Raw genomic sequence first — 57,671 nt, forward strand, 5'->3', positions numbered from 1 at the left:
TCGGAGATTTGCTGGTTGCGATCTGTAATCTGGCTGATTTCGCCGTCAACTGAGTCCATCATTTGTTCGCTGTGGTGCGCATTATCAACGGTATTTTTCATTACTGACATTAGCTGCTGGCTGTTTTTCTGCAATGATTCAATCATCTGCTGAATTTCTACCGTAGCACTTTGTGTACGGCCAGCCAGAGTGCGAACTTCATCGGCAACCACGGCAAAGCCTCGGCCTTGCTCCCCGGCCCGGGCGGCCTCAATAGCAGCATTCAGTGCCAGTAGGTTTGTCTGCTCAGAAATACTATTGATGGTAGTGACCACGTCATCAATCTTAGCGGCATTGTTATCTAATTCAGTGACAGCATTTGCTGCCATGTTGATTTCAGAAGAAAGTGTTGAAATCGCAGATTTAGTTTCACCAACCTGGGCACGGCCATGTTCAGTAACCTGCTGAGCTTCACGGGTCTGATCTGAGGTCTGATGCGCATGAGTTGCGACTTCACGAATCGATGTGGCCATCTCTTCGGTGGCACTGGCCAGTGAATCTAAATGTTGCTGCTGAATAACAGATAACGATTCACTCTGCTGACTGCTTTGACGCAAACTACTGCTGATCTGCTGCATCATTGCTGTCGCTTCTTGTGTTGCCTTAACCAGTTTTTGTTCACGATCGGCGACGCGGTCAATGGTTATTGCAATGGTGCTGAATTCATCACGAACCTGAAAGAAGTTCATACGGCCCGTCAAATCGCCCTCGGCAAGGTTGAGCAGGGCTCTGTTCATGGTGAACATTGCACCGCCGATGAACGTCATAATATAGTAGACAGACGCTAAAACAACAGCCAGCAAAGTGAGTGTCAGGCTGATTTGTACAGAGGAAAGGTAGCTATACAGGCTGGGTGCATCAACAGCTGAGAGCGAATAATTCAGTTCGGATACCGAGGTAGAAAGATCACCGCCACCAAGTTTTAAGCCGCTCTCACTTAGTAACATTGACGCATCGGTCTGGCTGACATTGTACTTTGCAAATAACGCTGCAGTTGTATCAAGTTGTTTTGTCGTGATTTCAACACGCTGCTTTTGGGCAGCATCAACTAAAATTGCACTAACGCTGATAATTGCTATCAATGGAAGTAGGAATAACAGATAGAACTTTTCTTGCAGCTTTAAGTGAATGAGGTATTTATCGATCCATCGAAATGCGATTTCTTTCATTGGGCTTCCTATTTACAAAGGTTATTTTTGTTCTAATTGATAAATTACAATATAAGAGCTTATCGGAATGCAAATAGATCTCTTGAGGTGATTCATGTCACAAATTTGTGTAAAAGCGAATGTGAAAGGCATAGTGCAAGGCGTAGGGTTCAGGTTTCATACTGCGCATGAAGGGCTAAAGGACGGGTTAACGGGGTATGCGATGAACCTCCCAGACGGAAGTGTGGAAGTCTTAGTTTGTGGTCATGAAGAAAATGTGAATAAACTGCTGGCTTGGCTAAAAAAGGGGCCCAGGATGTCGAGGGTTGATAAGGTTGAAACAGAAGAACTTGAGTGGCGGCATGTCGATGGTTTTGAAATCAAATAACAGAGGGCGTGAACGCCCTGTGTTTATGCTAGATACATTTGACCGGCTTAGGTAACCCGGCTAGTTTTGTCGCCTGCTTGGCCGGACCTTTCGGAAACAGCTTATAAAGATAGCGAGAGCTACCTTTGTCTTCACCGTATTTCTTCGCCATGGCTTTAACCAGCATACGAATAGCTGGGGATGTGTTGAATTCCAAATAGAATTCACGAACAAAGTTCACCACTTCCCAATGTGCTTCGGTCAACTCTATACCTTCTTCTTGTGCCAGAAGAGGAACGAGCTCGCTTGACCAGTCATCAATATTCTTCAGGTAACCCTGAGCATCGGTTTCTAATTGTTTGCCTTCGAATTCAAGCATGATGTGCCTCGATATTTGGAACGCAGAGAGGATAGTGACTCAGAGACTTTGCTGCAAGTAAAAGTAAGAAATTCGGCATTCGAAATAAAAAAGCGCCCACAAGTGGACGCTTTAGAAATCAGTCTGTGACTAAATAATATTAGTCATCACTACCCATAATACCTAAGATTTGTAACAAGCTTAGGAACAGGTTGTAGATAGAGACGTACAGCGTAACAGTTGCAGAGATGTAGTTAGTTTCACCACCACGAACAATCGACTGTGTGGTTAGCAAAATTGCTGCTGATGAGAACAGCACAAACATACCGCTAATTGCCAGAGAAAGTATCGGCATTTGCAGGAAGATGTTTGCAATCATACCCACAACAATCGCGATAAAACCTGCAAGCAGCATACCGTTCAAGAACGATAAATCACGTTTAGTAGTAAGAGCATATGCAGAACACGCTAAGAAGGTCAGGGCAGTACCGCCTAGAGCCGGAACAATAGCGTGGCCTAAACCTGCACCAAGATACATGTTAAGGATTGGCCCAAGGGTATAACCCATGAAACCCGTTAATGCGAAAGTAAAGACAATGCCTAAGCTACTGTCACGGTTTTTTTCTGTCAGGAACATTAAACCGTAGAAACCAACCAAGGTGATGATGATGCCAGGATAAGGCAGGTTCATTGCCATAGAAAGACCAGCAATAGCAGCAGACCAGATCAGCGTCATGGATAACAGGAAGTAGGTATTTCTTAAAACCTTATTGGTTGAAAGTACGCTATCGTATGAAGCACTACGATTGACAATACGATCGTTCATAAGTTGTCCCCTTAGGGTTAGTTATATTGATATCTATTAAGACATATATGAGGGTGAAAGTTCATAAATGCAAGTCATTCATGCGTATTTGAATAATCACCAGCTCGTAATGTCTTTGCTAGTTCCTTATAACGCATGATACTTAACATTTCATTATCTTTAAAAGCAAAGTTGTAAAATTATGTTTCAATGCTGATAAAGCTCACAAAAACAAATATTTATGTAAGATTAGTCAGATACGCAAGTCGTGTAAAGTAAGGCTGGTGGACGGTATTCATCGTATTTACCGTTTCTTAAATTGATCGTTTTAATCTCTCCTGACAATGGATTGACAGAACGGCTCCAATAATTGACCTGAGTCGGCCATTGATACCGCAGCACAAGGTGTTGCCCGTGAGTTTGAAGCCGCTCTAATTCTTCAAAGTACGGTAAGCGCAAACCAAAACGTTTACACCAACTCTCTGCAGAAGAGAGATTAACCCGAGACCAATAGTTATCTTTTTCACTGATAAACATTGGAGGCATAGTTTTGGTTGAGTTGATATTTCGAGGCTGATGATACTTTAATCCATTGAAAGTGAACGAGTAGATAATCGAATTTAAAATCACCCGATTTTCAATCAATGTCGAGACCTGCGCACTGTCTCCTTTATTGTTAGATTTTTCCGACAGTTTTGCCGCGGGTAAGCTCTGCTGTTCTTTATCTGGGATATTGATTTTATTTGCTGTCTGGCGAATAAAAGTCGTTATATTCAGCAGATCTGAAAATCGTTTTTTTGCTTGCAATGCCTGAGTGTACGTGGAATACGGGCCGGCTAAACAACGGAAGTGATTGTTGTCTTTGATCAGATAAGTTTTATTCGTAAACAAAGTATTTACCTTTTCAGTAAACGCCTTGCCTGGTAAAGAGTGGCTGTAGTTACACTGAACCCAGAAGCTTCCTTCTGTAGGTTTGGGCTTTTTCCCCCATAACCCGGAGCCAATATCGCATTGAGCATTTAGTTGCCGCCAGTCACCAGTCTGAGGTGATAAAACTGTGTGGCAAAACGTCATCTCGGTCTCAGTGGCAAGGGCTGAGTGCGGCAATAACAAACAAGGCAACAATGAGCAATAAACAGCAAAAAGTTTTATATTGCTAGGCATGATGAGCTTACTAATAATAATCACAGCTACGAATTTTAAGCCATATAAGAGCATAAAAAAGGTCGTAAGTAAGCGGAAAAAACGCTAGAAAAAGTAGAAATAGACCATTTTGTTTTTATTCTGAGCGGTTGAGCAAAGAATAAATAAAAAGAGTTTACAACAAAAAAAGAGGTGCGTATTATCCACCGCAATTACGGAGAGATGGCTGAGTGGTTGAAAGCACCGGTCTTGAAAACCGGCATACGTTTATAGCGTATCTAGGGTTCAAATCCCTATCTCTCCGCCAAATTCAAAAAAGCCAGCTTAATTGCTGGCTTTTTTACGTCTGTAATTTGAGAGAGAGGTGGGCCGTCCAGAGCGTTCAAAATATACTCGCACAGTTATTTATGAACGGTGCTGATGATCGTTCATTGTGGTTTTCAGCAGCAAGCGACCTGCTCCCCAACCCAGCAGCAGGCCCACATAGTTGACCACCAGATCTGCAAAGGAAAAATGACGATAACTGGATAATAACTGCAATAATTCATCGGTCGAAAATGAAATGAACAGACAGATAAACACCCGATTGACAAAGTGTGTCGATGGTTGGCGTCGGGAAGTATTTACTGCCAGACTTACCAGTAATGAGATATAAAACGCCACGATTAGGTGAAGTGCTTTGTCGCCCCCGACGATGTCTTCAACAGCTTGAAAAAATACGTTATACCAGCCAATGCTTTTTAGCAGTGAGGCGCAGGCGAACAGCGTGACTGATATCAGTACAAACGCCCTAAAGAGCAAGGTCGGCAACATTACTTTCTGTGACTCCACTTCGTTTTACTTTCGTTTTTTCTAAATATCAACAGCGTTTACGCAAGCCCCGTAGACCAGAAGATTGTATTACCGAACCTGCCAACAAAGAAAGTCAACAGGTTGGCAATGAACGCAAGGGGAAAAAATACACCGCTAGCCATTTGAAATTAAAGGTGTTACGCCAGGGTTGGTTTCAGTGACAGAATCCGCGTCCTGGGGGCGACTCTGGACTGTTTCGGCTAGATATATATTTTGGTAACAGTAGTTGGTGGCGTCGATAAAGCCTTCGACACTGCCACAATCAAACCTTTTCCCCTCAAATTTATAAGCTAATACACAACCATTTTTCGCTTGTTCCAACAACGCATCGGTGATTTGTATTTCCCCATTTTTGCCGGGTGGGGTATGTTCCAGGATCTCAAAGATATCGGGTGTTAGAATATAGCGGCCGATAATAGCCATATTGCTGGGTTCGGTGCCGGGATCCGGCTTTTCGACCATGTCTTCAACCCGGTATAGGTTGTCTTTGATCTTCTGGCCCGCAATAACCCCATATTTATGGGTTTCATCATCCGGCACTTCTTCAACCGCAACAATAGAGCAGCGGAATTGTTTATACAGTGCGACCATTTGTGCCAGCACACCTTCATGTTGGTTGATGCAAAGATCATCAGCTAATACCACAGCAAACGGTTCATCACCAACCAGGTCTCGCCCTGTCAGGATAGCGTGGCCCAAGCCTTTCATCTCATGTTGGCGAACATAGGTAAAACTTGCACTTCCGATGGTTCGGCGAATATCGACCAGCAGCGCCTCTTTGGAGCTGCCACTGATTTGATGTTCCAGCTCATAATTTTTGTCAAAGTGATCCATCAGGGAATGTTTACCGCGGCCAGTCACAATACACATGCCTTCTATTTTGGCTTCCAGTGCTTCATCAACACCATATTCAATCAGTGGTTTGTTGACGATAGGCATCATTTCTTTCGGCATCGACTTTGTGGCAGGTAAAAAACGGGTACCGTAACCTGCTGCCGGGAAAAGGCATTTTTTGATCATATTCAAGTCCTGAATTATTACTCTATGTATGAATGATAATTTGGAGAATGACACCAATTTCTAGACACCATTTTGGTCACGTTACTTATTGTTTCGTCGTTATCAGAACGAGGGTATAAGTACATTTTGACCAGAATAATATATTGGAGTCATTGTCCGCCCCGGATTTTTCTTTCGTTTTTAAAATTAAGTAGATGGGTTCTTGTATTGTTCTGCCCCCCTTAACGCTGAATGATGTTGAACGGCTGCAACAGCCATACTCGAATGTACAGAAAGATAAGAGACAAAAAAGGCTAAAAAGAACACTGTTTGAGGCCCCATGGAGTCACTCATCATATTGGCTAGTATGTATGCAACTATCGATAACTTGCACACACTCGCTCGATCATCCTCAACTCTGCTTTGACCCAGACTTGTACGATAAAAGACCAAAGAACAGAGGAAACAACTAATAAAGAATGTTCCGGCTGGGCCGAAAATACGCAGATAATCAATGAATAAATTATGACTGTGAGGAACGGATGGCGGCAGGCTGCTGTTAAAACCTTCGCCAAGATAGGGGTAGCGTGTGCCTACACCCCAGGAGTAATCCCATAATTCTATTCGTGAAACGATTGTCCGGTATTCGAGCAAGTCATCGAGTGACAATGTTGTCAAAACTTCAAACAGGCGTGGGTTGACACGTAGTAAGATATTAGATTGTGTAATTAAAATAGCGGCGAATGACAAGAAAAGAATACCACCTAAAAATTTAGCGATATTTCTGCTGGATATAGGAAATGAAAAATAGGCGATAAGGACGATGAGGGAAACAACGACGTTTGTCTTTGAGCCAGCCAGGAGCATCATCATGAAACAAGCAAAAACCATGAAAATCGCGAACGTTTTTTTGAGTAGCCTGGTCTGCGCCAAGAAGTTAGCGACATAGAAGAGAAAAGTCGTCGACACCATAATAGCCAGTTGATTTGGATGTGAGAATAGCCCTGAATAACGATCTCCGTCATAGTATGAAGAGGATAAGTTAAATCCATTTTTTTGTAGCAAGACCACGAAAAGGTTAAGTATTAAACCTATCGTTATGAGGTAATAAAAGCGTTCGAAAAGATTTTTGTCATTGTAGAAAAGGAACGAAAAATAAAGATAACAAGTTGTAAAGATGATCACGGCAGTAAACGATCTGGACATCACGCCATCATCAGGGCTGATCATAAAGCGAATTATGTGTAAAAGATAAAGTGCTAGCACGCAAATAAAAAGAAGCTTGTTTTTTCGGGCTTGGTAGTGGAAAAAAGATAGCATGGTTTTGTCTTTTAGCACCGTAACAAATAATATGACAAGACACATGATGATGTAAACGTAGCTAAGGCTTGCCCTGGAGTCCCCAAGCCGCAAAAAGCTTGGCATGCAGGCAAGCAGCAGAGCAATGCTCATTAAGACCTTGAAGACATTGGTTAGATGGTGTTCCCTAGTCATTAATGTCGTCCCGCGCAATGAATCATGAATTGGGGAGGGTGGATTTAGTTAGTGTATTCACTGTTAAGCTCTCCCTTATACAAGTCCAGCCATCTCTTTTTCGTTACATTTACGTTGAACTCTCTTTTTGCAAGGGTATAAGACGCTTGGCTCATTTGTGCCAGGCGTTTGGGATCGTTTTTCATTAGCCTGATTGCATTTACATATTCTTCAACTGTCTTGCATGCATAGCCATTGTCATATTCCCCCCGGCTATCCTTAGCGTCTCGCCTCGGGTGTAAGCAATCGAGATTAGACTGACAAGTGGAGGTTACTATCGGTATTCCCAGTGCCAACGATTCGATAAGGGTTCTCGACAAACCTTCCCAGCGGGAGGGGTGGAATATTAGTGAAGATTGGCTGATTTCTTTAAATAAATCAGATTGAACCATATGGTCAATAATAGTGATGTTATCCGGTAGTCCGCCGTTTTTATCAATAATACTTTGGCGATAATCAAGATCAGAAGACCCGACCCAGGTAAATTTGATTTCAGCCAGGTTTTTCGCGACATCAATGAAAGTATCAAAGGCTTTTTGATGGCATATTCGACCGACAGAGATAACCTTGAATTCATCATCATTATTATGACTACTCGGTCTGTCTGCAATTACCACTGAATTATTAATGTTAAATATTTGTTTGGTGAATTTTTTTCCAATATTGAATTCGGCCGGGCCACAGGAAACGGTACGTCCCAGAACCGATAAGCAAATTTCTGCGATGAGAAAAACGTGTCTGACTACCCAGTTGATATCTTGTCGAAGAAACGAGTAAGCTCGTGGCGAATAAAAAACATAAGGGACGTGTTTTCCAATCGGTGCCAATCGAGCATACATACCGCCATAACTACTATGACCGTGAATGGCGTGGGTATTTTTGTCGATAAAGGATCGTACTTTTAAAATATTAGCGATATGACGAAACAGGCCTTCAGAGGACATCTCTACCCATGTTATATCGGAATCAATATCTTTGATTTCTGATTCTGTTCCGTCTCGGCGGCAATAAAAAACAACTATTTCGTATTCATCTTTTAAAAGCCCGCTCAATTGCTTGAGCGACTTGGCCGTTCCATAGGCAAAGCATTCTGTGACTTGTATGACTTTTTTCTTGGGTCCGTTCTCTGTCATCTTTTGCCTCCTGCGGGTAGCGCCGTGTTAACTTGTACCTGTCTACAAAAATCAGTACGCATCATGTGAGAATAGTTTAAATGGTGTGATTAGGAGAATTTTAAGATCGAGAAAAAGACTCCAGTGATTAATGTATTCAATATCATGTGCGGCTCTTAACTCCATTCTGTCCAGGGTTTTAGTGGTGCAATCATCACCACCACGAAAACCACATATTTGTGCCAGGCCGGTAATTCCGGGCTTGATGCGATGTCGAAGCATAAAGCTAGGTATGTGTTTTGAATAAAACTGATTTACCTCAATGGCATGAGGCCTTGGCCCAACCAAGGACATATTCCCTTGAATGACATTAAAAAGTTGGGGCAGTTCATCAATGCTTGTTTTACGAATGAATTTTCCCACTGCAGTCACCCTCGGATCATTACGTTTTGCGAGCTCGAGTTTGTTCTCCTTGTTTTCCATCACATACATTGATCTGAATTTCCATATATCAATCTCCTTGCCATCCCAGCCATGGCGTTTTTGCTTAAAAAATACCGGGCCGGGTGAGGTTAATTTTATAGCCAAGGCGACTGGGACCATCAAGGGCAGCAGTATAATGAGTGAAGCAATGGCAATGACTTTGTCCATCAGTGACTTCATCAACACGGCTTTTACACTCGACATCGGGCTGCCCGATAAAACCAACAGTGGCAGGCCTGAGAGTTCCTTAATACTCTGGTTGATGGTTGTAATAGTAAAAGTATCGGGAATCCAGATGATATCTACGCATTCCTCATCCAGGTCTTTAATAATATCTTCTACTTTACTGGACTGACTTAATAGCAACGTTATATAGATGCGCCGAATATTGTGTTGCTTGAGGATGTCTCTCAAGTCATCAATTGCGCCAAGAACGGGCACCGGGCCATCCCATGACGTTCTGGCTTCCGGATCATCATCAACAATGCCAACGATCCTATCGGGCAACCATGTATTATTACTGAGTTTTTTAACAAGTTGTTCGCCCAGAGCATTGGCTCCAACAACCAATGTTGGGATAGCTTCACGGAAGTGAAATAAGTATTTTTTAGAAATCAAATAGGTAAGGAAATAGACTCCTGACTGAACCAATAATCCAAGTGTTGCCCAAAGTACCAGTACTAATCTTGAATATTCAGTTGATGATTTCGTTATAAAGGTAAAAAAGATTAATGACAGCACAACCAATGCCCAGGCTTTGCTCAGAACCCAGAGTCCAAATAGAAAGCTTCTACGGCGTCCTAAGAGATTGCCATCAGACTGGTGATACACGCCCATTAACTGATATACGATGTAGACGAGAAGACCATTAACTACAGTAAGTGACTGATATTTTTCCGCCATTTCTCCTTGGTTCCAGTAAGCACAGCCCATCATAATCGCGATGGAAGCGAGAATACTGCCGTAGAGTTGGCCATAGACCAGCAGGGTGTCATGAAAGCGATATAGCTTTTTGTTAGGGCGGGCATCAACAAAGTATCCCGACTTATTGTTTATGTTCTTCATTTTTGACATTTTTTGTAGTTCCCGAATAACTCAATACACGCAAGCTATTATGTAAATAAAGTCCCTTTGTATTTGCTAGATCCCTCTTTTGTTACTAATTTAATACCAGCGATATTACTAATTTAAGATAAGCAAATGGTTAAGATGTTGTCGTTTTCATTTTTGAGATTTACTTGCAATAATTAGAAGTGAATTATTTATGCTTTTGAATTTAATGATAATTAAAGGATGAAAGTGTGAAGAGTAAGAAAGTTAGGTAATTATTTTACGTGACGATTTAATTGTCCTATAGATTAATGAACGGTAGGGAATATACGAATAATTTGCTGTTTGATATTGACTAATTGGTTTTTATGCAACAAGACTTAAATGTGGGCTCATATTTTAGGAACTATCGGGATTAATGGTTGCGGGTGGGGAGACGAAATACGGAAGATTATGAATAACCTACAGAATTTAATATAAGGGTGTTTTATTACAGGTATGTGGCTGGTATTTATGGGCATTAGATGTTGAGGAACAACATCTAATTTGTAACATCGACAGAATTGAATTGATCGTCGTATTTTTTCAATGGAGGTCAACGTAACTATATGAAATATTATGATAAGTTTTTCATTCTGGGTATAGTGCTTATCACACTCCTTAGCTCACTTCAGGCTTTTGGCCAGGGGCGGGGTGACGATTCCTATATTCTTGGTTCCGGTGACCGAATTTCGATCAGTGTTTTTGGCGAAGACGATTTAAGCACGGATGTCGTGATCCCGGATACCGGCAAGATCAAATATCCATTCATTGGCGAATTGCAGGTTGCCGGGTTAACAATATTTGAACTTGATAAGCGGATTACTCTGAGGCTAAAAGGCCCTTACTTGGTCAACCCCGAAGTCATCGTTTCGATTAAAGAATATCGCCCCTTCTATGTACATGGCGAGGTGAACGCCCCTGGTGGATTTCAATACCGACCGGGACTTAGCGTACAGCATGCCGTTGCTCTTGCGGGCGGGTTCACTAATCGCGCAGCTCGAGACAAAATTACCGTAGTCCGAGCTGGTCAGCGGGGTAATAAATATAATTCTGTCCCAGTTAAGCTGAATGATTCAGTCAAAGCGGGTGATCTGATCACTGTAGAACGGAGTTTCTTCTAATCATGAATATAAGCAATTCACCTGCTTCAAGCCCAGATACGCCATGGAGTAGAGAAAATGAGGTGTCACTTCGGCAATACCTGAGCGTGGTTCGCCGCTCAGGGTGGCGTATTTTACTGTCGGCTATTGCCATAAGCTTAATTGTGGCCCTGTTGGTTTCTGTTATGACGCCGATTTATCAAGCCACGGCGACAGTCATGATTGAATCCCGAACTGCGAAGGTCATTTCTATCGAAGAGGTTTATACCCCCGATAGTAATAGTCAGGAATATTATCTGACCCAATATGAAATACTGAAATCCCGACCGCTGGTTGAGCAGGTTATTGGTGATCTTGATCTGTTGAATAATCAGCAAAACAACGTTTCCCAAAGTAGCATTATCGATTCAGGTTGGAGTGAGTGGATAACGTCAGCGGGCTGGCCTAAAATCAGAGATTGGATAGCCCAGTGGACTAAAATTGACCTAGAGCCGACTGATATTGAAAAAACGACAGATCAGATGCAGTTTGTCGTCATTGATTATTTGGATAACCTTAAGGTAAAGCCCGTTAAGAACACCCAACTGATCGATGTGAAATTCAATTCGCCGGATGCTGAGCTTGCCGCTGCTGTCGTAAATACCCATGTCGAAGCCTATATCCAGAGTATCCAGGAAGCGAAGTTTTCTATTACCCAGTCTGCGGAAAAGTGGTTATCGCGAAGGGTCGATTCTTTAAAAAACAATCTTGAGGAGTCTGAAAGAAAACTGCAGGCTTTCCGCGAGAAGGAGCAACTGGTTGATGTCGAAGGTTTGCAGCATCTGCCTTCGCTAGAGATCAATGAATTGACGATGAAGCTGGCAGAAGCCCAACGATCGCTGTCTATGGCGAAAAACGACTATCAACAGGTTAATCGAAGGGGCAGTGTTTCGTCAGGCGATTTCGATTCGAATCCTGCCGTACTGGATGACCCATTGGTACAGGAATTCAAAAACCAACTGGGTGCCGCACAACAAAAACTGACCGAGCTGGAAAAGCGTTATGGCCCAAACCATCCTAAGATGATCGCGGCCCAGACAAATGTGAAAACAATAAACAGAAATTTATCCCGACAAATTAATAGTGTTATTCAGGGGATTAAGAAAAAATACGAAGTGGCCCAGGCTAATGAATCTGGATTAAAGCGAACAATCGAAGCGGCAAAAGAACAGTACCATACAATAGGGCGAAAGGAATCGGAATTGAGTTCGTTGCAGCGGGAGGTTAACGCAAATCGTGAACTCTACAATCTATTTTATAACCGGCTAAAAGAAACCGCTGAGACGGGATACCTTCAGTCTGCTAATGCCCGGATTATATCGCCAGCTGTCATTCCCGTTACTCCTATCAAACCGCAGAAAATGCTCACTATTATCATCGCATTCGTTCTCAGCGTGATCGCAGGCGTGATTGTCGCATTCGTACGTGATGCGCTTGATAACAGCTTAACCAACATCGCCGATGTCGAATTAAAGCTCAAATATCCACTGCTTGGTGTCGTTCCTCTGCTCAGGAACCACCGTAAACAGCAATTGATCAGTTATTCTCAAAATGATGCGAAAGCACGCAGATTCAATGAGGCAATCCGCAGCATTCATACAGGTATCGCAATAAGCGCAATGACTAAACCGAATAAGACGCTGATGATCACCTCGACTGTTAGCAATGAGGGCAAAACGAAACTGGCAATAAATCTGGCCTATAGATGCGGGGCGCTAGAGTCAGTAATTCTGATTGAATGTGACATGCGTCGACCAAGATTGAGTAAGGAATTAAAAGTACAAGAAAATACACCGGGGCTGGCAGAGCTCATCGCCGATACTGCCCGTTTGGAAGAATGTATTGTGGAGAATGAAAATATCCATTTGATTACGGCAGGCGGCAGAGTTGCTGATCCCTTAAAGTTAATCAGCTCTGCCCGTTTTAAAAATCTGCTGATAAAGCTGACGTCACAATACGATAGAGTGATTCTCGACTGTCCTCCCGTCTTACCGGTGAGCGATGCGGAAGTCATTTCAACGAATGCTGACATGGTGGTATACGTGGTGCGTGCAGGTACTACCCAGCAGAGCCAAATCAAAAATGGTCTAGAGAAGTTGGCGCGGGTGAAACAGCAACAGATCGGGATTGTAGTGAACGGGCTCGATTTCCGAAAGGCTGAAACCTACGGTGATTACAGTGACTATAGTGATGATCTCTATGAACCATTGAATGCTGAAAAATGATGACAAATCACCACGAGCTATTATTGGTCTAAATTGTATTTAAGGAAGCCGTACCCTTGAAAATAGAACTCATTGGTTGCACAAGTGCGGGTAAATCGACATTGCTGAACAATATGATGGCTTCTCATCGTAACGGGCAGCCGGAGATTATTTCGGGTGATGACTTTGTATTACGGCAAATGTACTTGGCATGGTTACCTCATCGTATTTTCCGAGTGTCTGCTATTAATATTATCGGTATTTTCTGGTGTATTCTTAACTGTCGAAAACAAAAGAGGCTTCTGAATTTTTCATACGAGTATTTACGTAAGCTGCCGTCGACCATTACTTTCAGAGAAAGATTAAAAATCGCCAGAATATTAGTTCGAAATATTGGTATACATGAATTTATCGCATGTCAGGACACGACAAATCGGATCATTATTATTGATGAAGGCATACTTCATATCGCTCATTATCTGTTTGTCCATGAGTCCATCGAGCCAGATTTAAAACAGCTACAAACATTTATCGAGCTGGCACCATGCGAAGATGTGGTGGTCTATCTGTGTGCTTTAAAGAAAACGCTTATTGAAAGAACCCGGGTTCGAGGCCATAAACGTATTCCTGACGGTTCGTTAGAAGCCATTGAATCGTTTATTAATCATGCGATAACCACCTTTAATTTCTTGGGGGGGAACCCGAAAATAAATCCTAAACTGCTCCTGGTTAGTCCTGACAAGGAGGTATCGATGGCCTCGGGGAAAAACGATAGCCCGATGGTTGAAAAAGCGAAGCACATTATTCTGACCGGACTGGAAGAGGCCTCACTATAATTTTAGATGTTTGTAATGAATGATACTGCAGGTGTGGACTAATTCTTGGTGCCCATAATAACGGTGCAGGCCAAGATGAACGCTGAAAACCAGAGTGGAAACTATGACAGAAAACAGAGCGAAAAATAGCGATGCTGCGGTTATTGCATTGGTCGGGCCGGAGGCCACCGGCAAGTCCACACTCGCGAATGAAATAGGGGCCTGGCTGGGAGAGTTGTATAGCGTGCGCGTCATTCATGCAGGGAAACCTCCCGCGACCTGGAGTACCTGGCCGATCCATGCATTATTACCCTTATTGAGAAAAAAAATGCCCGCTTTACGAACTTCACGAATAGAGGGGCATGTAATGACTCAAGAAGAGGTTGGCCGCCATCCCGCAGAGACAGTGAAACCACGTAAAAGCACCCAAAAACTCGGATCACTTATTTATGCCATTCGAGCAGTCTGTGTTGCCTGGGAGCGGCGTCAACTTCTGGTCAGGAGCCGAAGGGCTGCAGGTAGCAAGGGATTTATTATCTGTGATCGCTACCCGTCAAATAAGCCAGGAGGAATGGACAGCGCGCGCCTTGTTGTCGATGCTGATCATAAAGGGGTTATATCCGCATTATATAACCTGCTAGCCCGTCTCGAAAGCAAAATATATCAACAAATCCCACCTCCGGATATCGTTTTACAATTACAGGTTTCTTTGGAAACGGCCAAACGACGGAATCGAAGCAGAGTCAAGGCGGATAAAGAAGGAGACGGATATATAGAATCCCGCCATCAAAAAGTACGCGACTGGCATCGGATCGGCACGGAAACGGTACATTATATTGATACCGAACAGCCATTGACCGACACGATTCAGAGTGTAAAAAAAGCGATTGAGAGCACATTAAATGACTGATAAGTCACATTCATCCCATGTACTTGACGGGGCCGTTATAACCACTGCGGCAGCTATTATTCAGGGGCTGGGTCAAATACTGGTGCTGGCAGTATTAGCACGTTATATAACCCAGACGGAATTCGGTCTGGTTACCCTTACCATGGTGGTGATTGGGCTAGGACGCCAGTTTGCGGAGGCGCTGATCAGACCCGTGATCGTTCAGAAAGAAAGTCTGTCGACGCGAGACATAGGAACAGCCTCGTTACTTTCATGGGTGTTTGGTGCAGCTGCGCTGTTCTCAATGTGGCTGCTTGCGCCAGCAATCGGAAGGTGGTTCTCCGAACCTGATATAGAACCGATTATTACGGCGCTTTCTTGCGTTTTTTTGCTTCAGGCACCGTCGCTGGTCGCGGAAGGACTGCTCCATCGGGAGCTTAAGTTTACGGTACTGGCCTTTTCTGAAGTGCTGTCATTTGTTTTTGGCTATACCTTAGTAGGGGTCACATTAGCGCTGGCAGGCGTCGGTGTGTGGGCGTTGGTGTGGGCGTGTATCGCCCAGGTTGGACTTAAAAGTGTTATTTTGATCTGGAAAAAGCTTGATTCGCTGCACGTTGCCTTTGACCGCGGCTCATTTCGCCATATCTTGTGGATGGCGGGTGGTTTTAGTTCCGGCAAGCTGTTGGGGTATGCCGCAACTCAGGTTGACTACTTAGTTGTTGCGGGAGCGATGAATTCAACTGCTGTCGGGATTTACGGGCGAGCTTATCAGTTGGTTACTATGCCGGTAATGTTATTCGGGCAGGTGTTGGAACGAGTCATGTTTCCTGTCTACTCACGATTGCAGAGCGACCCGCAGAGAGCCACTGAACATTATGGTCATGCGATAGCGCTCAGTGCAATAATGATGGCACCGACATCGGTATTGTTTGTCGTTCTGGCACCGGAAATTGTTCGTCTGATACTCGGGCCTGACTGGTCTGAAACGGTGCTCCCACTGCAGATCCTGGCATCCACACTGCTATTTCGAATGGGATATAAGCTGAATGATTCATTAACCAAGGCATTCGGATTGGTGTATCAAAGAGCCTGGCGATTGGCGGTCTATACCGGGGCGGTTGTTATCTGTACGTCTTTTGGCGTGCAATGGGGGTTACCTGGTGTTGCTGTGGGTGTGTCTCTTGCTATCTTTCTAAATTTTATTTTGATGGCTCAATTGTCACTAGGGCGATTAAAAATCTCTTGGAGCTGGTTTGCCCTGAAACATGCTCGGGGGACTATTTATGCGCTCTGTTTATTACCGCTCGCTCAAGCGACGGCGATGACCATGCGCCATCATGATGTTGGGTATATGGGGATTATATTCGGGGTGCTTGGCATTATTTTTCTAAGTATCAGCATTGTTGCAATGATTAGCCCTGATCTGATCGTCGGGCCTGATGTGCGCTGGCTCGCCAGATTGGTCGGTTGTAGACTCAAGCCAAAGTCAGATGCCAGTATTTTACCTGGATCACGGAACAGTATCATTGTTGAGTTTTGTGGATTAACCCCGGAAGAAAAGACGATTTTGCCAGAAATAGTCATCAACTTGTTAAAAAAGCAGGGGATTCCGGCGACAGACATGATGCAGCATTTGGCCCGGCGAAACTCTGGGATAGGCCACCGAATAAGATGCTTACGCCTTGCCTTGAAAGCGTTGAAGCGAGCGCCACGGGAAACCCTTTATCAAACGCTGATCATGATTGGCTCTGAAAACGAGGCACAAAAGAAAGGATTAGCCAGCACAGTGTATTGGTTGGCGCTGGGGGAGCTTGTTTCAAAGGCTCAGACTACACCCGGCGTGCATTTGTTGATTGACGGCCCGATGCAGCAGTTGTCAGTAGAGAGCGGAGATTATGACAACAATGCGTTTTCGCCGCCACAGAATCCTTTGGTAGACAGTCTGAGACCCGATCTTTTTTTGGATCTTCGTGATCACCAGCCCGTGTCGTTCGACAGACTTTTTAGTCGAATCCAAAATGAGAAAGGGGCCGGTACTCTGGTGGTGGATTTTACTGAGCGCCAGAGCGATATCAAATCACGTGCCCACGATGTGGCGGAATACCTTGTTTCAAATTGGAAAGGGAGAGTACCAGAGGCACTTGTGCCTGACGAAAATGGTTCGGTTGAGAACTCGCTATGAGCTTTATAGTAACGACGTGCATTTTTTGCGTCTACTATTTTATACGATGTATTGAATATGATTGGGGATACAATGGAATCATCCTATATTTCAGATCTAAATATTGATCAGGTCTACCCGGATAGCATTGATACACCTCTTCGCGTATTCAAGGAATTCGCCAGAGAGAGTGTAGTATATTGTCATTGGGAAAGTAATGCAGAGCTACGAGAAGGACTTCTTGGTTACAAAGATCTTGATGTTCTTGTCGAGAAAGGAGGTAACCGTAGTCTGAACAATGCGTTAATAGAGGCGGGGTTTAAACGGTTTCAAGCCGTATCGACCAATGGCTTTCCTGCGGTTGAAGATTATCTTGGGCTTGATGTTAAAACCGGGATGTTATGCCATTTACATTTGCACCACCAGATAGTAATGGGTGAAAAGCATCTAAAAAGTTACCATCTCCCCTGGGAGCAGAAAGTGCTTGCCTCGCGAGTGTTTGATCATAAGGAAAAGGTTTACATTACTGATCCCAACATGGAAATGTTGTTGCTATTGGTAAGTGAAGCCTTAAAGCTCAGAATAAGAGATCGCATTTTCTACTTTTTCAAAAATAATTATTTCAGCAAAGCAGAGTTAAGCGAGTTTCACTGGCTGCAAGAGCGAATGGATCTTGAAAAAGTGCTCGAAAATGCAGAGATGCTGCTGCCAAAAAAATCAATTAAACCGTTGCGAGAAATTGTCACGACGCCTCAGCCCACCCTTCACCAGATTATTCAATTTCGCAAGAATACCAAATCAGAAATGCAGCTATATCGAACCTATACCGCATTCGGTGCCGGGTGGCGTCAATACTTAAGGGAGTTGATTTGGATTAGTCGTTATATCAATAAGAAATATCTCCATATGGCAGTGCCACTCAAACGGGTAAATGTTAAAGGGGGGCTTCTTATTGCAGTATTAGGGTGTGATGGCGCAGGTAAGTCTACCCAGATAAACGAAATTCAGAAGTGGCTCTCCTGGAAGATTGACGTGCTACCTGTTTATTTCGGCAGCGGGGATGGGTCTAGTTCCTTATTACGCTGGCCGATGAAATGGGCCGCAAAATACTTACGAAACCGGACAGGATCAAGATCGGAAAAATACCAGAATGCCGACAACCATAATGAACATGGTGCGCGCGATCGTACTTCAGGTTCCCGGTTAGGATTAATTGCTAAAGTTCTTTGGGCTTCGGCCCTTGCGTTAGAAAAACGTCGTAAATTACGCAAGGCAAATATGGCTCGAAACCGCGGTATGGTGGTGATCTGTGATCGGTATCCGCAAAATCAAATTATGGGATTTAACGACGGACCGCTGTTATCCGGTTTGCTTGGCCACCAGTCAAGCATATTGCGCGCCATCGCAAGGTGGGAAGGTCGTCCATATTCTCTGGCTGAAGACTATTCACCGGATATTGTCATTAAATTGACCATCACCCCGGATCTTGCAGTAGAACGCAAAAAAGATATGTGTATTGAGGAAAGCTGGCGGCGTGTTGAAGCCATCAATAATTTGCAATATGGTTCTGAGACTAAAGTAAAAGTGATTGATGCAAGTAAACCATTGGATGAGGTATTGCTGGAAATGAAGCGTTGTATATGGAATGAATTTTAGCCATTAATGAAAAGCAGGGAGCTCATCTGTTTTTTAGTGATAAATCGTCAATAGTTAACTGATAATACCCTGAGTTTGAGGTGATTTGGGTGCAGGCCAATTGGTTAGCTATCATTGATTTTGGCGCTGAACTTCCGCGAATAAGAACCAAGGCTTAAGGTCGCCATCGCGGACTTTTTTTGTGTCGGAGTAAATCTGAATATTGAGAAAAGCATAATGAACTTTGAGAAAATGGTAATGAATATTAAGAATGGCGTTATGAAGATCTCGGCTCAGCTTTAGATGTTGCGTACTTGTACTATATTATTTAAAACAATCGTTTTTTCGACAGTTTATCCTGCTACAGGGGATAGGCAATGTGGTACATGAAGAAAAACAGGTAATAATATGTATAAAGTAAGCCCATCAAAAAGAACGACTATATTTTCGTTTTTATTCTCGCGGCTAGGAAGAGTCCTTTTCCTTATTTTTGTCACTCCTGTCATTTTATCCCTACTGTCTATCAAGGTGTCTGCGGAGCCCACTATCTTGGAGGTGCGCATCGCGGCGAGTACCGATGATGCGGAAGAAAGATCCTTAGGCCGGATGAAACTGACCAGCAGCGATTTAGAGTTAGTTTATGATTCCAGCGATCAAACTGTCGGCTTGCGTTTCAATACGGTGACTGTTCCGAAGGGGGCGAGTATTGAGGATGCGTATATTCAATTTCAGGCAGATGAGATCAATTCTGAACCCACGTCGCTTATGATAGAAGGTGCGGCGATAGACAATGCGTCAACGTTTACCGATGTTAATGGCGATGTATCGTCAAGGAGTAGGACAGCAAGTTCCGTTCAGTGGAGTCCGGAGCCATGGACAATACGGAGTGAGGCGGGTCCTGCTCAGCGTACACCCTCAATCGCCTCGATCATTCAAGAGGTTGTGGATCGGCCCGGATGGTCGAGTGGCAACTCTGTGGTGATTATTGTTACCGGAACCGGGGAGCGCGTAGCAGAGGCATTCGATGGGGTCCCCAGTGCCGCTCCTTTACTTCATATTGAGTTTTCGGTAGGGGACGGCAATACCATCCCGACGGTGAGCATAATGGAACCGGTCGATAACTCGAACTTTGCTGTCGGAGATACGGTTATCTTTACCACCACGGCTGATGACGCCGAGGATGGCGACCTGAGTGAAAATGTGGTGTGGACTTCGGATCTGGATGGGGCGATAGGTGCTGGGGCTTTGTTATCGATTAGCAACCTGTCGAGGGGCGCCCACGCGATAACGGCGTCAGTAACGGATAGCGGAGCCATAACGGTAACCGATCAGATAACGGTGACGATAGGGGAAGAGGTCGCCACGCTGGATGTGCGAGTGGCCGCGAGTACCGATGATGCGGAAGAATTAACGTCAGGCAGAATACGGTTGACGAGCGGCGACCTGGATCTTGTTTATGATGGCAGTGATCAGACAATCGGCCTGCGTTTTAGCGCCGTGACCATCCCGCAGGGGGCCAGTATCGAGCGTGCCTATGTTCAGTTGCAGACCGATGAGACCAGTTCGGATACAACTTTGCTTACGATTGAGGCTGAAAACACCGATGATGCCGCTACGTTTACGTTATCCAACGGTAATGTCTCAACGCGACAGAGGACGACCAACACCTTATCGTGGTTTCCGCCCGCATGGACGACAGTTGGAGAAGTCGGTCCCGACCAGCAGACTCCAGATATCGCCCCGATCATTCAAGAGATTGTAGATCGGCCCGGATGGTCAAGTGGCAACGCCTTGGCGATTATTATTTCAGGAACAGGATACCGCGTCGCGGAGGCGTTTGATGGAGAACCAGATGCTGCACCTTTACTCCATGTCGAATACTCCGGCGGGGAAGATAAGCCTGCGGGATCACCGGTAATCACATCTTTTATGCCAGCTAGCGCTCAGACCGCGATGGTGGTGGAAATTACAGGAAATAATTTTAGCGGCGCTAAAAACGTGTCCTTCAACGGGATCTCGTCCCAGTTCAGGATTGCATCAGGTGACACAATTTACGCCACCGTTCCCCCCGGTGAAACCTCTGGGCCAATTACGGTTAGCGATCTGACCGGTAGCGCGATAAGCGTTACCGAGTTTAGCTTAGTGCCAAGCCCAAACGTGTTGGTCGGTGCGGGTGATATAGGCGAATGTGATGGTATTGATAATGAAGCAACAGCGCGCTTGCTAGACGTCACGGCAGGTACGGTTTTTACCGCTGGCGATAATGTGCACGGAGACGGAACACTACAAGAGTTTGCTGATTGTTATGATTCGTCATGGGGACGTCATAAGCCCCGTACACGGCCCACATCGGGTAATCATGAATATCAAACAGTCGGTGCTGCCGACTATTTCAGCTACTTTGGTCCGGCAGCGGGTGAACCGGGAAAGGGGTATTACAGCTACGATATTGGTGAATGGCACATCATCGTCCTCAATTCTGAATGTCATAAAATCGGTGGTTGCGATAATGATTCAGCTCAGGGCCAATGGCTGCAGGCCGACTTGTTGCAACATACAAATACCTGCACACTCGCTTACTGGCACCAACCTCGGTTTAGCTCCGGCCGTATTGGAAATAATCCAGAACTAAGTGATTTCTGGCAAATTCTCTTCGATGCCGGAGCAGAGGTTGTTATTAGTGGCCATAGCCATGGCTATGAGCGTTTTGCGCCACAAGATGCGGATGGTGCCATAGATACTTTGCAAGGTATTCGGCAATTTGTCGTGGGCACGGGGGGAGTGAATGTTGTGACGATCCCCGAATCCGAGATTGCTCCTAACAGTGAGGTTCATGAAGGCGATACACATGGTGTTATAAAATTCACGCTGAATCCCGGGAGCTACGAATGGGAGTTTATTCCGGTCGAGGGCAAAGTGTTTAGTGATTCAGGCAGTGCGTCCTGTCATTAGGCTGTTCAAAAGCAAAAGGGAGAGATGGGGGAGATCCGTTCTGTTATTGGCCTGCTAATTGTCAGAGCAAGATAATGTCGGATTCTCACTCATGCGACTTGTTTGCTTTTTGATCAAGACTATTCTTTGTCCAAGATAAAATTCCCGTGTTGTGCATTTCAACTGCTCAATGACGAGAGTACCAGCAACGATTTTCTATCATGTTACTGCAGGAAATAAGATCATGAGCAGACAACGGAGTATTTTTGTAAGCTGCTGCTTTATAGTAGTTTTTATCGCCAGTATTTCATCTGCCTGGGCCGCAACTTACTATGTTGCGACCGATGGTAACAACGACAATGTTGGCTCCATGGATAAACCCTTTGCCAGCGTTAACTACGCTATCCAAAAGTTGAAGCCCGGAGATATTTTATACTTACGAGACGGAACCTATTATGAAATAGTGGAAGCTGCGGTCAGCGGCACCAAAGATGCGCCTATTGTAATTACCTCCGCGCCAGGTGAGAGTGCCGAAATTGATTCTGGTTTTCCGGAATTTCGAGTACCAGGCAATAGCGACTGGGAATTAGTGAATGCTCAACTTGGTGAATACCGTTCCAAGATTGATTGTGACGACAATGAAGCTTACGGATATGTGCTGGGTATTCCTGGTTATGAAAACGAGCGGGTACAATTAGTTCCATATCTGGACGTTGATCATTTTCGAGCGACAACCGATAAATATGAGGGCAGCAGCAGTAAATTTTATGTAGGTCCCGGCACCATTGAAATTGATGGAAGATGCCATATTCGTCTGTCTAAGACGACAGCGTTGAGAAACGCGGAGGCGCGCTACGGAGAAGTGTTTGCAACTGAAAATGCCGATCCGAGGAACTATTCGATAGTGTTGTCTCAGGAAACTAATACGCTAATAGTCACGGGCTCTTATCTTACATTTAAAAACCTTACCGTTAATCAGGCACAAGATAGTATTGAGCTTAAGTCAGATGCCCATCACGTGGTGTTTGAGGGGATTACAGCCTGGATGGGCGATACTGCCATTACAACGTCCTCCTCTGATGTACATGACATTACTATCACTCAATCTCGGATCCTCGGCGATGCACCTTACTGGATTTACTGGAGTGATATGAAGGACGACCCCACGCCAGCTAATCGTGCCCGTGGTACTTCAATTAACTTAGAAGGCGGAACGGAAGATTGGGTTATATCCTGGAATTTGATTCGTGGTTCAGGGCAGGATCTGATAGGCACCAACAACGGTGAAGATCGAATCTTTATTCATCATAACCGTCTTGAGAACTGCGGTGATGATGCGTTTGAGATTGAAGGCGCAGCTAAAAATGGTGGCACCGCCAATATCGGCCAGATTGTGATTGATCACAACTATATCAGGAATTGCCTAACGGTAGTGGCAGTAGGCCAGGATACGGTAGAAATGACCGGTCCCTTATTATTTTTCCGCAATGTGGTGACCCTGCTTCGTGATCACCCTGTTAATCGTAAAAGCGGTATAAACAGCTGGAATGGTGGTGGGGAATTTGGTTATGGAAAAATGTTCAAGCAGGATGGCAGCGATTATGCGACACGTAATGTTCATTATTATCAGAACACGTTAGTCATGCTTAATTCATATAAAGGTATTGTTCCGACGCCAGCCAAACCGGATGGCAGCACGTTTGCCAATAATATCGTGGTGATGGTTAATGGTGAAATCAATAAATCCTACAATCTAGGCGTAAACCAATTGATTGACGGCAATGTCTATTGGAAGGTTAATACTCAGGATAATGAACCTTTAGTGGATGATGAAGATACGGTGGGAGATCTTAGAGGCATTGAACAAAATAGTTTAGGTGATATTCCAAAGCGCGGTACTAATCCGAAATTTACTAATTTTAAATTAGATGTGGTTGATTCATCCAAAGACTATTGGGCATTGAATACCGCTTCTGAGATTTTTAAAATGGAGGATTTTATTCTGGCAGATAATAGTCCGGCGAAAGCTAAGGCAGTTCCGGTTACTTGCCGAAATATCAATGCTATAAGTGAGTCTGGAAACAGTATGTGTTCGAATGGAATACTTATAGGCTCTATTCTATCAGGAGCAACAGGGGCGATAGGGGCCATTCCTACAACAGCAAAACCTAGCGATTATCAGATGTTTCCGTTTGATGCCACTTTACCGCCAACGGATAAACCAGATGTGCCAGATATCGAGGAGCCTGACATTGATTTGCCAATCGTGGGCGAGCAGGTGGTGAGCAAACGTATCGAAGCCTCTTCAGATGATGCGGAAGAGAAAAGCTTTGGAAGAGTGGACATCAACAGTAGTGATTTAGAACTCGTCTATGACAAGAGGGAGCAGATCGTCGGTATGCGCTTCAATGCTATGACTATTCCAGCACAGGCAACAATTACCAATGCCTATATTCAGTTTCAGACAGATGAGACTGAATCTGGTGCGGCAGCGTTAATTTTTGCGGCAGAAGCAACAGACAATGCTGCAACTTTCCGGGAAGAAGACGAAAACATCTCGTCAAGGAAACGTACGTCGGCTTCAGTAACCTGGGAACCTGCACCATGGTCATCCAGAGGTGAGGCTGGCTTGAACCAGAGAACCCCAAACATTAAATCACTGGTTCAGGAAGTCGTCGACCGTGAAGGATGGGCAAGTGGTAACTCGATCGTAATAATTGTCAGCGGATCCGGGGAACGGGTTGCGGAATCATACGACGGAGATCGTAACGGAGCACCGCAGCTTTACGTGGAATATAAAACGAGTGAATAATCGGCGTTGCCGGAATTCTGCTACTGCAATGGAGATAATGGGTATAGTAAAGTCTAATAATGGTTTTTTATATACCCAAATAACCTGATTTAAATATACACGTTTCCATTAATAAGCCCGGTTTAATCACCGGGCTTAGGGGGAACATCTTTCCCATGTAAATGTAGAATCTAGTTATTTAAAATGCTTAATATTTTATCCTTTAACTGCACACGTTCCATTTTAAGCTGAACGTAATGGTGATCTTCGGTAGGAACATTATTGCCTTCTAACCCTCGTATAGCATGATCGAGTTTATGGTATCGCTCTGACATTGATCTGAAATTTTCGTCTGTCATTTTAAGCTGGTGGATCTTGTTTTTCATTTCAGGGAACTCAATGAAGAGTGCATGATTTTCACCTAACATCCTAATACTCCATACGTTCTTGACTATCGTTGCCCTGCTTATATATTATTTTTATTTAGGGAGGGTTAATGAAATTGTATCAACTCAAGCGCACACCCTGTTGTAAATTCTCAAGCTTATACGGGTAACCAGAACAGCTGTTTTGATGATTCAGCCGTTTCATGACTATGAATCGGCCGGATCACGCTGTAATTTTTCTGACTACATATAAAGGATAGAACGAAATCAGATAACGCGTTAGCTGAGAGTCATCAGTATCTTGTTAGTGATGGAGAAATAGAGAATAGGATGCTTGAAAGGTCGAGAGTGACAACGTCACTCTCGATGGTATTGATCAGATTATTGAATAAAGCTGAGGTAGCCTTGAAGAACGATCAGGTTGGTAATATCAATAAAGAACGCACCAACAATAGGGACCACCATAAAGGCTTGTGGTGAAGGTCCGTTGCGCGAAACCAAAGAGCCCATATTCATAACTGCTGTCGGTGTTGCCCCCATTCCGAAGCCACAATGACCTCCAGCGATGATTGCAGCATCATATGTGCGGCCCATAACCCGAAATGTCACGAAGTAGGCAAATAAAGCGAGTGTCAGAGTCTGGAATGTAAGAATAACCAACATTGGCAGTGCAAGTTCAAGTAAGTCCCAGAGTTGCAGGCTCATCAATGCCATAGCAAGGAACAGTGAAAGCGATATTGTACCGAGAGCATCGACGGTCTCTTTGTTGATTTTGTATAACTTAGACGTTTCACAAAGGTTGGTAATGAAAACGCCAACAAAGAGGGAATAGACAAAATCAGGAATACGTAACCATGAGATGCCAAAGCTATCTACAAACGTTTTAATATGTACTGCGCCCGCTACACAGACAAGCAAAATGAAGAGAACCTCGATACTGTTCTTTGACGTAATTCTGTCTTCCTCATGATCGCTGTAGGTAACAAGGTCCGGATGTTTAATATGGTGATTTTCACTGTTACCGAAGGAGGACTTCAGCTGATACTTCTTGATCAGGCGCTGAGCAACAGGACCGCCAATGATTCCCCCTACCATTAGGCCAAAGGTCGCAGAAGCCATTGAGAGCTCGAGGGTGTGCAAGCCAAAGTCTGATGCAAATGTTTGTGACCACGCTGCTCCCGTACCGTGACCGCCTGATAACGTGATTGATCCGACGATCAGACCAAGCAAAGGATCTAGGCCAAGCATGGTGCTGAGTCCGACTCCGACAGCGTTCTGGATAATAATGTATACAGTGGCTAATCCGAGAAATAGAAAAACACGAGAGCCCCCTTGAGCAAGCAGTTTATAACTTGCCGCTAAACCGACGGTAGCAAAAAACATCTGCATCAATGTGTTTTTAATACTCAGCTTAAAGGTGATATCAACGCCTTGTTGGTGAATAATTGCGATGATCACAGCAACAACAAGACCGCCTACAATAGGCTCAGGAATATTATATCTTCTCAGTACCTTAACTTTACTATTAATAAAGTAGCCAAGAAAAAGCACGATAATCGCAATGAGCAAGGATTCGAGCTCGTTAATTTGAATATTTGAGTTCATTATTCTGTCTTTTCATACTTTTCTTAATGGCTAATTTTAACGGCTAAAATGCCTTGTGCCTATATTGCTTTTTCTGGGTAAATAGTGTAGCTGTACGCGATTAGTGGTATTTTTAATGTATATCAACTGGTTTTATTGTTAATTCTGGTTGCTGATTTTGTGTGTCGCATGAGTATTGATTGTTTTTGTTTTGATGTAATGGTGGGAGGGGAGAAGAGTTGACTAATTATGTGAATAAAGTCATATATTAAGGGCGAAAAACAGTCGTTTGAGTATGGGGCTTTAGATATTTCAATGCATTATCGTTAGACTCCTTTTCATTTAATATTCATGAAATAGAAATACTCTTCAAATAGTTTTGTAATGTAATTGTTAAGCTGTGTTTTTTGTAGACAGTTATGTTTATGAAAATGAAGTATGCCCAAGATGCATATTAAGTAACCATTATATTTTTATATTCATAAAATATTTTTTATGAGAAAAATTTAAAAGTTATCGCTCCAGTATGAAATAGTTCAATAATCATACAGTTTCGATAGGGTTCCGTGATAAATAAAAAGGCAATATACGGGTTAATAAAGCGAGCCATGTACTCGACGGAAAGAAAATAGGTATTATTGCATCATATGCGCAAGAATACGTAGGATAGTTAGATTGTGTCTATAAGATCAAGCTAGTTTAATAACCAGCTTGATCCTCGGCTAGTCAGAATGTTTTCTGAGCTTTAAGTCTTTTCTTAATTGCTGGATATAATCCAGTCTTGATTGACTGACAGGTGTCGGCTGTACTTGTTTTAATTCGAGATTATAGGCTTCTTGTTCAGTGACACAGCGACCATGTATACGGACATGAGGCTTTTTGGTTTCAATCGTTGCTCGTGTCGAAGCATCATCTTGTGCTTTTGCTATGGCTTCACGCGCCTTACTCTGACCTGTCGCGTCATGTATCGCAGGCTGGCGGCGATAAGACTGCCGATTTGGAGACTGAGGTTGCTGATCACGTTGCTTAATGAAATTATCTAAATGGTCACTAAAGCTCATAGGTTGCTGCCTTATTAATGTTACCTGAATATATTAAGTCAGCTTGACGACTATTAGAAGCGCAATAATAGCTTTAGGGGGAAATATTATTGCAAACAGTAGACTCTTTGCCTTCAACTTCCTAATTTAGCATGATATTGGCTTGGCAGGGTACGTGGCTATGATTTTTGCTTGAGTACTGACATCATTCAAATGTTTCGGGGGGCGGAGCAGAACAACGAAGCCAATAGCGGTGAACTACTGGCTTTACGTTATTGCGTTGAATGGAATGAGGGTGTTACGAATAAGGGCTGGGACTAATGCGCGTTTTCAAACGCGAGGGCTTTTTTCTCGACCTTACGAAATACCAGAGTCAGAACGCCGTTAACCGTAAGGTAGAAAGCCCCCGCAACACTAAAGACAACTAATGTGTCATAGGTTTGCGCATTGATACGCTGTGCATAGCCCATAATATCCATAATCGTAATTGTGCTCGCCAACGACGTTCCTTTAAACAGCAGAATGACTTCGTTTGAATAAGCCGGAACAGCGCGGCGAACGGCAAAAGGAAGTAAGACTCTTAATGATGCCACCTTGTCCATCCCCAGAGCACGGCAAGCCTGCCATTGACCGGATGGAATCGCATCAAAGGCCCCCTTGAACAGTTGTGTACTGTACGCCGCGGTATTCAAGGCCAGAGCGAACATGGCACAGAACCAAGGCTGACTCAGCCAGTTCCATAGTATGCTTTCACGTACCGCTTCAAATTGTCCAGGTCCGTAATACACCAAAAATATTTGCACGAGTAATGGTGTGCCAGTAAATAAAGTAATGACGGCACGGCTTAGCCAGTGGATACCGGTTGTTCGCATGATTAGCGTCAGAGTCATCAAGATTGCGATAATACAACCTACAAACAGTGAAACGACGGTCAATTCAATACTGGTGAGCAGGCCTTCAAGCATTTTCCAGACATGTTGCTCATTCATGCGGTCGCTCCTTGTGATACGTGTAGGCCCTGAACGGTGAATTTCTTATCAATGACTTTTACTGCGCGTTGGGTTATTAACGTGATCACTAAATAAATGGCTGCGGCACTCGCATACCAGATAAAGCTTTCGTGCGTAGCCGCGGACGTTAACTGTGCTTGCTTGAGCAGATCGGTGACGCCGATCAGTGACACTAATGCGGTATCTTTTAGCAGCACTAACCACTGGTTGGTTAATCCGGGTAGGGCATGCCTAATCGCCTGTGGTAAAACAATCCGTGTAAAACCATGAAAGCGACTGATCCCTAATGCACGCGCGGCTTCCCGCTGCCCATTTGAAACTGCTTTTAATGCGCCCCGCAACGTTTGCGCAGCATACGAGGCAAAAATTAATGACAGCGCGATGACACCCGATAAAAATGGGCTGATTTCGACATAGTCACCGGTGATCATAAAGAATATCTGACCCGAGCCGAAAAAGATAAACAGCACCACTAATAGCTCAGGCAAACCACGAAGAACGGTTACAAATGCCGTTGTCGGCCAAGAAATAGCGCGGTGGCGCGACATCTCACCACCGGCAAACAAAACCGCTAGCACTAAGCCAGCTAATAAGCTGGTAAATGCAAGCTGAATGGTCATCCAGCTTGCTTCTACGAGCGACAAAGAGTAACCCGAAAACGCCATATTACTTACCGAAATACTTATCAAAAATAATCTGGTACTGGCCGTTAGCTTTTACTGTTTTAAGTGCAGTATTCAGCTTATCAACTAATTCCTGATCGTCCTTGTTTACCGCGATACCAAAGCCGTTACCAAAATAGGTTGTGTTGGTGACTGGCTTACCGACGTAGCTGAGCTTATCGTTGGTGTCAAACCATTCCGCGACAACAGCAGTATCACCAAACACAGAGTCGATACGGCCATTTTGCATATCAATGAAGGCATCCTGATAGCTTGCATATGGCACTGCAGTTACGTTTGTCATTTGTTCAAGCAGGAAGCTTTGGTGTGTTGAACCATTTTGTACCCCAACACGCTTGCCTTTAAGGTCGGCTTGATCGGCAATGTTGTTACCGAGGGTTACAAATGCCGCGGCATTATCGTAGTAAGCATCGGTGAAGCTAACTTGTTTGCTACGGGCTTCAGTGATGTCCATTGCAGAAATAGCTGCGTTATAACGACGGAATTTTAGTGCAGGAATTAGGCTGTCAAATGCTTGGTTATGGAAAGAGCATTTAGCCTTGATCTCATCACATAACGCGTTCGCTAAATCAACATCAAAACCTTGGATTTGATTGTTTTCATCAACGAATTCAAATGGCGCATAAGTCGCTTCCATCGCGAACTTTATCTCTTCCTGCGCAACTGCATTGGCTGAAGCCAGGCCAATTAACGTTGCTAATAAAATCTTTTTCATCGCGATACTCCGTGCGTTGTTATTTTCATCAACCATAAATTAATCAATGAAAAATCAGCTTTCAGCATGCTTTTTAAAGCGAGACTTGACGTTGTTATGTCTGCTGAAATATCTGGGCTAATAGAAATAATGAAGGTATATCAATTTATAGAACTCTCTGAATCGCCAGAGACTATGCAAATTATCTATTCATCAGTGAGTCAGGTATTCCGCAAATTCAGAGGTTGCTGGTGTATGGAACGCCTCTTTCGTGCCGTGTTCGATGATGTGTCCCTTCTCAAGGTAAAGAACATGACTTGCAATTTTTTTTGCGAATTCAACCTCATGAGTCACTACAATCTGGGTGATGCCGGTTTTACTTAGCTTGTTAATGATCTGGACGATTTGGTTGGTGATTTCCGGATCCAGCGCAGCTGTCGGCTCGTCAAAAAGCAGTACATCAGGTTTCATCATCAAAGCACGGGCAATCGCTACACGTTGCTGTTGGCCGCCAGAAAGTTGCATCGGCCAGGCATCTGCTTTATCTGCCAGTTGCAAGGTTGAAAGAATGCTCATTGCTTCTTTATGTGCGTCATCTTTATTCATTCCAGCGACTTTCACTGGGGCTTCTACTAAGTTTTCCAGTACGGTCATGTGAGGCCACAAGTTATATTGCTGAAACACCATGCCAACCTTACGGCGCAGCTTTAAACCCTCTTTTTCTTGCACCTCAGCGGCAAAGTCAAATGTTTCGTCAGCAATAGTCAGTTCACCGCTATTCGCTGTTTCCAGCAAGTTCAGTACTCGCAGTAGTGAGCTTTTGCCTGCACCACTTGGGCCTAACAGCACGAGGGTGTTTCCTGTGTGACAGGTGAAATTAACATCGTGAAGAACCTGCGTGTTGCCGTAGAATTTGTTGATACCGCGAACTTGAATACTCATGCCGTTATGCTGCATTAATTGTCACCGGATGTTTATACTACCCATGATGGGTTATTATTCAAGAAAAATGTATAAAAAATCGTTTTTGTTGCTTTTTTGTATATTAATTGTTCATTTTTCAGTGTTAATGACTGGTTTAGCCACTTTGTGTTTTTGGTATTAAATAAGCCAACACTGATACATTTATGATGAATCGTTTCGAACAATCATGGCGATAACCGCATCTCACCGGAAAAGAAAAGTACGAAAAAGATCATTTCTAATATCGGGTGATTTTCTATTATTATGATTTATATGTAATTAATCGTTTTCAGTTTAGCTGGGCTCGGGTTGTTTATCGATCTGAAACCCTGAACTATGAAAGATCTTCGTTGGCATAAATATTGACGGAGTTACTTAACGAAAACTAGTAATAAGCTGCTGTATGTTTGCTGATTACTGCTTGATCGTATGAATTGATGATGGGGCGGGAAAAGCGATTACGAGAATTTAGTCATTTCAATCGATTAAAAAAGTAAGGATTTGAGACAATAAAAAAGGCCGCCGGAAGGCAGCCTCAACTTATTATGCAAATTTTACTGTTCAGAAATGCAATTATGCAGTTTGTACCTGTTGTACTGCCTGCCGACGAGCCTGCACAACAAGTGCAAAACCAATTATTGCGACAAAACCGGCAGCGAGCATTGCAGTCGTTACCGTAATCAATCCTTTTGCCGTAAAGGCCGAAACAATGCCACTTGCAGCGAAGCAGATAATGGTCTGCAGGAAATTCAGCAAGCCAGCTGCAGTCGCGCTGCAGTTTTTGAAATCTTCCAGAGCCTGACTAACAACAATAGGGTAAATCGCCCCATTGGCAGCAGCAAGGAAGCAAAATGGGATAAGGATCGGCCAGATGGTTGTTGGCTCAGTATTGGTTGAAATAAGGAACATTACCACCACACTTGCGAAAAATAGCTTTAATAACCAAGGTAAGATCTGTTTCCCTTCGAAGTGGTTCAGCAGAGTCCGACAGCCGTAGCCACCGATAATGAAGCCAATAGTTTGTGGCGCATAACTCAAACCGATATCGGCACCTGAATAACCCATAGCTCCCATGACAAAAGGCGATCCCGTCAGGTATGCAAAGAATGCGGCAGAACAAGCCGCAAAAATAACCATATTTCCGACGAATTTTTTTGAACGTATAATTTGCTGATAATCACGGCGCAACTTAATACTTGTCTTTTCATGTGTTTTGTTTATAGGAGCACTTTCAGTCTCCTTTATTGTCATAACTGCTATAACTGCACCAAAACCTACCAGTGAAATAAAGATGCTGCGCCAGCCGAAATGACCTTCAAGTAGTGCGCCAGCCAGTGGGGCAAGCGCCGGAGATAAGGCGACAAGCGGCATGATGGTCGCAAAAATACGCTCTGATACTTTACCTTCATAGCGGTCAACAACAACAGCCTGCCAGATAACTGTGGCACTACAGGCGCCCAAGGCTTGAGTAAAACGTGCTGCCAGGAACAGTTCGACAGTCGGAGCAAAAGCACACAGTACGGATGCGATGCTAAATAGGGTCATCCCTCCCAGAAGGACTTTGATACGGCCAATTCGATCCGATAACGGGCCATAGACCAGTTGACCAAGCGCCATTCCTAACAGGAATATACTTAGGGATAAGCCAATAAGCGGCTGTGTGGTGTTGAAGTCTTCTTGAATAGTCGCAAATGCCGGTAAATACATGTCTGTCGCCAGAAAACCTAACATACTTAGGCAGGCAAACCAGCTCAGGGTGACTTTAGATGGTTGGTTTTTCATTATGGTTGAACTTTATTGAAATAACATTGCGTGCAAGTGTAGTTGTGGCTTTCCTCACTGTGAAACGGTAATATTTCAACATTGCTTTCAAAAAAATTGATTTGATATGTTTTCGTACAATGATCTGCAAGTTATTGATGTTGTTGCCAGGCGCGGCAGCTTTTCTGCTGCCGCAGAAGAATTACACAAAGTGCCAAGTGCAATCAGCTATACCGTTCGGTTAATAGAAGAGCGATTAGCGGTCGATTTATTTGTTCGCATGCACCGGCAGGTGAAATTAACGCCTGCCGGCGAGTATTTTGTCGAAGAAGCACGCAATCTTATCAAACAGATGGAACAGATGCGTTTACAGACCCAGCGGGTAGCCAACGGCTGGTCACAAAGTGTTTCGGTTGCGCTAGATACCGTTGTACGTGAAAGTCGGGTTAATACCTTGGTGCGTGACTTTTATCAGGCTTTTCCCGATGTTGAGCTGCATTTGACCATGGAGGTGTTCAATGGTGTCTGGGATGCGCTGGCGGATGGTCGTGCAGATATTGCGATTGGTGCAACAGCCGCAGTTCCTGTTGGTGGATATTTCGCTTACCGCGATATGGGGACACTATTCTGGAAATTTGTGGTCTCCAAAGATCATCCGTTAGCAAAGACTGAGCATCAACTTGGCTCTGATGAGCTTGCGCAGTATCCTGCCATCTGTATTGAAGATACATCCAGAACCTTGCCCAAACGCGTCACTTGGCTGATGGATAACCAGCGCCGTATTATGGTGCCAAACTGGCACAGTGCCATGCAATGTTTAAAGGCAGGATTAGGCGTTTGTGTGATGCCTGCGCACATGGCGATACCGCATATTGAGACCGGTGCGCTGGTAGAAAAACAGTTAATAAATAAACCGGCGGTCAGCCCGTGTTGCCTGGCCTGGAAAACCGAAAGTACGAATCCGGCACTTGAGTGGTTGCTTGATTATTTGGGTGACAGCGACCAGTTACACCGTGAATGGATGCGTTAGTCATGATGTCGAATATAGTTTCTGAACAGTTAATGGTGCAGGGGATCAGGCTCACCGTGACTTCGGGTAAAGACACCCGCTATTATAACGATAACGGGTGCTTCAGTTTACTCTTTATCTCCTAGTGGCACCATGAGGTGTCTATAGGGGGTATCTTTCCACATTACGTATGGCCCGCCCGAATTGGGATCATCGGTTATTCCCTCAAGTAACTCCTTGGGAAGAATAATCATCAAATGCGGACCTGATTCGGTATAATCCGCAGCTTTTTTAGGCTCTGGGTGATAAGGGTCTGAATTGCTGACACCAGCCCCCAGATCTCCTTGAAGCATGTAGGAAACCCCAATGCCGGTTGCTTCAAAAGGGGCTTTATTACCCACCGCGTTTAACATTGTCATCCATAATGCATCGTTACACATAGGGGCGCCGTCATTCGGCATTGTGTCTGGCATGCATGTCCAGCCATTACTGCCCTCGGCAATGACCTTACCGTTAGCCATTACAGTCGCATTTTCGCTAATGGAAGCTGGCGCGGCTGATCTTGCTTTAGCAATGATACTTGCAACGTCATCTTCAGCGAAACTGACCCCAATACCTGATGTGCATAGAATAAGCGGCAAGATAAACTTTTGTGTGAGATTGTTGACCATACTGATTCTTCCTCTTCGGTGACTTTCTCTGGCACGGCATACCATGTCAATACCGTGGCCTGAAAACTCAACTTGAAGTATAGGAGTTATTTTCAAATGCGTAAGTATGGCGAAATTCAAACTGTAGTGGCACGGGAATAAATGTTTATTCAATCTCTCAGCGTTTGATAGCCTGCCCAGATCCGTGTGGCTGTTGTAACCCAACATAAGGTGCCGAATATCCAGGCTATAGTTGAGAAATGCTGCGGAAAGAGGCAGAACAGGATGAAACAGGCAATCGTTTCCGTTCCTTCGGTCAGGCCGCCAATGTAGTAAAGCGATTTTTGTTTATAGACCAGGTTTTCGATATTGAGCTTGCTTGCCATGATGGCAAAAGAGAGGAAACTTGATCCCGTACCGATAAAGGCAAAAATTAAAAATGCACCAGCAACGGCATTAGCGCCAGGATCGGCCAGAACAAAGCCAAATGGCACCATCGAATAGAAAAGAAAATCGAGGGTGATATCAAGGAAACCACCGCAATCGGTGATGCCTTGTCGACGGGCTATTGCACCATCTAAACCATCAAACAATCGGTTAATGAGAATAAAAGCCAAAGCCCAGTCATATTGCTGAAAGGCGAGGGCAGGCAGTGCCAGTAATCCCAGTAAGAATCCGGTTATTGTTACCTGATTCGCGGTGATCCCAATTTTATCCGGTAGGGCTGCAGCCGATTGTAAAGGCCTGCGAATCATTTTAATGGCATAACGATCAATCATGACGAGACTCCTTATTCCAGGGCCAGCGCAATACATTACCACCTTCGGGAATATCATCATCATCATGGGTGACCATCAGCGCTGGAATGTTCTGTGCTTTTATTTGCTCAAAGACAAATTGACGGAAAGCGGTTCGTAATTCCTTATCTAACTTGCTGAAAGGCTCATCAAGTAAAACCGCTTCGGGCTTAGCCAGTAAGGTACGCATCAGGCTGATGCGGGCTCGTTGACCGCCTGATATTTCTGTTGGCATATGATTTGCAAGCTCTTCTAATCCAATTTGTTGCAGGGTTGCAATGGCATGTTTTTTCCGGTCACTTCTCTTTATGTTCCGGGACAGGCCGAAGGCCAGGTTTTCCCAGATGTTAAGATGAGGGAAGAGCAGATCATCCTGAAATAAAATTCCAATCCGTCGTTGATCCGGTTCCAGTTCATTCATTGAACGGTTATTCAGCGAGATTTTTCCCTGCAGGGTAAACGTCGGACTTAAATGCCCCGCAACCGCACTGAGCAGGCTGGATTTACCACAGCCACTTGGTCCCATTAAGGTTAATACTTCACCTTGATTGACGCTAAAGGTCACAGACGAAATAAGCGGCACAGTGCCGTTACTTATAGTGAGGTTTTCCACAGATAAGGTCATCCGTGTTGGTACTCCGTTGTTGCTGACTGCGAGAGGAATAGCTTCCTGAGAAGCGACTGGCAATAAGCGCTAGGGTAAAGAAAGTTAAGGGTAATAACCCTTGTAATAATCCGTAAATTGCACTGACTCGGCGATCCTGCCCGCTGGCTAATGCCACGGCTTCGGTTGTTAATGTCGAGATACGTCCCGCACCTAAGATTTGGGTTGGCAGATACTGTGCCAGGCTCACACTTATCCCAACGGCAAGAGCCAGCCAGATAGCCGGCATCATGAGTGGACGCTTTACTCGCCACCAGGCAGACCACGCACTTAAGCCCAAACTGCGGGCAGACTGTTCCAGTCGAATATCATAGGTTCGCCATGGCCCGTCTAATGCCAGATAAAGATATGGATAAACGAAAAGAACGTGGCTCCATATTACCCATAACCAAAAGTGCTGGTCGGTAAACAGGTAAGTGGAAACCTGAATGCCGAATAAGAGAGAAAGCTGGGGGATCACCATCGCGAAGGCGATAAGCCAGGTTGGGATTCCTCGCTGGTACTTTTGCCGGTGTTCCAGACAGCCGATAGCCAGCACCAATGCGATAAGTGCACTGCTAAATGCCAGCAAAATACTATTGGATACCAGCTGTATCAATGATTCGCTTTCTTGTTGCCAGAAACGTGTGCTATAGCGGCTGGGCAGCAGATCAGGAAAGCGCCATCGTTGGGCAAAAGACCAGACGATCAGGACGGGAACCACAATGACAGGCACAATTGTAAAGGGCCAGTGCAAGTAAGCACCGCGTAAGACTGATTTCTTCTGTTTGGATGACGGGCCTGAATATTGCCATTGGCGCTTAATATCGAAGAGCAGCCATTCGATCAGACGAGCCAGTGCTAATACGCCGAAAGCAAGCACAAGCAATATGATAGCACCGACCGCTGCCCGGGGGATCTGGGTAAGATCGGGTTCACTGAACCACTGCCAGACTAATATCGCTAATGTTGGCGGGCGTGATGGCCCTAAGATCATAGCGATATCAACCACGGACAGGCCATAGGCTAATACGGCGTAGATCGGCATCCGCATTTTAGGCAACCACTGCGGTAAAATGACTTTCAGCCAGCTCTCGCGGTGGCTATAGCCCAGACCGGAAGCAACCGCCTGTAATTGATTCAAGCGTATTTGATGGAGTACTGAAACGCTCATTAACAATAGAAAAGGGGTTTCTTTAATTGCCAGCGCCAGCATCAGTCCAATGCCATACGGATCTTGAGTGAAAGCAAACAGCGATGCTGTGTCGATGCCTGCCGTTTCAGCAAGGCGGAATAGCCATCCTGTCGGGGAGAATGTAAAGGCAAAACCAATGGCAAATGCGACATGAGGCAGCGCCAGCATAGGTGCGATCAGATGCTCAATTCGCTGCCAGCGCGAACTGTTCCAGTTTGCCTGTAAAATCAGAAAGCAAAATGTGGTTGCCAGTATTGTGCTGCCGACACCCGAAATCAGTGTCAGTAATATGGACCGGCTCAGCCCCGGCCAGTGCAAGGCCGAGGAAAATGCAGACAGGTTTGGGGAATCTAAGCCAAGTGCGGGTAACCAGGAAAACGCTGGGATCGCAATGCCGATGACCCCGGGTAATAAGGGCAGTGCACATATCGCAATGGTTGCCAGGTATAGAAAACGGATCATGGCAGACTCAAAGCGTAAGTGATCTGAGTCGGGTATAAAAATAATAGTGCATATGTATCCGTGGTCTTCCTGATGCCTGATGAATAATGAGAAAGAGTGCCGAGTTTGCAGGATCTCGACACTCGTATTCTAGTTTTACTTTTTACTTTTTACTTTTTACTTTTTACTTTTTACTTGTCTAGAATTAATGCCCGTACCGGCGCTGCCATTCTTGTTCAATGGCTGTCAGCCAGCTTGGGTGAGGCTCGGCAACGGGTTTGAATAATGCAAAACCTCGGCTACCACTATCCAGAGCTTCTTCTTTCAGCACCGAAGGATCACCCCAGATGCTGGTATTGGCTTTTCGTCCTTGAGCTTCAGGGCTCAGTAAAAAATTAATTGCTACCAGAGCACCCTCTTTTGCGGACGCATTCCATGGAATGGCTAAAAAATGAATATTCGATAGTGCCCCTTGGTTGAAGGCGTAAGCCTGAGCGGTTTCTGCCAGCGTACCGTGCTCGATCGCGGCATTAGCTGCATTGGGGTTGAATGTAATGGCTAATAGTAGCTGCCGATCATCCAATAATTGAATGGTTTCGGTTGTACCTGACGGAAAACGTCGACCTTGTTGCCATGCGACCGGATGAAACTGGTCAAGGTACTGCCATAATGGTGCTGTAACCCGCTCAAAGCGTGATTTATCTTTATTCAGTTCAATGGGTTGATAAAGCGCGGGCCTGTCATTCGTCAGCTCAATTAATGCCGCTTTTAAGAAACTGCTGCCATGAAATTCAGGTGGCTGAGGATAACTGACTTTACCGGGAAATGCTTTCGCCAGGCTCAGTAGCTCAGAAAAACTTTGCGGTGGATTATTCAGGGTTTGTTTATCATGAATGAAAACAAGCTGTCCAACCCCCCAGGGGGCTTCTAATCCTTCCGTTGGTTCGGTGAAATCTTCAAAAACCGGCAAGCGCTGATCAACATATTGCCAGTTGGGGAGTTGATCGACAAAAGGTCCGAACAATAACTTTCCTTGTTTCATCGAACGAAAGTTCTCGCCATTGATCCAAACCAGATCGACACTGCCGTCGCTGTCTTTACCGGCCGTCTTTTCAGCCAGTAACCGTTGGGTGGTTTCTGCAATATCAGCCACTTTCACATGCTTAAGTGTGACGTTGTAACGCTGTTTAAGTTGCTTCGCTGACCAGCGCAAATAGTCGTTAATTTCCTGGCTGCCACCCCAGGCATTAAAGTAGACCGTTTGCCCGTTCGCCTTACTTTCAATACTCTGCCATTGCTCCGGCGGCTGAGGGGAAGCTTGTTCCGCACTTACAAAACTGCAGGCTAGCGATAGTGCCAGCCCCATAACTAGTTTTTTCATTGAACGTCCTTATTCTCGTTTAATGCTGTCACTGATTTAATGCTTACTGATTCTTCTGCGTTGACTGTTTGTCTCTTTATTATATCTGACTGGTTTTCTTCTGAGGCTTTTTGGTGCCGCATCCAGGTGTGGTACTTTTTCACCCAGGCTAACAGTACCTGGGGGGCATTTTCCTGTTTCCAGACACCAGCTGCATACTTATTGGCTTCGCTCATAGTCGGGTAGGGATGAACCGTTCCCAGTATTTTATTCAACCCCAATCCGTGACGCATGGCTAAGGTAAATTCAGTAAGTAGCTCACCGGCATTATGGCTTACAATTGTTGCGCCGAGGATTTTGTCTCTGCCTTTCGGAGTGATCACTTTGATAAAACCATAATTTTCGCCGTCTGTGATCGCCCGATCAAGATCGTCGATGCCATAAGTAACCACTTGATAGCTGATCCCTCGGTGTTGTGCTTCTTTCTCGTTAATACCGACTCTGGCAATTTCGGGGGAGGTGTAAGTTACTGCGGGCAATACGGAATAATCGGCTTTGAACTTCTTAAACTGACCAAACAAACCGTTGACGGCGGCATACCATGCCTGGTGTGCCGCTGCGTGGGTTAACTGAAAAGGTCCCGACACATCACCGACGGCAAAAATATTAGGATATTTGGTTTGCAGGTAATCGTTCACCTCTACGGTGCCACGCTCTGTTGTCGCAATACCGAGCCGTTCAAGACCAAACCCCTGAACATTTGCTACGCGACCAAGAGCAAGCATGACGGCATCAAATTCAATAGCGACCTGTTTACCGTTGTTTTCCAGATAAGCGCGTTGAACAAGTGTTTCATTATTTTGGGTGAGTCCTTTAGCTGTAACGGACTCGAAGCGTATCGCTTTATGGCCAAGTCTGATATCAACACCATCCTTGAGCATGCTTGCTTTGACTAAAAGCGAGGCGTCGGCATCTTCGCGAATGAGTAATTGCTCTGCCATTTCAACGATGGTGACCTTGCTACCTAAACGACTAAAGCTCTGTGCGAGCTCACAGCCAATCGGGCCCCCACCCAGAACTAACAAGCGTTTTGGCTGCTCTTTGAGAGACCAGATTGTTTCCGACGTTAAGTAATTAACATCTTGCAGTCCCGGAATGTTAGGGACCAATGGACGGGCACCTGTTGCGATAACAATATTACGGGTGGTGATGCGCTTGCCATTGACTTCTACTTCCCATGGGGAAAGGATTTGTGCTTCGCCTTTGACACAGTTGACCCCCAATTTGGAGTAACGTTCGACTGAGTCGTGGGGTTCGATTTTCGCGATAACGTTATGAACCCGAGCCATCACCTGTTGAAAATTGACCTGTGGCTTGTCAGTAGTAATACCAAATTCATGGGCACGAGCAATTTCAGCCATGGCATGTGCCGCGCGGATAATGGCTTTCGATGGCACACACCCGGTATTGAGGCAGTCCCCCCCCATTTGATGCTTTTCGATAAGTGTGACTTCGGCTTTAACCGCGGCGGCAATATAAGCGCTGACTAAGCCGCCGGCACCCGCACCAATAACCACCATGTTCTGATCAAATTGATCAGGACGCTGCCAGTCAGCATATACACGACGCTGACTAATAATCTTCATGATGATCTTAGCAACGAGAGGGAATACACCCAGCAGCGCAAGAGAGGCTAATACAGGCGCTGAAATAATACCGCTTAATGTTTCAATTTCGCCTAACTGAGTACCCGCATTGATGTACACCACGGTACCTGCCAGCATACCCAACTGACTCACGACGTAAAACATACGGGTACTCAACGGGGTTAAACCCATTAACAGGTTTACCACAAAGAATGGAAACACGGGAATTAAACGCAGGGTGAACAGGTAGAAGGCTCCGTCTTTTTCGATGCCGGCATTAATCGGAGCAATACGACTGCCGAATTTCGTTTGTACCCAGTCACGTAAAATAAAACGGCTGAATAAAAACGCCAGGGTAGCGCCAATCGAACTGGCAAATGATACCAGCACTAAGCTCCACCAGAAACCAAATAATGCAGCACCTAACAGCGTCATGATAGCGGCACCAGGCAGTGACAGAGCGGTTACAATCACATAAACGGAAAAGTACACCAGACTCGATAACAGAGGTTGTTCGGCAATCGTATCTTTTAACGCTAGTTGCTGAGCCTTAGCTTGTTCCAGGGTAAAGTATTGCCCCAAATCAAATGCGAACCAAAGTGCTATCAGGGTGAAAATTGTAACGAGGAGCAAGCGTTTTTTTCTATCCATGAGACACCTCTTGCTATTTAATTTGTGATTCAGCTGTTGATGAGTCCTGCTCATCGTTAACTTGTATCGGTAAAGAGCACAGTTCTTGCGAAGGAACATCAAGTGCGGTATTAAATTTGGCGGATAAGTTCTGGAATGCCGCTAATGCCGTTAACTCGACAATACTATCTTCATCAAACCACTTTTTAAGATCAACGAGCATTTCTTCGCTAATGCGTTGGCCCGTAACCGTCATCGCTTCGACATAGGTTAAAACAATCTGCTCTTGCTCGGTGAATAATTCACTTTGCTGCCAGTGGGCAAGGGCCTTGATTTTTTCGACAGAGTTACAGCGTTCGGCGAGTTTCATACCGTTGGCATCAACACAGAAGGCACAATCGTTGAGTTGTGACACACGAACACAAACTAGAGAGCGGATAACGGGAGAAAGCGGTGATGATTTTCGGTCGAGAAAACCAAAGAAAGCCGCAACGAGCCAGAACAGTGCCGGACGCCTTCCCCAAAGCAGGGCAGGATTTAACACTTTCCCGTAATGGCGCTTTTGAAGCCAAAGTAATGGTTTGATAAAAATAGAGTAACGAGGCTTAACGGAAATACGCACTTTGGACCCTTATTGCTGTAGTTGTTTGGCATAACGCAATGCTATACCAACGTAGCAACAAAGACCGGGCTAAGGGTATGAATATTTCAGGAATTTATGAAATTGTTCTTATAATTCGATTAGTTGGTGGTTATTTCAACACTTCGGATCTCAACTTGCTGTGCAACCTGAGGATCAGATTGTTCTGTGGCGAGTAAGTAGCCGCAGGCCACGACAGGAATTAAAGCGAACAACATGGTTTTACCTATATGGTAATTACGGTACCAGTATTTTTTAGCCCTTATCTTAAGGATTAATCCCCAAAACAGCATTAACAGGTTAAAGGCAGCAATGATGGTAAGAATGTCATACAGCAGATCTAACGGTGCAAGCTGGTTGTAAACAAAAAACATTGCCACAAACGGAGGAAGCAAACTGATAAAAATCAAACTGCGAAGTAGTTTGGGCCACTTACAAAATTTGTCTTTAAATATGTGATCTGTTTGACCTGGGAAAGGCTTGGAGCAGAACATAGCAACCTCTCAGTAAATAATACCGGCCTGATTTTACAAACATTAATATCAATTGACAGCTTATTGATGCATTTATGAGCATCTTTGTGAGAGGGGTTCAATATTTGACACTGATAGATAGATGGCGTTATGAGTCTTATTGTATAAACGGTTTTGGGGGAAGAGAGTTGAGAAGTGTGATTAAAAAAGAGGCGTGATACGCCTCTTTGATGGTTAATTGTTTATGGTAACTCAGACAATAATTCGGTACGTCGCTGTTCTGTAATAACAGACCAATGTTTACCACTGATCGCACCTTCCAATGCCCATAACAACTCGACATTTAATGACTCTTGATGCGTTTGCTGTAAGGCTTTGTAAGCATCAAGTGCGCCAAGATCAAAAAGTTGTTCGATAGTATCAATGCCTGCTTTCTTTAACATTCGTTCATTGGCTAAACGTAGGTTCGGAAGGTCTTTAATACGATTAGGCCCGGTATTGCTTTTGGTTTCTTTATCTTGTTGGGCTGCTGCTAGAGAGCGTTTTGCCTGACTGAGAATTTTACTTGTGTCATTCCACCATTGTTCAGGAATCGCATAATGCTTCGTGACAACAGGAAATCCGCGCTTCTTGTACACATATGGTTCAAGGCCGGCCTCCTTAAATTCTTGCTCATTATCGGCGTTTGCACGCAAGTGTAATTTATCATTCACTACAAGAGCGAACATAGTTTCACCGGCGAAAATACCAAAACCGCCAAACATTGAGCGTGACCTGATACAATCTAAACAGTCAAATAATTTTAGTGAATCTTTTAGTACTGATTTATCCATGCTTCTTCTCGGTGAAAAAATACTTTGAGTCACCTAACATCTGAGCGATGAAGAGATTAGCAGGTTACCTGATAGTTTTGTCAAATGTGTGTGAGAATTTGACCATATCAGAGCAAAAATCCATCGGTAACCCCGCTACCATAAGTTAAGTAAGTTATTAATAAACTACTTGGCTTTTAGGCCGGAAGCTTTGCGTCCCACTCTTTCGCGTGGTTTGCCTTGTTCGTGACGGGACAAATATTATCGTAGATAAGACACTTCTTCAAGTGTTTAAAAATGCGATCTTGATTTGAGTTATTTTCTTTTTTATGTGCTACGGGCATACAAAAAAGGGCATTAGTTATATTTATTGCATGTATTTGTTTGGGTTAATCGATCAGTTTTTATGATGGTAGATTAATAGCTAAAAAGCCGACAAATGATGACATGTCGGCTTTTATTGTATGTTACCGGGATCAGCGGGTTCAGTTTAAATCTTTGACAGATTTCCGGATCACTAATTGAGGCTCCATCTCAAATATACGACGGGCATGACTCTTATTTTTCATGCGTTCCATCAAAATTTCGACAGCCGTTTTACCTAAGCGGCGTTTGGGCTGGTGGATTGTGGTCAACGGTGGTGAAAAATAGGGTGCTAGTTCAATGTTGTCGTAACCGATGATAGAAATATCGCCAGGTACGCGTATACCGGCCTGCTCAAAAGTACTGATCAGCGCCATGGCCATAATGTCGTTGAAACAAAAGATGGCAGTAGGGCGCTCTTTCATTGCAATATACTGGTTAGCCGCGACAACAGCAGACTCACATTCAAAATCGCCTTCGAGAATCCAATCTTCATTCACGGTCAGATTGGCTTCTGCCATTGCTTTTTTAAAACCTTTCAAACGCTCACGGCACGTTATTTTATCAATATGACCTGACAGACAGCCAATTTTAACATGCCCATGCTCGATAAAATGCTTGGTAGCAATGTAGCCACCAAATTCAGCATTATCCTGAATCTTATCAGTATGTGGGCTTTCCGGGCCCCAGTCCATGATCACCATTGGCAGATCACTTTTACGTTCAAGCAGATCAAGTAGCACTTGATCGAGATCAGAACACATAACAAGCAACCCATCAACACGCTTTTCAGCTAGCATGCGCAGGTAGTCACGTTGCTTAGATAAGTTACCTTCGGTATTACAAAGGATCAGGGTGTAGCCTTCCTTATAGCAATACTCTTCAACACCATGAACGAGTTCAGCAAAAAACGGGTTGGTTGATTTGGTTACCAACATCCCAATGGTGCGAGTCGTATTGCACTTGAGGCTTCGTGCTACGGCACTGGGTGCGTAGTTGAGTTCATCAACGGCGGCCAGTACTTTTTTCTGTGTTGCTTCTGCCACGAAGCGAGTTTTGTTGATCACGTGAGAAACTGTTGTGGTCGACACGCCAGCCATACGTGCAACATCTTTAATCGTTGCCATATTTATTCTTCTAATAATTGTAAGTCAGAGGTCTTATCCGACCGATTCTTAACTGATACCAAATTGAGTAACTACGCAACCGTCAATTACCTATTTATTCAATTTGGTACGATAGATATTTCACAAAGTATAAAACGTCAAAAAGCCGCTTCTCTAACGGGCGGCGTAGTATTTTTGTTAGCCCCAAAAGGCGTTTCACTGTGTAATCGCTTGCGCTCACATTTTACTGAGTGTAGCGCACAGTGCAACATTTCTGTTTACCAAGAGGAAATTACTTGATAGACATCAACAATTTTTATGCGATTTCAATAAACTAGGCTCATAACAATGTACCGATAAATACGGTTTGATCGTTTTTGTGAAAGGCTATTACTTGGCTTTTTTGTTGAACCGATATAATTGAGAACCGAATGGGGATCAATAATTAATGAAATTGGTATAAAAAAAGCCGGCATGTAATGCCGGCAAGGGAGATAGTATCAGTCTTTACGACGACCGATTAGGTTATTCTTCTTCTCCGGCAAGGAATGCCGAGTCTAATTGACAAAATGCAACAAGCAGGTCAACGGCTGCGGTATAGAAACCAAAGCTATCTCGGGTTTTACATGCTTGGGCAAAGATTGGCAGCCAGTTCAATAGCATGCTGTTCACAAATGACAGCTGTGCCTGCATTACCTCTTCTCGCTTTTCATCGTCTTTTTGTCGGTTAGCTAAGATAATCAGGTTACCCATGAAATCCAGCTCAACAGCAATGTGGTCTGCGGGTTCATTGAATTCTTTATGTTGAGCAATGTTATACTGCTCCATTAGCTTATTCATGTCCTGCGCCGGTTTGTCGTTCAGCAGGCCGCTTTCACCAACATAAATAGAAGCATATGGCAGAGCGCCAGACTTTGGTGTGCTCAGGAATAAGCCACAAAAATCTGCTGCCAGCTCAAGTTGTGCATCTTCACGCACTTTTAAACGGTTAGTCGCCTCGCGGAATGACTCGACAGGCTGTTTAAGCTCTGGTGTCATACCAAGACCAGACAAGAAGGTGAACATTTCGTCACCGTGATATTCCATCAAATCTTCCGTTGTCAACTCACGAGCTAATAGTGAAGACATCCACCAGTAAATTTCAGCACGTTGTTCGTTGAAAGCAATAAACTCTTGCATGATCACTGTCACTCCAGACACTTAAAAACCTATTCACATAAAACAGGATGTTGTAATGATTATATGTGAATAGGCTCTATTTATGGGTAAAGAAAGGCAATGTTGTTACATTCATCGCCTATAAATTTATCAATAGCCTGCAACTGCAGGCTATTGATATCTTTTCGGATAAAGCTACTCCTGAATACCGCGAGTTACGCTAAGTCCATCGCCGGGAAGAGCGGGTTGATATCAGTGACTTCTTCCGGACCGTTGAAACCCGTTACCGCGGGTACTTTACCGGTATACTTCTCGATCTCTACCTGCGCAGAAGCGGCTGTTGTTGCCTGAGCCAATTTCGATGAGCCGACATCCTGAGTCAGCACGTTTGGATCGCCGTAAGTACAAAGTGTACCCGGTTTACCACCTTCAAGCGGGCTGTACCAGGCACCTTCGTGAATACGACAAACACCTGACTTATAGTCATCAGTCACAACGGCCCCGGCAAGAACTTCACCACGGTCGTTGAATACACGAACAATATCACCAGATTTAATACCACGCGTTTTCGCATCGACAGTACTGATGTAGACAGGCTCACGGTCTGCTACAGAGTAAGTCGCGCGGTGCTCTGTTGAAGAGCAGAGCTGCGAATGCAGGCGGTGGTTCGGGTGCGTACTCTGCATATTAAGTGGGAACTTGTTCGAACGCGGGCCACCGTGGCTACGCTCTGTCTTTTCAAACCACATAGGGTGACCTTGGCAATCATCGTAACCCATGTCTGCGATGGTCTTACAGTAGATTTCAATGAGGCCAGACGCTGTACCTAGTGGTTCTAAATCCGGTTCCTTGCGGAATGATTCGTGACGAACCCACTCTTTGCCCTCTGGGAACTCAATAAAGCCTTCGCCTTCCCAGAACTTCTTGAAGTTAGGCATACGAACGCCCAGCCCACGGCCCTGCAGACGCGCACCGTTATAGATCTGTTCAATCCACTCCATCTGTGTCTTACCTTCGGTAAACGCTTCTTCGCGATTGTAACGACGGCATAGCTCACGGAAGATATCAAAATCATCTTTAGCTTCAAACAGAGGCTCAACCACTTTTGGCAGTGCGATAATACCGGCATTGGAGTGGTTACCATACTGTTCGATATCGTTACGCTCATGGGTGGTTGTGGCTGGAAGGACAATATCGGCAAAACGGCAGGTTGCAGTCCATTGGTGCTCAACAGACACAACCGTTTCCAGCTTACGCCACGCTTTGATCATCTTGTTGCGATCCTGGTGGTGGTGGAATGGGTTGTTACCACAGAAGATAGCCATCTTCATCTCAGGGAATTTCACATCGTGACCATTCCACTGAATGGTTTTGCCCGGGTTTTCGATACAGTCAACGAAACGGGCAACTGGGATGTAGGTCGAGTAACCCTTGTATGAACCATTGTGAATCGGGTCAACACCAGTCACACCACTAAAGCCTGACATAAGCGGGCCGTTTGAGGTGACAGAGCCTGCATCATTGTAGTGCCAGCCGAACCCAAAACCGCCGCCAGGCAGACCGATCTGACCCAGCATTGCAGCAATAACAACCAGCATCCACGCATACTGCTCACCGTGCTGCATACGCTGTAGACACCAGCCGCCAATGATCTGAGTACGGCCAGAAGCCATCTGGCGAGCAAGAACGCGAATGTCGTCTGCTTTGATCCCGCAGATTGTTTCTGCCCATTCAGGTGTCTTTTCTACGCCATCTTTCTCACCGGTCAGGTAAGGAACGAATTGGTCGAAACCTGTGGTGTAGTCAGCGATGAAATCTTTGCTGTACAGGTTTTCGGTATACAGGGTATGCGCAATAGCCAGCATCAACGGAAGGTCGGTTTGCGGGTTAACTGGGATCTGCTCGCCACCGACCGCTTTTTGGGTTTCAGAACGAACCGGATCAACGTAGATGACTTTGATTTCGTTGTTCTTCACTTTTTCAGCCAGCTGCTGATAGTAGGCATACGGGCTGTGATCCGGTACCAGCCAGCCAACCTGGAGATTTTTAATTGGGTCAGAGCCCCAAATTACGATGGTGTCAGAGTGTTCAAGAACCAGCGGCCAAGATGTCTGCTGCTCGTAAACTTCCATTGCCCCGGCAACGTAAGGCAGAACTACCTGCGCGGCACCCGTTGAGTAGTCACCCATCTTTCCAAGGTAAGTACCGTGAAGGCCAAGTGCACGGCTCATCATCGTACCGGCAGAGTGCAGTTTACCAACTGACTGCCAGCCGGTGTGGCCAGCGTATAGCGCACTTGGGCCGTAGCTATTCTGTACCCGTTCCATTTCGTGGTAGAAGAAATCCAAAGCCTGAGACCATGGCACACGAACAAAACGGTTGTCACCTCGCTGGGTTGTATCTGACTTAAAGCCGTGTTTCAGCCAGTCAATACGTACCATTGGGTATTTCACACGAGCGGGGTTGTAAACGACTTCACGTACGCCGTTGATCATTGGCGTAGGGTGTAGGTCTTTCTCGAAAGGAACCGTATCTACCCAAACACCATCAACAACTTTGGCACGGAAAGCCCCCCAATGAGAGCCAGAAAGTACTTCGCCGGTGAACTTTGCTTGTGTTTCTGATGCCGCGATGGCCTTGCGTGGTGCCAGCAGGCTTGTACCCACGACAGTCGCAGCACTCGCAGCAACCATTCCGGACAGGAAGCGACGGCGTGATACGCCTTTATTTAGAATTTGAGTCGCCATATAGGAAATCCTTTAATTAAAATTCTTTTTCAAAGGGCGGGGAGAGTGATTTATATCGCCATCCCCGCCTATCAGGAATTAGTGTGCGCCAGCGCCGCCAGTGTCTTTACCGTGATTCTGGAGGTACTTCAATAATGTGCGTTCTTCAGTTTTGCTCAGACGGTAATAGGCGCTCATCGCATTAAGGCCAGAGATCCAACCGTTTGCAGTGAAGTGCGCCGGGTCTGGTGCGGCATGGCAGGCATTGCACGTTGCGCCGTACATGTCTTCTGCGTAGTTCCAGATTGGCTTAATGTTGTCAATCATGTCTTCAGCGGTGATCCAGGCTTCAACCGAAACGTGCTGCCAGACGATGTCTGTTGCGGTATCAGTTTGTTCTTCGATAAGTTGTTCCGATGCTTTCACGTCGCCACGGATTGTCGCCTTGAAAACGCGTTTACCCATGTATTCTGTCATCACACGGCCTTTACCCGCTTTTTCAAGCCAGCCGTCAACCTTGATTTTCAGCATGTCATCTTTACGCTCAAGAACCGCAACTTCAGAGGCAGGAAGAAGTTTGCCTTCTGTTTTACCGTTGGCATCAGCGGTGGCATACAGGTCTTTTTCACCCAGCGAGTAAAGTGTCTCAGCCGCCGCGCCTTGCGTATTCGCCGTTGCCTGAAGCTCTTGGAAATCTTTCTGGAAGCCACCAGCCATGTTAGGCAGTTCGTGGGCAATACCCTTGTGGCATTCGATACAGTTCATGTCTTCGGCTGCCGCTTTCTTCATCTCAAATGCCGCTTTGGCAGACTGTTTGCTGTGGTCCATATCATCATATGAGTGGCAACTCTTACACGTCTTGGAGTTCTGGCTGCTCATTCGATCCCAGACGGTTTGTGCCATATGCAAGCGGTTATCTTCAAATTTTTCAGGTGTGTCGATCTTGCCGGTTACGAAATGATGGTAGAGATCTTTTGCTGCCTCGAGTTTACGGATAACTTTGCCTGGAAAATCTTTTGGCTGGTGACAGTCAACACAGACAGCCTGAACACCGGAAGCATTCTTGAAATGAACTGTTTCTTTGTATTCCTCGTAGTTCTGTTCCATGGTGTGGCAAGAAGTACAGAATTCGATAGTCGATGTGACTTCAAAGCCTTTGTGGACAACAAACGTGCCCGAAAGAGTAATAATGATGCCGATAAATACCAGCGCAAGAATTGGATACTTGCTGCTTGGTCTAATCAACTTTTGCCAAAGTTTTTTCATAATGGAAGATTCCAGAAATAATGAATGCCTGCCGTAAAGTACGGTGACGTATAAATTTTTATGGTTTAATCTTAAAACTACGATGTGAAAAAGGTTAAGGGTTGGCATGAACAGTTTTGGCTTGCTTATGAGAAATTGTTAACAGGCTATTGTTGTGCTACCGTTTTAATGCCTGCTGAAATATAAATAAAGAGATAAAAATGAGTCATCATGTGCTTGTTGTAGAAGATGAGATTGTGACCCGTACCAAGCTTGTCGGGTATTTTGAAAATGAAGGGTATAAAGTCAGCGAGGCGGACAGTGGCGAGCAGATGCGTAAGATTATGGCTGCTGAAAAAATTGACCTTGTGATGCTTGATATTAACCTTCCGGGTGAAGATGGTTTGATGCTGACTCGCGAGTTACGCAGCCGCTCTGAGGTCGGTATTATCTTAGTGACAGGCCGTACCGATAGTATTGATCGTATCGTCGGGTTAGAGATGGGCGCCGATGATTATGTCACTAAGCCGTTTGAACTACGTGAGTTACTGGTTAGAGTTAAAAACTTGTTATGGCGCATGGGCTTAGTTGAAAAAGCGCGTGATGAAACCATGGTGGAAATGCACGAAGATAACATTATTCGTTTCGGTGACTGGCAGTTTGATATCAATAAACGCGCGCTGACTCATAATGGCTTGCCAGTAAAATTGACCAAGGCAGAATATGAACTGTTAGTTGCTTTTTCCTCACATCCAAATGTTGTGCTGAGTCGTGAGCGAATCCTGAATATGTTAAGTCACCGGGTAGAAGCACCGAACGACAGAACCATTGATGTGCTTATTCGACGGATGCGTTCTAAGATGGAGGTTGATCCGAAAAACCCTCAAATCTTTGTCACTGTTCACGGTGAAGGGTACATGTTTGCGGGCGATTAAAATGCGTTGAGGCTGACTGTTTGCAACGAGAAAATCATTATTTATAGCGGCGTCATAACTTGTAATAAATTAGCTGGCATACTGTGTATGCCGGTTTTTTTTAGTTAAAAATCGGACCTTTTTTTGATTTAAATCAAGTGATGTTACTGGTTGTTAATGGGTTTAACATTCTGGCTCTGCTTAGGCCATCTTGCAGGTTAATTCTTTGATGCACAGATCTTGGGTAAGTTAATGTAATTAACAGAGTGTTCACTTGGTTTGAGTGTGAAGTAGAAGAATATGAATGGATTAATTTTGAGGTTATTTGGCTATAAATAAAGCCTGACAGTGGTCAGGCTTTATTTTGTTTAAAAATCCAGCGTTTATCGCTGTAAAATACGTGCTGTGATTTGACGTATTTGAGGCAGGCTATGAAGGCTTTCTTGAGCGAGTTCTTTCTGCTCTTCAAGTACGCTTTTCAGAATGTCATTTGTCGTTAAGGGATTAGCCAGCACAACACGGAAAACGGTGGTGATTTTGTGATCCCATTTTTCCGGTGTCAAACGTGTACGTGAGACAAATGATTTGCCTGATTCACGCTGTCTTTTCTGAATGAATTTTGTCAGATCATCCAGAGCATCTAGCAATGTAAGCCTGTCTCCGGTATTTGCTGCCTGAAGGGCTTTTTGTGTTTCCGCTGGCACGTAACGGTAAGTTAGCAGACACAATTCAGGTTCAGTGATAAGTTCAAAATCAGGGTCTTGCCTGATCAGTTCAGCAAAGTATTTGGCCTTTTCGATACTGTTGTTGATCAGCATTTCGTAGCCTGGGCGGCTAATAATGTTCATGCTGGCGAACAGCAGCATGGCCATGCCGCTCCGCGATCCTTCTAACGTATGGCTACCCAGATCTTTTGATCCCTTACGTAATATATATTCGGCATGATGCTCAATCGCAGCCACGGAGGCCGGATTCTTGAAAATTACCATACCCGCACCCATCGGTACATACAGTTGCTTATGAGCATCAATCGTTACTGAGTCAGCACGCTCTATTCCCTTGAGTAGTGAGCGATATTTATTAGACATCAACGTTGCACCACCCCAAGCGGCGTCTACATGGAAATGGCAGTCATGCTCAACAGCAATGTCAGCGAGTTGATCAAGCGGATCAATATTGCCTGTTTCCGTAGTACCAGCCACACCCACGATCGCGAACGGCTTAATGTTTCTCGCTTTCAGTGAGTTGAGGGTGGCTCTGAGTTCGTCAAGACGGACACGATTATTGTCATCCGTTTTGACCGGAATAACACAGTCGCGACCAATGCCAAGTACATCTGCGGCTTTCTTTAAGGAGTAATGGCCACGTTCAGACACCAACACCGCCAGGTCATCATAGCCGTAATGCTTCATTGCCCGGAATAGTCCTTCCTGGGCAACACCGCGAAATTCGCCGTCAGGCTTCAATACGTTATTTCGTGCAACCCAGAGCGCAGTGATGTTGGCGATCGTTCCACCGGAGCAAAACGCCCCGAGAGAGTGGTTAGCGCTATGCATCCATTGCTGATAAAAACTCTCGTCTTCATTGAAGATTAAGTTATGGATCATTCCCAGAACCTGACGTTCCAATGGGGTGAATGCCTTTGATGTCTCGATCTTAACCAGGTTTTGGTTCAGACCAATCATGATTTTTGATAGAGGCATCAGAAAATAAGGCAAGGCTGAGGTCATGTGACCAATAAAACTCGGCGCAGAAGTATGCACCGATTGGGCTACCAGCTTGTTCAGTAAAAATTGGGTGTGCTCGGAAACGAAGGTAGGACTTTCAGGAATATCAGCAGAAGAAAAGTCCTTTTCAATCTCAGCAAGCGGTTTTTCACTCGCGGCAATATGGGTACGCAAAAACTCATTCAGGTTCTGCGATATTTTTTGCTCAATCAATCCAAGGGTTGATTCGGGTGCTTCCGGCACTGTAAAAATGCGATGCAAAGATTCTAATGACGCATCGGCTTTTCTGTTATCCACTGCCATAATAAATTGGTACTTTCGGTTAACTTCCGCAAATTATTGCTAATTTAATGGAATTTGGTATCGATGTCTCGGAAAATTCCACATTGATATAGGAATTACTTAATAAACTCAGGTAAGAGTATTGATATTACTCATCGGTATTTTGGCTGAAGTTAAAAGACATAGTTAACGCCAACCGTCATTACAAGTGACTTTTCATCATAAAAACTGATGGTTGAGTTGCTATCGCTGTAACCAATCAATGATACCAGCCCCCAATTCTTCCAGCCAAACGGTTTATTGTATGCGTAAGCAAGAAAAGCCCTCCAGCGGTCATCCATCTGGCGTTGATCAAATACCGGGTTGTCATCATCAAATCTGGCACGATCATAGCTCAAGGTAAGCGCAAAGCTTGAGCTTGGTAATAATTGAACAAGACCGATTTCGGCACCATAAATATGACTAGCCATTGCTTTACCGTCAGCATCTATACGGGTGTAGTTCACAGCACTGCGCAAAAAGCGTTTAGCGCTAATGGTATGGCGGTAAGCTCCTTGCAGATACAGGATGTTACTTTCTCTTTCTAATAACGCTTGCTCTTGTGGTGTGAAATACTCTTGACCACTTTTTTCATCATCAATTTTTTGCTGACCAGCGGCGACTTCGACGGAAAAATCAGAGCCTAAAATTTTCTCATATTGAAAGCGTAAGCCCTGAATGCTTGAATCGGTTTCTTTGCGTGGCTGATTTTCGATATAGGGGTCCTGCCATGTGTTCTGACTAAGCAGGCCGGGCACATAACTGATGCTGAGCATGCCGTTTTGTTGCAGTGATTGACGGTAACCTAATTCAACGTGGAAACGGCCTAAAGCAACATCAGAACGACTTGTACCAAAGAACAACTGTTTATCGGCACCGTCGAAGGTGTAATGCAGCGAGCCCAAAGGGGCAATCAGGGCTTCAGTTTTTTTTTCACCAGGCTGTAACAGGGAAGAGGTTGTTTGATTGTCAGTATTAAACTGTGAAGTCGTTTGGGTAAACCCCGCCAGCAGGGAGATATCGCCGCTAAATCCAGGTTGCCATTTTTGGCCAGGTTGAGCCATAACAGGCGCAGAGGCCAGACAGATGAGCACGCCTAAGTGAAGAGGCTTCATATTGCTTCCTTGTGAAAAATAATGTTATTAAATTATTCTGACTGGTGTTATTGGCATTCGATATTAGCAACCTTTGTCATTTTTTCGTTATAGGCACTAAGCGGCTTATCAATGTTACCCGGATGGGTGAGAAGCTCTGCAAATGCACTACGAAGCTCATAGTTTTTTGGGTGGGGCTTACTTTGGCGATCTTCAAACGCTTTCTTTGCGTAAACACCAAGCGCATTTTGTTGCTGCGACAGTTTCTTAACGTCGTTTTGAGTGAGTTGTAGCCATGATTCAACGGAAAGAGACAGGTCTAAGCGACTTTTATCATTATCTAAATACCAGTCAACGGCTTCGCGGTTGAGTTCAAAGTGATGTTTACGACCTTCTAAAAACCATTCCCCAACCTCCGTTAGGCCCTGATCTTTCTCTACAGCCAAATCAACCAGGCTTTGATACCAACTAAGCGAGGCATCAACATACTGGTGATATTTATCGCTCTCGCAACTGCCAGTTGACGCGAATACAGTACCAGGAAGCAGTACGAATGAAAGAACTACAGCAGGTAACTTCATTGCCTATCCTTTAAATGTCAGTGTTGAACTTTGTGTGATGATTGTAACGGGATGATTGTCAGAAAGAAAAGGATTCTTTGCGGGAATGATTTGTGGCTAACAAATATGTGAGTTGACGATCATGGCAGTTATGCCGCTGTTATTAAAAAAGAGGCTCAATGAGCCTCTTTTTGGTTAATTAGCTAATCTTATGATTTTCTAATATAAATTATTTTCCGTTGCCCTTCATTGCCAGGGCGATACAGTAAGCTGCGCCACCCCAGGTAATACCAAGGCCAAACAGCATCATGATAATTGCACCTGTTGTCATAATTAGCCCTCCAGCTGGCTTTGTGGTTTGGATGTCAGGTTGATAACAACGGCAGTTACAAACATTGCTGCAATCAACCCCCAGCCAAGTAGTAATAAGTCAGACATTTCGTAGCCACCGTAACCGTCAGTCAAGGTATTTGAAAGGTTAGTGACAAGGATCATTGCCAGCATTGCAGGGCTCAGGAAGCGGATACAAACGTCGAACCACTTGCCAATGCTGAATTCAGAGATGTTGTCTGCATATTCACGAATATCAGCGACTTTAAATAGCCAGCCAATCACAATCAATTCGACGAGGCAGCTTGTTAGCAGTGCGACGTTATTAATGAAGTAATCAACCAAATCAAGCAGCAGCAGCCCCCCGTTTGTTGCGAACGCCATCGAGACGGCAAAGCCGACACCACATACAACAGACGCGGCTTTTTTACGTGTCCAGCTCAATTTGTCAATGATTGCAGAGGTTACCGCTTCAATGATTGATATGTGTGAACTCAAGCCTGCAACAACCAGTGCCAGGAAGAACAGCGGACCAAGAATGTACGGTGCCGGTAATAAATTAATAGCTGCCGGAATGGTGACAAAGGCCAGACCGACGCCTGCGGAGACCACTTCTGTCAAAGGTTTTGCTTGTTCCTGCGCCATATAACCCAATACTGCGAAGATAAGAACGCCAGCAGTAATTGAGAAGCCACAGTTAATCAGTACGGTCATGAATGCATTGTTATTGATGTCCGATTTTTCTGGCAGATAGCTGGAGTAAGCAATCATGATAGAAAAACCAACACTCAGGGTGAAGAAGATTTGTCCGTATGCTGCCGACCAGACTTTAGCATCGAGGATCTTGCTGAAGTCTGGCTGGAATAGATAGTTAAGTCCATCCAAGGCACCAGGCAGGAACAATACCCGAGTGATTAAGCCAAGTACCATAATAAACAACAAGGGCATCATGATCTTACTTGCACGCTCGATACCGCCTTTAACACCGGTAAAGATAGCGGCAAAAGTAATACCCCACGCAAGAATCATTGGAACTGCAATGTGCATCTGCACAAAGCCCAGCTTAGTTGGTGAGTTATCACCTAATTGTAAGTATTCGCCAAAGAAAAAGGCATTGGTGTCTGCCCCCCAGCTTTGGGTGAATGAAAAGCCAAGGTAAGAGATAGCCCAGCCAATGACTGCGATATAATAGACAGCAATAACGGCAGCAATAAATACCTGGAACCACCCCAGCCATTCAAGTTTGCCACCCAGCTTAGAGAATGCGCGGGGAGCGGCACCTCGTAATTTGTGACCCAGAGTAAACTCCATGATCATAAAGGGAATACCGGCGGAAATCATGGCAAAAAGGTAAGGGATAAAAAATGCGCCACCGCCATTTTCATAAGCCATATACGGGAAGCGCCAAATATTACCAAGACCGATGGCAGAGCCAACGGCAGCTAAGATAAACCCGGCACGGGAACCCCATTGTTCTCGTTTCATAAACATCTCCTTATGTACTGCTATTCTCTATGAAACTTAATTTTATTAGAGATATATTCTCTAATTCATCGTCCTGTTCCGTGGAATATGGATTGATAGACCACGTAATGAGATGAGATTAACCAGAGATAATTTGTAAAGCAATAGAGTATGTGTTTGTTAATTATATGAGCTTGTGGTGTTAACGTTTAGTTTTTTGCTCTGTAGATTATTGAATAGGGGGGTCTGGTGGTGATTAAGCAGTGCTTATCACTATCTTTTCCGTTAAATTAAGGTATTAATTTTATTTTAAATGATTGTAAAAATGACTGCAAAATAGCCAAAAACTAGTGGCTAGGGTCGTAAATAGTATTAAAGGGCCATATGAATTGGTAACTAGAAAGAAAAGCTAATGCCGATATTGGTTTGGACTTGGCTGAGGATTTTTGAATCGACGATTATGTGGCAGGTTTGGTTTCCTGTTGGCAAGTGACAGATAGCGGTTGTACGGCTGTCGATGAAGTTTGCTAACCAGCGACCCTCAAAAACAATTTTGGCATTTTTATTCATTTTATATTCAGCCCCGCCGAATAAACTGCCAGAGAATAAGACACTGTTTTCTGACCAGTCTGCATCGACAAAGGTTGCTCCTACGCTTGCCCCAAAAAATGCGCTGAGTTCAGTCACCACGTCATAGCGCAGCGAGCTCTGGAAATGAAGATAGGTAAATGAACTGTCTCTTTCAAAGCCTCTCATTTCAGTGGGCTGGTGGCTTAAAAAAAGCCCTACACGGCCGGATTCGATATTCGTTTCTACGGCCAACGCGAAATGTTGATCGTTTTCGGGTTGAATTTTTATTCCATTTTCATCGGTTATCTGATTAGAAAAGGTATAGCCAATATAAGGCGTAATATATAGCGGTTGCTCGGCAAAAGCATCGGGTGAGACAAAGGTTAAGATAATACATCCTAGAGTGTATGGTGATGCCGGTAACTTCATCGTTTTGTCTCATTGTTATGTTTCGATATTATGCTTAATTGTGACAGCTATTCTAAAATCTCACATTTTATTTGACGAGAATCTTGAAGTCCCCCAGAAGTGAGGTTATCGTATTGTTAATCTATTGTTATTTGTGGGTCGCGATATGGATAAAGATCTGAAATTTGCAATTATTGCAGCAGTTATAACATTGACTATATTGATTGGATTCGGTCTTACTGCGATTACGGCGTGACGCGGCATGCACGACGTGTTTTTTCTACTTCATTCCGTTTCTGTTTTGTAATAGATGTTATTCTGTCAATAGTATGTCTTCGTAAGTATCAACGTGAGTAGACTATGACGAATCATCTGCCGTTCAGCTTAAGTGCCTTTGATTTACAAATGGTAAGCGCATTCTCTACCCAACTGAGTAGTGGGCGGAGAAAGAAAATAGCGCTTGTTGTGCAAGGGGGAGGCCAGAGGGGTATCTTTACTGCGGGTGTATTTGACTCTTTTCTTGAGGCTGGGTTCGATCCTTTCGAACTGTATATTGGTACTTCTGCCGGTGCGCTCAACCTCTCTTCATTTATTAGCCGCCAGTCTAGTTTTAGCTACAATTTCATTGTTAATTACACCACAGATGATGAATTTTTTAATCTGTATAAGTACCTTAGTAAACAAAAACCGATGAATTTAGACTGGGCGCTGGATACGATATCAGCTGAAGGCCTGACACCACTCGATATTGTGACTGCGCGGCGAAACCTAC

Annotated in this window: 49 protein-coding genes, 1 tRNA gene and 1 riboswitch (2 of these 51 cut by a window edge); of the genes, 14 read left to right on the top strand and 36 right to left on the bottom strand. The window is 44.6% G+C overall.

What is annotated here, in order from left to right; genetic code table 11:
* On the bottom strand, positions 1–1,208 hold the 5' portion of the coding sequence (locus R3289_RS04705; RefSeq protein WP_318924336.1) for a methyl-accepting chemotaxis protein. Its footprint begins 193 nt before the window's first position; 1,208 of the gene's 1,401 nt are visible here — the first part of the coding sequence; it begins with the start codon at positions 1,206–1,208; its stop codon lies off the left edge, out of view.
* Between the two features lie 94 nt (positions 1,209–1,302).
* On the opposite strand from R3289_RS04705, the gene yccX reads away from it, so the two are divergent.
* The gene (gene yccX, locus R3289_RS04710) at positions 1,303–1,575 is read left to right on the top strand and encodes an acylphosphatase (protein WP_318924337.1); all 273 of its coding nucleotides are present in this window, start codon (positions 1,303–1,305) and stop codon (positions 1,573–1,575) included.
* 28 nt (positions 1,576–1,603) lie between these two features.
* Here the strand turns inward: yccX and tusE are convergent, their stop codons facing one another.
* From tusE to R3289_RS04725, 3 genes are all read right to left on the bottom strand, one after another.
* The gene (gene tusE, locus R3289_RS04715) at positions 1,604–1,933 is read right to left on the bottom strand and encodes a sulfurtransferase TusE (protein WP_107284405.1); all 330 of its coding nucleotides are present in this window, start codon (positions 1,931–1,933) and stop codon (positions 1,604–1,606) included.
* A gap of 139 nt (positions 1,934–2,072) precedes the next feature.
* Positions 2,073–2,738, bottom strand: a complete 666-nt coding sequence (locus R3289_RS04720) for a Bax inhibitor-1/YccA family protein (protein ID WP_318924338.1) — start codon at positions 2,736–2,738, stop codon at positions 2,073–2,075.
* A 228-nt stretch (positions 2,739–2,966) separates the two neighbouring features.
* The gene (locus tag R3289_RS04725; RefSeq protein WP_318924339.1) at positions 2,967–3,608 is read right to left on the bottom strand and encodes an adhesion domain-containing protein; all 642 of its coding nucleotides are present in this window, start codon (positions 3,606–3,608) and stop codon (positions 2,967–2,969) included.
* 468 nt (positions 3,609–4,076) lie between these two features.
* Here R3289_RS04725 and R3289_RS04730 point away from each other — a divergent pair.
* Positions 4,077–4,167, top strand: a tRNA-Ser gene (locus tag R3289_RS04730).
* Positions 4,168–4,265: 98 nt separating this feature from the next.
* Here the strand turns inward: R3289_RS04730 and R3289_RS04735 are convergent.
* The 5 genes from R3289_RS04735 to R3289_RS04755 all read right to left on the bottom strand — a co-directional run bounded on the left by R3289_RS04735 (position 4,266) and on the right by R3289_RS04755 (position 9,913).
* Positions 4,266–4,691 carry a VanZ family protein gene (locus tag R3289_RS04735; RefSeq protein WP_318924340.1) on the bottom strand — a complete coding sequence of 142 codons (426 nt, stop codon included), beginning with the start codon at positions 4,689–4,691 and terminating at the stop codon, positions 4,266–4,268.
* Between the two features lie 135 nt (positions 4,692–4,826).
* A complete protein-coding gene (gene galU / locus R3289_RS04740; protein ID WP_318924341.1) occupies positions 4,827–5,732 on the bottom strand; it encodes a UTP--glucose-1-phosphate uridylyltransferase GalU in 906 nt (301 codons plus the stop codon).
* Between the two features lie 186 nt (positions 5,733–5,918).
* Entirely contained in the window at positions 5,919–7,205 is a 1,287-nt protein-coding gene (locus R3289_RS04745; RefSeq protein ID WP_318924342.1) for a hypothetical protein, read from the bottom strand.
* A gap of 44 nt (positions 7,206–7,249) precedes the next feature.
* The gene (locus R3289_RS04750; protein WP_318924343.1) at positions 7,250–8,377 is read right to left on the bottom strand and encodes a glycosyltransferase; all 1,128 of its coding nucleotides are present in this window, start codon (positions 8,375–8,377) and stop codon (positions 7,250–7,252) included.
* A gap of 51 nt (positions 8,378–8,428) precedes the next feature.
* A complete protein-coding gene (locus R3289_RS04755; RefSeq protein WP_318924344.1) occupies positions 8,429–9,913 on the bottom strand; it encodes an undecaprenyl-phosphate glucose phosphotransferase in 1,485 nt (494 codons plus the stop codon).
* A 584-nt stretch (positions 9,914–10,497) separates the two neighbouring features.
* On the opposite strand from R3289_RS04755, the gene R3289_RS04760 reads away from it, so the two are divergent.
* The 8 genes from R3289_RS04760 (at position 10,498) to R3289_RS04795 (ending at position 24,517) form a co-directional block, all read left to right on the top strand.
* On the top strand, positions 10,498–11,052 hold the full coding sequence (locus R3289_RS04760) for a polysaccharide biosynthesis/export family protein (protein WP_318924345.1): 555 nt from the start codon (positions 10,498–10,500) through the stop codon (positions 11,050–11,052).
* 2 nt (positions 11,053–11,054) lie between these two features.
* Entirely contained in the window at positions 11,055–13,295 is a 2,241-nt protein-coding gene (locus R3289_RS04765; RefSeq protein ID WP_318924346.1) for a polysaccharide biosynthesis tyrosine autokinase, read from the top strand.
* A gap of 56 nt (positions 13,296–13,351) precedes the next feature.
* The gene (locus tag R3289_RS04770; protein WP_318924347.1) at positions 13,352–14,110 is read left to right on the top strand and encodes a hypothetical protein; all 759 of its coding nucleotides are present in this window, start codon (positions 13,352–13,354) and stop codon (positions 14,108–14,110) included.
* A gap of 103 nt (positions 14,111–14,213) precedes the next feature.
* Positions 14,214–14,999 carry a hypothetical protein gene (locus R3289_RS04775; protein ID WP_318924348.1) on the top strand — a complete coding sequence of 262 codons (786 nt, stop codon included), beginning with the start codon at positions 14,214–14,216 and terminating at the stop codon, positions 14,997–14,999.
* Positions 14,992–17,160: a lipopolysaccharide biosynthesis protein gene (locus R3289_RS04780; protein WP_318924349.1), complete on the top strand. Its 2,169-nt coding sequence runs from the start codon at positions 14,992–14,994 to the stop codon at positions 17,158–17,160. The genes R3289_RS04775 and R3289_RS04780 overlap by 8 nt, the downstream gene beginning before the upstream one ends.
* 72 nt (positions 17,161–17,232) lie before the next feature.
* Positions 17,233–18,795 (top strand): hypothetical protein, encoded by a 1,563-nt coding sequence (locus tag R3289_RS04785; RefSeq protein WP_318924350.1) that lies wholly within the window; start codon positions 17,233–17,235, stop codon positions 18,793–18,795.
* A gap of 921 nt (positions 18,796–19,716) precedes the next feature.
* Positions 19,717–21,726 (top strand): metallophosphoesterase family protein, encoded by a 2,010-nt coding sequence (locus tag R3289_RS04790; protein WP_318924351.1) that lies wholly within the window; start codon positions 19,717–19,719, stop codon positions 21,724–21,726.
* A gap of 223 nt (positions 21,727–21,949) precedes the next feature.
* The gene (locus tag R3289_RS04795) at positions 21,950–24,517 is read left to right on the top strand and encodes a hypothetical protein (RefSeq protein WP_318924352.1); all 2,568 of its coding nucleotides are present in this window, start codon (positions 21,950–21,952) and stop codon (positions 24,515–24,517) included.
* Between the two features lie 170 nt (positions 24,518–24,687).
* Here R3289_RS04795 and R3289_RS04800 read toward each other — a convergent pair whose 3' ends face one another.
* The 8 genes from R3289_RS04800 to punC all read right to left on the bottom strand — a co-directional run bounded on the left by R3289_RS04800 (position 24,688) and on the right by punC (position 32,638).
* On the bottom strand, positions 24,688–24,924 hold the full coding sequence (locus R3289_RS04800; protein ID WP_318924353.1) for a YdcH family protein: 237 nt from the start codon (positions 24,922–24,924) through the stop codon (positions 24,688–24,690).
* A 339-nt stretch (positions 24,925–25,263) separates the two neighbouring features.
* The gene (gltS, locus tag R3289_RS04805) at positions 25,264–26,487 is read right to left on the bottom strand and encodes a sodium/glutamate symporter (RefSeq protein WP_318924354.1); all 1,224 of its coding nucleotides are present in this window, start codon (positions 26,485–26,487) and stop codon (positions 25,264–25,266) included.
* Between the two features lie 701 nt (positions 26,488–27,188).
* Positions 27,189–27,527: a hypothetical protein gene (locus R3289_RS04810; protein WP_318924355.1), complete on the bottom strand. Its 339-nt coding sequence runs from the start codon at positions 27,525–27,527 to the stop codon at positions 27,189–27,191.
* 296 nt (positions 27,528–27,823) lie between these two features.
* Positions 27,824–28,495, bottom strand: coding sequence for an arginine ABC transporter permease ArtM (artM, locus tag R3289_RS04815; protein ID WP_318924356.1), 672 nt, complete (start codon positions 28,493–28,495; stop codon positions 27,824–27,826).
* Positions 28,492–29,181, bottom strand: a complete 690-nt coding sequence (gene artQ, locus R3289_RS04820; RefSeq protein WP_318924357.1) for an arginine ABC transporter permease ArtQ — start codon at positions 29,179–29,181, stop codon at positions 28,492–28,494. Before artQ ends, artM begins: the two co-directional genes overlap by 4 nt.
* Position 29,182: 1 nt before the next feature.
* Positions 29,183–29,914 carry an arginine ABC transporter substrate-binding protein gene (locus R3289_RS04825; protein WP_318924358.1) on the bottom strand — a complete coding sequence of 244 codons (732 nt, stop codon included), beginning with the start codon at positions 29,912–29,914 and terminating at the stop codon, positions 29,183–29,185.
* 192 nt (positions 29,915–30,106) lie between these two features.
* Positions 30,107–30,835: an arginine ABC transporter ATP-binding protein ArtP gene (gene artP / locus R3289_RS04830; RefSeq protein ID WP_318924359.1), complete on the bottom strand. Its 729-nt coding sequence runs from the start codon at positions 30,833–30,835 to the stop codon at positions 30,107–30,109.
* A 594-nt stretch (positions 30,836–31,429) separates the two neighbouring features.
* Positions 31,430–32,638: a purine nucleoside transporter PunC gene (gene punC, locus R3289_RS04835; RefSeq protein WP_318924360.1), complete on the bottom strand. Its 1,209-nt coding sequence runs from the start codon at positions 32,636–32,638 to the stop codon at positions 31,430–31,432.
* A 106-nt stretch (positions 32,639–32,744) separates the two neighbouring features.
* Here punC and punR point away from each other — a divergent pair, with 106 nt between their 5' ends.
* Entirely contained in the window at positions 32,745–33,647 is a 903-nt protein-coding gene (gene punR, locus R3289_RS04840) for a DNA-binding transcriptional activator PunR (protein ID WP_318924361.1), read from the top strand.
* Between the two features lie 107 nt (positions 33,648–33,754).
* Here punR and R3289_RS04845 read toward each other — a convergent pair whose 3' ends face one another.
* The 13 genes from R3289_RS04845 to torC all read right to left on the bottom strand — a co-directional run bounded on the left by R3289_RS04845 (position 33,755) and on the right by torC (position 49,532).
* Positions 33,755–34,297 (bottom strand): hypothetical protein, encoded by a 543-nt coding sequence (locus R3289_RS04845; RefSeq protein WP_318924362.1) that lies wholly within the window; start codon positions 34,295–34,297, stop codon positions 33,755–33,757.
* Positions 34,298–34,446: 149 nt separating this feature from the next.
* On the bottom strand, positions 34,447–35,055 hold the full coding sequence (locus R3289_RS04850) for a CDP-alcohol phosphatidyltransferase family protein (protein WP_318924363.1): 609 nt from the start codon (positions 35,053–35,055) through the stop codon (positions 34,447–34,449).
* Positions 35,048–35,698: an ATP-binding cassette domain-containing protein gene (locus R3289_RS04855; protein WP_318924364.1), complete on the bottom strand. Its 651-nt coding sequence runs from the start codon at positions 35,696–35,698 to the stop codon at positions 35,048–35,050. The genes R3289_RS04850 and R3289_RS04855 overlap by 8 nt, the downstream gene beginning before the upstream one ends.
* A complete protein-coding gene (locus R3289_RS04860) occupies positions 35,664–37,373 on the bottom strand; it encodes a thiamine ABC transporter permease (protein ID WP_318924365.1) in 1,710 nt (569 codons plus the stop codon). Before R3289_RS04860 ends, R3289_RS04855 begins: the two co-directional genes overlap by 35 nt.
* A 184-nt stretch (positions 37,374–37,557) precedes the next feature.
* On the bottom strand, positions 37,558–38,733 hold the full coding sequence (locus tag R3289_RS04865) for an ABC transporter substrate-binding protein (RefSeq protein WP_318924366.1): 1,176 nt from the start codon (positions 38,731–38,733) through the stop codon (positions 37,558–37,560).
* Positions 38,730–41,009 (bottom strand): FAD-dependent oxidoreductase, encoded by a 2,280-nt coding sequence (locus R3289_RS04870; RefSeq protein ID WP_318924367.1) that lies wholly within the window; start codon positions 41,007–41,009, stop codon positions 38,730–38,732. The genes R3289_RS04865 and R3289_RS04870 overlap by 4 nt, the downstream gene beginning before the upstream one ends.
* 13 nt (positions 41,010–41,022) lie before the next feature.
* Entirely contained in the window at positions 41,023–41,610 is a 588-nt protein-coding gene (locus tag R3289_RS04875) for a carboxymuconolactone decarboxylase family protein (RefSeq protein ID WP_318924368.1), read from the bottom strand.
* Between the two features lie 119 nt (positions 41,611–41,729).
* The gene (locus R3289_RS04880) at positions 41,730–42,002 is read right to left on the bottom strand and encodes a hypothetical protein (protein WP_318924369.1); all 273 of its coding nucleotides are present in this window, start codon (positions 42,000–42,002) and stop codon (positions 41,730–41,732) included.
* 341 nt (positions 42,003–42,343) lie between these two features.
* Positions 42,344–42,934, bottom strand: a complete 591-nt coding sequence (locus R3289_RS04885) for a TfoX/Sxy family DNA transformation protein (protein WP_318924370.1) — start codon at positions 42,932–42,934, stop codon at positions 42,344–42,346.
* 122 nt (positions 42,935–43,056) lie between these two features.
* A riboswitch (cyclic di-GMP riboswitch) is annotated at positions 43,057–43,163 on the bottom strand.
* Between the two features lie 235 nt (positions 43,164–43,398).
* Positions 43,399–44,403 carry a substrate-binding domain-containing protein gene (locus R3289_RS04890; protein WP_318924371.1) on the bottom strand — a complete coding sequence of 335 codons (1,005 nt, stop codon included), beginning with the start codon at positions 44,401–44,403 and terminating at the stop codon, positions 43,399–43,401.
* 504 nt (positions 44,404–44,907) lie between these two features.
* Positions 44,908–45,561, bottom strand: coding sequence for a molecular chaperone TorD (gene torD, locus R3289_RS04895; protein ID WP_318924553.1), 654 nt, complete (start codon positions 45,559–45,561; stop codon positions 44,908–44,910).
* Between the two features lie 194 nt (positions 45,562–45,755).
* Positions 45,756–48,287, bottom strand: a complete 2,532-nt coding sequence (gene torA / locus R3289_RS04900; protein WP_318924372.1) for a trimethylamine-N-oxide reductase TorA — start codon at positions 48,285–48,287, stop codon at positions 45,756–45,758.
* Positions 48,288–48,365: 78 nt separating this feature from the next.
* Positions 48,366–49,532 (bottom strand): pentaheme c-type cytochrome TorC, encoded by a 1,167-nt coding sequence (gene torC / locus R3289_RS04905; RefSeq protein WP_318924373.1) that lies wholly within the window; start codon positions 49,530–49,532, stop codon positions 48,366–48,368.
* A gap of 200 nt (positions 49,533–49,732) precedes the next feature.
* On the opposite strand from torC, the gene torR reads away from it, so the two are divergent.
* Positions 49,733–50,446 carry a two-component system response regulator TorR gene (gene torR, locus R3289_RS04910; RefSeq protein WP_318924374.1) on the top strand — a complete coding sequence of 238 codons (714 nt, stop codon included), beginning with the start codon at positions 49,733–49,735 and terminating at the stop codon, positions 50,444–50,446.
* A 362-nt stretch (positions 50,447–50,808) separates the two neighbouring features.
* Here the strand turns inward: torR and panP are convergent, their stop codons facing one another.
* The 6 genes from panP to R3289_RS04940 all read right to left on the bottom strand — a co-directional run bounded on the left by panP (position 50,809) and on the right by R3289_RS04940 (position 56,920).
* On the bottom strand, positions 50,809–52,455 hold the full coding sequence (panP, locus tag R3289_RS04915) for a pyridoxal-dependent aspartate 1-decarboxylase PanP (RefSeq protein ID WP_318924375.1): 1,647 nt from the start codon (positions 52,453–52,455) through the stop codon (positions 50,809–50,811).
* 152 nt (positions 52,456–52,607) lie between these two features.
* Positions 52,608–53,588 (bottom strand): DUF2860 domain-containing protein, encoded by a 981-nt coding sequence (locus tag R3289_RS04920; RefSeq protein WP_318924376.1) that lies wholly within the window; start codon positions 53,586–53,588, stop codon positions 52,608–52,610.
* Positions 53,589–53,635: 47 nt separating this feature from the next.
* On the bottom strand, positions 53,636–54,148 hold the full coding sequence (locus R3289_RS04925; protein ID WP_318924377.1) for a hypothetical protein: 513 nt from the start codon (positions 54,146–54,148) through the stop codon (positions 53,636–53,638).
* Between the two features lie 208 nt (positions 54,149–54,356).
* Positions 54,357–54,458 (bottom strand): MetS family NSS transporter small subunit, encoded by a 102-nt coding sequence (locus R3289_RS04930; protein WP_318924378.1) that lies wholly within the window; start codon positions 54,456–54,458, stop codon positions 54,357–54,359.
* Positions 54,459–54,460: 2 nt separating this feature from the next.
* Positions 54,461–55,942: a sodium-dependent transporter gene (locus tag R3289_RS04935; protein WP_318924379.1), complete on the bottom strand. Its 1,482-nt coding sequence runs from the start codon at positions 55,940–55,942 to the stop codon at positions 54,461–54,463.
* 375 nt (positions 55,943–56,317) lie between these two features.
* Positions 56,318–56,920 carry a hypothetical protein gene (locus R3289_RS04940; protein ID WP_318924380.1) on the bottom strand — a complete coding sequence of 201 codons (603 nt, stop codon included), beginning with the start codon at positions 56,918–56,920 and terminating at the stop codon, positions 56,318–56,320.
* Between the two features lie 145 nt (positions 56,921–57,065).
* Between R3289_RS04940 and R3289_RS20535 the strand changes: the two genes are divergently transcribed.
* Both R3289_RS20535 and R3289_RS04945 read left to right on the top strand, forming a co-directional pair.
* Positions 57,066–57,155 (top strand): YnhF family membrane protein, encoded by a 90-nt coding sequence (locus R3289_RS20535; RefSeq protein ID WP_413466675.1) that lies wholly within the window; start codon positions 57,066–57,068, stop codon positions 57,153–57,155.
* A gap of 104 nt (positions 57,156–57,259) precedes the next feature.
* Positions 57,260–57,671, top strand: partial view of a patatin-like phospholipase family protein gene (locus R3289_RS04945; protein ID WP_318924381.1) — the 5' portion only. The gene runs 827 nt beyond the window's last position; 412 of the gene's 1,239 nt are visible here — the first part of the coding sequence; its start codon is at positions 57,260–57,262; its stop codon lies off the right edge, out of view.

Source organism: Photobacterium sp. (genome assembly GCF_033720175.1).
Lineage (GTDB): Bacteria > Pseudomonadota > Gammaproteobacteria > Enterobacterales > Vibrionaceae > Photobacterium.

Coding starts and splice junctions, on each gene's coding strand:
- R3289_RS04745 (WP_318924342.1), bottom strand. CDS start 7,205: ATGACTAGGGAACACCATCTAACCAATGTCTTCAAGGTCTTAATGAGC.
- R3289_RS04755 (WP_318924344.1), bottom strand. CDS start 9,913: ATGTCAAAAATGAAGAACATAAACAATAAGTCGGGATACTTTGTTGAT.
- R3289_RS04825 (WP_318924358.1), bottom strand. CDS start 29,914: ATGAAAAAGATTTTATTAGCAACGTTAATTGGCCTGGCTTCAGCCAAT.
- R3289_RS04860 (WP_318924365.1), bottom strand. CDS start 37,373: ATGATCCGTTTTCTATACCTGGCAACCATTGCGATATGTGCACTGCCC.
- panP (WP_318924375.1), bottom strand. CDS start 52,455: ATGGCAGTGGATAACAGAAAAGCCGATGCGTCATTAGAATCTTTGCAT.
- torC (WP_318924373.1), bottom strand. CDS start 49,532: ATGAAAAAACTTTGGCAAAAGTTGATTAGACCAAGCAGCAAGTATCCA.
- R3289_RS04865 (WP_318924366.1), bottom strand. CDS start 38,733: ATGAAAAAACTAGTTATGGGGCTGGCACTATCGCTAGCCTGCAGTTTT.
- tusE (WP_107284405.1), bottom strand. CDS start 1,933: ATGCTTGAATTCGAAGGCAAACAATTAGAAACCGATGCTCAGGGTTAC.
- R3289_RS04750 (WP_318924343.1), bottom strand. CDS start 8,377: ATGACAGAGAACGGACCCAAGAAAAAAGTCATACAAGTCACAGAATGC.
- R3289_RS04940 (WP_318924380.1), bottom strand. CDS start 56,920: ATGAAGTTACCGGCATCACCATACACTCTAGGATGTATTATCTTAACC.
- R3289_RS04765 (WP_318924346.1), top strand. CDS start 11,055: ATGAATATAAGCAATTCACCTGCTTCAAGCCCAGATACGCCATGGAGT.
- yccX (WP_318924337.1), top strand. CDS start 1,303: ATGTCACAAATTTGTGTAAAAGCGAATGTGAAAGGCATAGTGCAAGGC.
- R3289_RS04930 (WP_318924378.1), bottom strand. CDS start 54,458: ATGACAACAGGTGCAATTATCATGATGCTGTTTGGCCTTGGTATTACC.
- R3289_RS04870 (WP_318924367.1), bottom strand. CDS start 41,009: ATGGATAGAAAAAAACGCTTGCTCCTCGTTACAATTTTCACCCTGATA.
- artP (WP_318924359.1), bottom strand. CDS start 30,835: ATGAGTATTCAAGTTCGCGGTATCAACAAATTCTACGGCAACACGCAG.
- R3289_RS04780 (WP_318924349.1), top strand. CDS start 14,992: ATGACTGATAAGTCACATTCATCCCATGTACTTGACGGGGCCGTTATA.
- R3289_RS20535 (WP_413466675.1), top strand. CDS start 57,066: ATGGATAAAGATCTGAAATTTGCAATTATTGCAGCAGTTATAACATTG.
- R3289_RS04760 (WP_318924345.1), top strand. CDS start 10,498: ATGAAATATTATGATAAGTTTTTCATTCTGGGTATAGTGCTTATCACA.
- gltS (WP_318924354.1), bottom strand. CDS start 26,487: ATGAACTCAAATATTCAAATTAACGAGCTCGAATCCTTGCTCATTGCG.
- punR (WP_318924361.1), top strand. CDS start 32,745: ATGTTTTCGTACAATGATCTGCAAGTTATTGATGTTGTTGCCAGGCGC.
- R3289_RS04800 (WP_318924353.1), bottom strand. CDS start 24,924: ATGTTAGGTGAAAATCATGCACTCTTCATTGAGTTCCCTGAAATGAAA.
- R3289_RS04845 (WP_318924362.1), bottom strand. CDS start 34,297: ATGGTCAACAATCTCACACAAAAGTTTATCTTGCCGCTTATTCTATGC.
- torA (WP_318924372.1), bottom strand. CDS start 48,287: ATGGCGACTCAAATTCTAAATAAAGGCGTATCACGCCGTCGCTTCCTG.
- R3289_RS04885 (WP_318924370.1), bottom strand. CDS start 42,934: ATGGATAAATCAGTACTAAAAGATTCACTAAAATTATTTGACTGTTTA.
- R3289_RS04855 (WP_318924364.1), bottom strand. CDS start 35,698: ATGACCTTATCTGTGGAAAACCTCACTATAAGTAACGGCACTGTGCCG.
- R3289_RS04920 (WP_318924376.1), bottom strand. CDS start 53,588: ATGAAGCCTCTTCACTTAGGCGTGCTCATCTGTCTGGCCTCTGCGCCT.
- R3289_RS04935 (WP_318924379.1), bottom strand. CDS start 55,942: ATGAAACGAGAACAATGGGGTTCCCGTGCCGGGTTTATCTTAGCTGCC.
- galU (WP_318924341.1), bottom strand. CDS start 5,732: ATGATCAAAAAATGCCTTTTCCCGGCAGCAGGTTACGGTACCCGTTTT.
- artQ (WP_318924357.1), bottom strand. CDS start 29,181: ATGGCGTTTTCGGGTTACTCTTTGTCGCTCGTAGAAGCAAGCTGGATG.
- R3289_RS04850 (WP_318924363.1), bottom strand. CDS start 35,055: ATGATTGATCGTTATGCCATTAAAATGATTCGCAGGCCTTTACAATCG.
- R3289_RS04795 (WP_318924352.1), top strand. CDS start 21,950: ATGAGCAGACAACGGAGTATTTTTGTAAGCTGCTGCTTTATAGTAGTT.
- torD (WP_318924553.1), bottom strand. CDS start 45,561: ATGCAAGAGTTTATTGCTTTCAACGAACAACGTGCTGAAATTTACTGG.
- torR (WP_318924374.1), top strand. CDS start 49,733: ATGAGTCATCATGTGCTTGTTGTAGAAGATGAGATTGTGACCCGTACC.
- R3289_RS04810 (WP_318924355.1), bottom strand. CDS start 27,527: ATGAGCTTTAGTGACCATTTAGATAATTTCATTAAGCAACGTGATCAG.
- R3289_RS04925 (WP_318924377.1), bottom strand. CDS start 54,148: ATGAAGTTACCTGCTGTAGTTCTTTCATTCGTACTGCTTCCTGGTACT.
- punC (WP_318924360.1), bottom strand. CDS start 32,638: ATGAAAAACCAACCATCTAAAGTCACCCTGAGCTGGTTTGCCTGCCTA.
- R3289_RS04880 (WP_318924369.1), bottom strand. CDS start 42,002: ATGTTTTTTGTTTACAACCAGCTTGCACCGTTAGATCTGCTGTATGAC.
- R3289_RS04775 (WP_318924348.1), top strand. CDS start 14,214: ATGACAGAAAACAGAGCGAAAAATAGCGATGCTGCGGTTATTGCATTG.
- R3289_RS04785 (WP_318924350.1), top strand. CDS start 17,233: ATGGAATCATCCTATATTTCAGATCTAAATATTGATCAGGTCTACCCG.
- R3289_RS04720 (WP_318924338.1), bottom strand. CDS start 2,738: ATGAACGATCGTATTGTCAATCGTAGTGCTTCATACGATAGCGTACTT.
- artM (WP_318924356.1), bottom strand. CDS start 28,495: ATGAATGAGCAACATGTCTGGAAAATGCTTGAAGGCCTGCTCACCAGT.
- R3289_RS04890 (WP_318924371.1), bottom strand. CDS start 44,403: ATGGCAACGATTAAAGATGTTGCACGTATGGCTGGCGTGTCGACCACA.